This window comes from Chelativorans sp. M5D2P16 (genome assembly GCF_034427935.1).
GTDB lineage: Bacteria > Pseudomonadota > Alphaproteobacteria > Rhizobiales > Rhizobiaceae > Chelativorans.
This window is the reverse complement of sequence record NZ_JAXQNM010000012.1, coordinates 112,716-167,734: the sequence shown is the minus strand read 5'-3', so window position 1 is coordinate 167,734 and position 55,019 is coordinate 112,716. Positions and strand designations below refer to the sequence as shown.

Annotated in this window: 57 protein-coding genes and 3 tRNA genes (2 of these 60 cut by a window edge); 23 read left to right on the top strand and 37 right to left on the bottom strand. The window is 64.1% G+C overall.

Going from position 1 to position 55,019, the window contains the following annotated elements; translation table 11 throughout:
* The 8 genes in view from nuoG to SIN08_RS06550 are tightly spaced (at most 54 nt apart) and all read right to left on the bottom strand, a layout consistent with a single transcriptional unit that may run on beyond the window.
* Positions 1-1,624, bottom strand: the 5' portion of a protein-coding gene (nuoG, locus tag SIN08_RS06585; RefSeq protein WP_322450777.1) for an NADH-quinone oxidoreductase subunit NuoG. It extends 458 nt beyond the left edge of the window; only the first 1,624 of its 2,082 coding nucleotides appear in the window; its start codon is at positions 1,622-1,624; the stop codon falls past the left edge of the window.
* 54 nt (positions 1,625-1,678) lie between these two features.
* A complete protein-coding gene (gene nuoF / locus SIN08_RS06580) occupies positions 1,679-2,983 on the bottom strand; it encodes an NADH-quinone oxidoreductase subunit NuoF (RefSeq protein ID WP_322450776.1) in 1,305 nt (434 codons plus the stop codon).
* Positions 2,984-2,993: 10 nt separating this feature from the next.
* A complete protein-coding gene (locus tag SIN08_RS06575; RefSeq protein WP_322450775.1) occupies positions 2,994-4,262 on the bottom strand; it encodes an NADH-quinone oxidoreductase subunit E in 1,269 nt (422 codons plus the stop codon).
* Positions 4,262-5,452 carry an NADH-quinone oxidoreductase subunit D gene (locus SIN08_RS06570; protein WP_322450774.1) on the bottom strand — a complete coding sequence of 397 codons (1,191 nt, stop codon included), beginning with the start codon at positions 5,450-5,452 and terminating at the stop codon, positions 4,262-4,264. Before SIN08_RS06570 ends, SIN08_RS06575 begins: the two co-directional genes overlap by 1 nt.
* A complete protein-coding gene (locus SIN08_RS06565) occupies positions 5,445-5,879 on the bottom strand; it encodes a GFA family protein (RefSeq protein WP_322450773.1) in 435 nt (144 codons plus the stop codon). Before SIN08_RS06565 ends, SIN08_RS06570 begins: the two co-directional genes overlap by 8 nt.
* A 9-nt stretch (positions 5,880-5,888) precedes the next feature.
* Complete coding sequence (locus SIN08_RS06560; RefSeq protein WP_322450772.1) at positions 5,889-6,488, bottom strand: NADH-quinone oxidoreductase subunit C; 600 nt, start codon at positions 6,486-6,488, stop codon at positions 5,889-5,891.
* Between the two features lie 9 nt (positions 6,489-6,497).
* Positions 6,498-7,070, bottom strand: coding sequence for a NuoB/complex I 20 kDa subunit family protein (locus tag SIN08_RS06555; protein WP_322450771.1), 573 nt, complete (start codon positions 7,068-7,070; stop codon positions 6,498-6,500).
* The gene (locus SIN08_RS06550; protein ID WP_322450770.1) at positions 7,061-7,426 is read right to left on the bottom strand and encodes an NADH-quinone oxidoreductase subunit A; all 366 of its coding nucleotides are present in this window, start codon (positions 7,424-7,426) and stop codon (positions 7,061-7,063) included. The genes SIN08_RS06555 and SIN08_RS06550 overlap by 10 nt, the downstream gene beginning before the upstream one ends.
* Before the next feature lie 492 nt (positions 7,427-7,918).
* On the opposite strand from SIN08_RS06550, the gene SIN08_RS06545 reads away from it, so the two are divergent.
* Positions 7,919-9,043: a winged helix-turn-helix domain-containing protein gene (locus SIN08_RS06545; RefSeq protein ID WP_322450904.1), complete on the top strand. Its 1,125-nt coding sequence runs from the start codon at positions 7,919-7,921 to the stop codon at positions 9,041-9,043.
* Between the two features lie 66 nt (positions 9,044-9,109).
* Complete coding sequence (locus SIN08_RS06540; RefSeq protein ID WP_322450769.1) at positions 9,110-9,487, top strand: hypothetical protein; 378 nt, start codon at positions 9,110-9,112, stop codon at positions 9,485-9,487.
* A gap of 138 nt (positions 9,488-9,625) precedes the next feature.
* Here SIN08_RS06540 and SIN08_RS06535 read toward each other — a convergent pair.
* Positions 9,626-9,702, bottom strand: a tRNA-Asp gene (locus tag SIN08_RS06535).
* Positions 9,703-9,902: 200 nt separating this feature from the next.
* On the opposite strand from SIN08_RS06535, the gene SIN08_RS06530 reads away from it, so the two are divergent.
* Positions 9,903-9,978 (top strand) — tRNA-Val (locus SIN08_RS06530).
* 107 nt (positions 9,979-10,085) lie between these two features.
* On the opposite strand, the gene hupB is transcribed toward SIN08_RS06530, so the two are convergent.
* The 8 genes from hupB to SIN08_RS06490 all read right to left on the bottom strand — a co-directional run bounded on the left by hupB (position 10,086) and on the right by SIN08_RS06490 (position 18,792).
* Positions 10,086-10,358: a DNA-binding protein HupB gene (gene hupB, locus SIN08_RS06525; RefSeq protein ID WP_322450768.1), complete on the bottom strand. Its 273-nt coding sequence runs from the start codon at positions 10,356-10,358 to the stop codon at positions 10,086-10,088.
* Between the two features lie 196 nt (positions 10,359-10,554).
* Positions 10,555-12,969, bottom strand: coding sequence for an endopeptidase La (lon, locus tag SIN08_RS06520; RefSeq protein ID WP_322450767.1), 2,415 nt, complete (start codon positions 12,967-12,969; stop codon positions 10,555-10,557).
* Positions 12,970-13,222: 253 nt separating this feature from the next.
* Positions 13,223-14,497 carry an ATP-dependent Clp protease ATP-binding subunit ClpX gene (gene clpX / locus SIN08_RS06515; RefSeq protein ID WP_322450766.1) on the bottom strand — a complete coding sequence of 425 codons (1,275 nt, stop codon included), beginning with the start codon at positions 14,495-14,497 and terminating at the stop codon, positions 13,223-13,225.
* Positions 14,498-14,787: 290 nt separating this feature from the next.
* Positions 14,788-15,420 (bottom strand): ATP-dependent Clp endopeptidase proteolytic subunit ClpP, encoded by a 633-nt coding sequence (gene clpP, locus SIN08_RS06510; protein WP_322450765.1) that lies wholly within the window; start codon positions 15,418-15,420, stop codon positions 14,788-14,790.
* Between the two features lie 196 nt (positions 15,421-15,616).
* Positions 15,617-16,900: an O-acetylhomoserine aminocarboxypropyltransferase gene (locus SIN08_RS06505; RefSeq protein WP_322450764.1), complete on the bottom strand. Its 1,284-nt coding sequence runs from the start codon at positions 16,898-16,900 to the stop codon at positions 15,617-15,619.
* 127 nt (positions 16,901-17,027) lie between these two features.
* Entirely contained in the window at positions 17,028-17,549 is a 522-nt protein-coding gene (locus SIN08_RS06500) for a CoA-binding protein (protein WP_322450763.1), read from the bottom strand.
* Positions 17,546-17,971: a VOC family protein gene (locus SIN08_RS06495; protein WP_322450903.1), complete on the bottom strand. Its 426-nt coding sequence runs from the start codon at positions 17,969-17,971 to the stop codon at positions 17,546-17,548. The genes SIN08_RS06500 and SIN08_RS06495 overlap by 4 nt, the downstream gene beginning before the upstream one ends.
* On the bottom strand, positions 17,971-18,792 hold the full coding sequence (locus SIN08_RS06490; protein ID WP_322450762.1) for an enoyl-CoA hydratase: 822 nt from the start codon (positions 18,790-18,792) through the stop codon (positions 17,971-17,973). Before SIN08_RS06490 ends, SIN08_RS06495 begins: the two co-directional genes overlap by 1 nt.
* Positions 18,793-19,141: 349 nt before the next feature.
* Between SIN08_RS06490 and rplM the strand changes: the two genes are divergently transcribed.
* From rplM to argC, 4 genes are all read left to right on the top strand, one after another.
* Positions 19,142-19,615 carry a 50S ribosomal protein L13 gene (gene rplM, locus SIN08_RS06485; RefSeq protein ID WP_322450761.1) on the top strand — a complete coding sequence of 158 codons (474 nt, stop codon included), beginning with the start codon at positions 19,142-19,144 and terminating at the stop codon, positions 19,613-19,615.
* Positions 19,608-20,090: a 30S ribosomal protein S9 gene (rpsI, locus tag SIN08_RS06480; protein WP_322450760.1), complete on the top strand. Its 483-nt coding sequence runs from the start codon at positions 19,608-19,610 to the stop codon at positions 20,088-20,090. Before rplM ends, rpsI begins: the two co-directional genes overlap by 8 nt.
* Positions 20,091-20,198: 108 nt before the next feature.
* Positions 20,199-21,149, top strand: a complete 951-nt coding sequence (gene speB / locus SIN08_RS06475) for an agmatinase (protein WP_322450759.1) — start codon at positions 20,199-20,201, stop codon at positions 21,147-21,149.
* Between the two features lie 88 nt (positions 21,150-21,237).
* Complete coding sequence (gene argC, locus SIN08_RS06470) at positions 21,238-22,164, top strand: N-acetyl-gamma-glutamyl-phosphate reductase (protein ID WP_322450758.1); 927 nt, start codon at positions 21,238-21,240, stop codon at positions 22,162-22,164.
* A 10-nt stretch (positions 22,165-22,174) separates the two neighbouring features.
* Here argC and SIN08_RS06465 read toward each other — a convergent pair whose 3' ends face one another.
* On the bottom strand, positions 22,175-23,266 hold the full coding sequence (locus tag SIN08_RS06465) for a COX15/CtaA family protein (protein ID WP_322450757.1): 1,092 nt from the start codon (positions 23,264-23,266) through the stop codon (positions 22,175-22,177).
* A 159-nt stretch (positions 23,267-23,425) separates the two neighbouring features.
* On the opposite strand from SIN08_RS06465, the gene SIN08_RS06460 reads away from it, so the two are divergent.
* Positions 23,426-23,644 (top strand): DUF2842 domain-containing protein, encoded by a 219-nt coding sequence (locus SIN08_RS06460; RefSeq protein ID WP_322450756.1) that lies wholly within the window; start codon positions 23,426-23,428, stop codon positions 23,642-23,644.
* A 66-nt stretch (positions 23,645-23,710) separates the two neighbouring features.
* Positions 23,711-24,889, top strand: a complete 1,179-nt coding sequence (locus tag SIN08_RS06455) for a GNAT family N-acetyltransferase (RefSeq protein ID WP_322450755.1) — start codon at positions 23,711-23,713, stop codon at positions 24,887-24,889.
* A gap of 2 nt (positions 24,890-24,891) precedes the next feature.
* Here the strand turns inward: SIN08_RS06455 and SIN08_RS06450 are convergent, their stop codons facing one another.
* Complete coding sequence (locus tag SIN08_RS06450; RefSeq protein WP_322450754.1) at positions 24,892-26,979, bottom strand: GumC family protein; 2,088 nt, start codon at positions 26,977-26,979, stop codon at positions 24,892-24,894.
* A 176-nt stretch (positions 26,980-27,155) separates the two neighbouring features.
* Here SIN08_RS06450 and SIN08_RS06445 point away from each other — a divergent pair, with 176 nt between their 5' ends.
* The 5 genes from SIN08_RS06445 to SIN08_RS06425 all read left to right on the top strand — a co-directional run bounded on the left by SIN08_RS06445 (position 27,156) and on the right by SIN08_RS06425 (position 31,872).
* Entirely contained in the window at positions 27,156-27,719 is a 564-nt protein-coding gene (locus SIN08_RS06445; RefSeq protein WP_322450753.1) for a polysaccharide biosynthesis/export family protein, read from the top strand.
* Positions 27,720-27,743: 24 nt separating this feature from the next.
* Positions 27,744-28,874 (top strand): glycosyltransferase family 4 protein, encoded by a 1,131-nt coding sequence (locus SIN08_RS06440; RefSeq protein WP_322450902.1) that lies wholly within the window; start codon positions 27,744-27,746, stop codon positions 28,872-28,874.
* Positions 28,875-28,954: 80 nt separating this feature from the next.
* On the top strand, positions 28,955-30,487 hold the full coding sequence (locus SIN08_RS06435; RefSeq protein WP_322450752.1) for an undecaprenyl-phosphate glucose phosphotransferase: 1,533 nt from the start codon (positions 28,955-28,957) through the stop codon (positions 30,485-30,487).
* Positions 30,484-31,818, top strand: a complete 1,335-nt coding sequence (locus SIN08_RS06430; RefSeq protein WP_322450751.1) for an O-antigen ligase family protein — start codon at positions 30,484-30,486, stop codon at positions 31,816-31,818. Before SIN08_RS06435 ends, SIN08_RS06430 begins: the two co-directional genes overlap by 4 nt.
* A tRNA-Pro gene (locus SIN08_RS06425) sits at positions 31,796-31,872 on the top strand. Before SIN08_RS06430 ends, SIN08_RS06425 begins: the two co-directional genes overlap by 23 nt.
* 123 nt (positions 31,873-31,995) lie before the next feature.
* Here the strand turns inward: SIN08_RS06425 and SIN08_RS06420 are convergent.
* Positions 31,996-32,424 (bottom strand): DUF4168 domain-containing protein, encoded by a 429-nt coding sequence (locus tag SIN08_RS06420; RefSeq protein ID WP_322450750.1) that lies wholly within the window; start codon positions 32,422-32,424, stop codon positions 31,996-31,998.
* Positions 32,425-32,652: 228 nt separating this feature from the next.
* Between SIN08_RS06420 and SIN08_RS06415 the strand changes: the two genes are divergently transcribed.
* The 4 genes from SIN08_RS06415 (at position 32,653) to SIN08_RS06400 (ending at position 34,660) form a co-directional block, all read left to right on the top strand.
* Entirely contained in the window at positions 32,653-33,177 is a 525-nt protein-coding gene (locus SIN08_RS06415; protein ID WP_322450749.1) for an RNA polymerase sigma factor, read from the top strand.
* A complete protein-coding gene (locus tag SIN08_RS06410) occupies positions 33,174-34,076 on the top strand; it encodes a hypothetical protein (protein ID WP_322450748.1) in 903 nt (300 codons plus the stop codon). Before SIN08_RS06415 ends, SIN08_RS06410 begins: the two co-directional genes overlap by 4 nt.
* Before the next feature lie 169 nt (positions 34,077-34,245).
* Positions 34,246-34,470, top strand: coding sequence for a hypothetical protein (locus SIN08_RS06405; protein WP_322450747.1), 225 nt, complete (start codon positions 34,246-34,248; stop codon positions 34,468-34,470).
* A 25-nt stretch (positions 34,471-34,495) separates the two neighbouring features.
* Positions 34,496-34,660 (top strand): hypothetical protein, encoded by a 165-nt coding sequence (locus SIN08_RS06400; RefSeq protein WP_322450746.1) that lies wholly within the window; start codon positions 34,496-34,498, stop codon positions 34,658-34,660.
* A gap of 189 nt (positions 34,661-34,849) precedes the next feature.
* On the opposite strand, the gene SIN08_RS06395 is transcribed toward SIN08_RS06400, so the two are convergent.
* From SIN08_RS06395 to SIN08_RS06370, 6 genes are all read right to left on the bottom strand, one after another.
* Positions 34,850-35,368, bottom strand: coding sequence for a MerR family transcriptional regulator (locus SIN08_RS06395; RefSeq protein WP_322450745.1), 519 nt, complete (start codon positions 35,366-35,368; stop codon positions 34,850-34,852).
* An 89-nt stretch (positions 35,369-35,457) separates the two neighbouring features.
* Positions 35,458-35,784, bottom strand: coding sequence for an integration host factor subunit alpha (locus SIN08_RS06390; RefSeq protein ID WP_322450744.1), 327 nt, complete (start codon positions 35,782-35,784; stop codon positions 35,458-35,460).
* 102 nt (positions 35,785-35,886) lie between these two features.
* Positions 35,887-36,858, bottom strand: a complete 972-nt coding sequence (locus SIN08_RS06385; RefSeq protein ID WP_322450901.1) for a beta-ketoacyl-ACP synthase III — start codon at positions 36,856-36,858, stop codon at positions 35,887-35,889.
* A 9-nt stretch (positions 36,859-36,867) separates the two neighbouring features.
* A complete protein-coding gene (plsX, locus tag SIN08_RS06380; protein WP_322450743.1) occupies positions 36,868-37,923 on the bottom strand; it encodes a phosphate acyltransferase PlsX in 1,056 nt (351 codons plus the stop codon).
* A 103-nt stretch (positions 37,924-38,026) separates the two neighbouring features.
* Complete coding sequence (locus SIN08_RS06375) at positions 38,027-38,581, bottom strand: DUF177 domain-containing protein (RefSeq protein WP_322450742.1); 555 nt, start codon at positions 38,579-38,581, stop codon at positions 38,027-38,029.
* Positions 38,571-39,128, bottom strand: a complete 558-nt coding sequence (locus tag SIN08_RS06370) for a ubiquinol-cytochrome C chaperone family protein (protein ID WP_322450741.1) — start codon at positions 39,126-39,128, stop codon at positions 38,571-38,573. The genes SIN08_RS06375 and SIN08_RS06370 overlap by 11 nt, the downstream gene beginning before the upstream one ends.
* A 149-nt stretch (positions 39,129-39,277) precedes the next feature.
* Between SIN08_RS06370 and SIN08_RS06365 the strand changes: the two genes are divergently transcribed.
* A complete protein-coding gene (locus SIN08_RS06365; RefSeq protein WP_322450740.1) occupies positions 39,278-39,790 on the top strand; it encodes an outer membrane protein assembly factor BamE in 513 nt (170 codons plus the stop codon).
* An 87-nt stretch (positions 39,791-39,877) separates the two neighbouring features.
* Here the strand turns inward: SIN08_RS06365 and SIN08_RS06360 are convergent, their stop codons facing one another.
* The gene (locus tag SIN08_RS06360) at positions 39,878-42,007 is read right to left on the bottom strand and encodes a sodium-translocating pyrophosphatase (RefSeq protein ID WP_322450739.1); all 2,130 of its coding nucleotides are present in this window, start codon (positions 42,005-42,007) and stop codon (positions 39,878-39,880) included.
* Positions 42,008-42,391: 384 nt separating this feature from the next.
* On the opposite strand from SIN08_RS06360, the gene SIN08_RS06355 reads away from it, so the two are divergent.
* Entirely contained in the window at positions 42,392-42,880 is a 489-nt protein-coding gene (locus SIN08_RS06355; RefSeq protein ID WP_322450738.1) for a GNAT family N-acetyltransferase, read from the top strand.
* 125 nt (positions 42,881-43,005) lie between these two features.
* Here the strand turns inward: SIN08_RS06355 and SIN08_RS06350 are convergent, their stop codons facing one another.
* From SIN08_RS06350 to glyA, 7 genes are all read right to left on the bottom strand, one after another.
* A complete protein-coding gene (locus SIN08_RS06350) occupies positions 43,006-44,217 on the bottom strand; it encodes an MFS transporter (protein WP_322450737.1) in 1,212 nt (403 codons plus the stop codon).
* Entirely contained in the window at positions 44,214-44,714 is a 501-nt protein-coding gene (gene nusB, locus SIN08_RS06345; RefSeq protein ID WP_322450736.1) for a transcription antitermination factor NusB, read from the bottom strand. The genes SIN08_RS06350 and nusB overlap by 4 nt, the downstream gene beginning before the upstream one ends.
* Before the next feature lies 1 nt (position 44,715).
* Positions 44,716-45,183 (bottom strand): 6,7-dimethyl-8-ribityllumazine synthase, encoded by a 468-nt coding sequence (gene ribH / locus SIN08_RS06340; protein WP_322450735.1) that lies wholly within the window; start codon positions 45,181-45,183, stop codon positions 44,716-44,718.
* A 36-nt stretch (positions 45,184-45,219) separates the two neighbouring features.
* The gene (locus SIN08_RS06335; RefSeq protein ID WP_322450734.1) at positions 45,220-45,834 is read right to left on the bottom strand and encodes a riboflavin synthase; all 615 of its coding nucleotides are present in this window, start codon (positions 45,832-45,834) and stop codon (positions 45,220-45,222) included.
* Entirely contained in the window at positions 45,834-46,949 is a 1,116-nt protein-coding gene (ribD, locus tag SIN08_RS06330) for a bifunctional diaminohydroxyphosphoribosylaminopyrimidine deaminase/5-amino-6-(5-phosphoribosylamino)uracil reductase RibD (protein WP_322450733.1), read from the bottom strand. Before ribD ends, SIN08_RS06335 begins: the two co-directional genes overlap by 1 nt.
* A 110-nt stretch (positions 46,950-47,059) precedes the next feature.
* Positions 47,060-47,521 (bottom strand): transcriptional regulator NrdR, encoded by a 462-nt coding sequence (gene nrdR, locus SIN08_RS06325; protein WP_322450732.1) that lies wholly within the window; start codon positions 47,519-47,521, stop codon positions 47,060-47,062.
* A 40-nt stretch (positions 47,522-47,561) separates the two neighbouring features.
* Positions 47,562-48,875: a serine hydroxymethyltransferase gene (gene glyA / locus SIN08_RS06320; RefSeq protein WP_322450731.1), complete on the bottom strand. Its 1,314-nt coding sequence runs from the start codon at positions 48,873-48,875 to the stop codon at positions 47,562-47,564.
* A 577-nt stretch (positions 48,876-49,452) separates the two neighbouring features.
* Here glyA and SIN08_RS06315 point away from each other — a divergent pair.
* From SIN08_RS06315 to SIN08_RS06305, 3 genes are read left to right on the top strand one after another with little or no spacing between them, the layout of a single operon-like run.
* Positions 49,453-50,151, top strand: coding sequence for a hypothetical protein (locus SIN08_RS06315; RefSeq protein ID WP_322450730.1), 699 nt, complete (start codon positions 49,453-49,455; stop codon positions 50,149-50,151).
* Entirely contained in the window at positions 50,148-51,620 is a 1,473-nt protein-coding gene (locus SIN08_RS06310; protein ID WP_322450729.1) for a hypothetical protein, read from the top strand. Before SIN08_RS06315 ends, SIN08_RS06310 begins: the two co-directional genes overlap by 4 nt.
* Complete coding sequence (locus SIN08_RS06305; RefSeq protein ID WP_322450900.1) at positions 51,620-52,549, top strand: calcium-binding protein; 930 nt, start codon at positions 51,620-51,622, stop codon at positions 52,547-52,549. The genes SIN08_RS06310 and SIN08_RS06305 overlap by 1 nt, the downstream gene beginning before the upstream one ends.
* 113 nt (positions 52,550-52,662) lie before the next feature.
* On the opposite strand, the gene SIN08_RS06300 is transcribed toward SIN08_RS06305, so the two are convergent.
* The 3 genes from SIN08_RS06300 to SIN08_RS06290 all read right to left on the bottom strand — a co-directional run.
* Complete coding sequence (locus SIN08_RS06300) at positions 52,663-53,922, bottom strand: L,D-transpeptidase family protein (RefSeq protein ID WP_322450728.1); 1,260 nt, start codon at positions 53,920-53,922, stop codon at positions 52,663-52,665.
* A gap of 298 nt (positions 53,923-54,220) precedes the next feature.
* Entirely contained in the window at positions 54,221-54,736 is a 516-nt protein-coding gene (gene ldtR / locus SIN08_RS06295) for a transcriptional regulator LdtR (RefSeq protein WP_322450727.1), read from the bottom strand.
* 142 nt (positions 54,737-54,878) lie between these two features.
* Positions 54,879-55,019, bottom strand: partial view of a DUF6163 family protein gene (locus tag SIN08_RS06290; protein ID WP_416208023.1) — the final stretch only. 291 nt of this gene lie beyond the right edge of the window; 141 of the gene's 432 nt are visible here — the last part of the coding sequence; its start codon lies off the right edge, out of view; its stop codon occupies positions 54,879-54,881.

The window sequence follows — 55,019 nt, the reverse complement described above, 5'->3', positions numbered from 1 at the left end:
CCGTGAAGGCGTCGCCGGTGGCGTTCATGTCGATCTCGTCGGCACCGAGCAGGAAGAGCACGTCCATCGCACCCATCATGCCGACGACATCCTTGCCGCCTTCGCCCGGCACGAAGCCGAGGTCGAGACCGCCGACACGCGCGGCTGCCGTATGCAGCACTGCGAATCCATTCCAGTCCGCCGTCACGGCGCCCACGGCATTGGCGAGCTTCGCCGCCTGACCCAGCACGCCGCGTCCGTCGGGACGGGCGAGCGCTCCCTGCCCGACGATGACCATCGGGCGCTTCGCCTTCTTCAGCGTCGAGAAAAACCTGCCCTTGCCGCCGGCCAGTTCGGCGAGCGTCTCCGGGCCGGCACCGAGGTGCTCATAGTCGTAGCGCAGGTCCGCCGCCTCGCCGACGACGCCGATCGGGAACTCCCCCATGCGCCAGCGCTTGCGGATGCGGGCATTGAGCACCGAAGCCTCGAAACGGGGATTGGCGCCGACAATGATCAGCGCGTCGGCCTCGTCGATGCCTTCAATGGTGGGATTGAAGACATAGCTTGCGCGGCCGAGCGCCGGGTCGAGCGCAGTGCCGTCCTGCCGGCAGTCGAGATTGGGAGAGCCGAGCGACTGCATCAGCAGCTTCAGCGCATACATCTCCTCGACACCGGCCAGATCACCGGCAATCGCGCCGATCTTCTCCGGCGCCGCCTTGGCCACTGCCTTCCTGACCGCGTCGAAAGCCTCCGGCCAGGTGGCCGGCTCAAGGCGCCTGCCCTTGCGCACATAGGGCCGGTCGAGGCGCTGGGTCCTGAGGCCGTCCCATACGAAGCGCGTCTTGTCGGAGATCCACTCCTCGTTCACCGCCTCGTTGACGATGGGCATGATGCGCATCACCTCGCGGCCGCGCGCATCGACGCGAATGGCCGAGCCGACCGCGTCCATCACGTCGACGGACTGGGTTTTCGACAGTTCCCAGGGTCGCGCCTGAAAAGCGTAAGGTTTCGACGTCAGGGCGCCGACGGGGCAAAGGTCGATCACATTGCCCTGGAGCTCCGACGTCATCGCCTGCTCCAGATACGTGGTGATCTCCATGTCCTCGCCGCGGCCCGTGGCGCCGAGCTCGGAAATGCCGGCCACCTCGGTGGTGAAGCGGACGCAGCGCGTGCAATGGATGCAGCGCGTCATGATCGTCTTGACCAGCGGGCCGATATACTTGTCCTCGACGGCGCGCTTGTTCTCGTGGAAACGCGAGGAGTCGACGCCATAGGCCATGGCCTGGTCCTGCAGGTCGCACTCGCCCCCTTGATCGCAGATGGGGCAATCGAGCGGGTGGTTGATGAGCAGGAACTCCATCACCCCCTCGCGCGCCTTCTTCACCATCGGCGTCTTGGTAAAGATTTCCGGCGGCTCGCCGTTGGGGCCCGGGCGCAAGTCCCGCACACCCATGGCGCAGGAGGCAGCCGGCTTCGGCGGTCCGCCCTTCACCTCAACCAGGCACATGCGGCAGTTGCCGGCGACGGACAGCCGCTCATGGAAGCAGAAGCGCGGAATCTCGGCCCCCGCCTCCTCCGCAGCCTGCAGCAGCGTGTAGTGATCGGGAACCTCGATCTCCGTGCCGTCGACTTTCAACTTAGCCATTATCGCCGTCCGCTAACTGTTTGCTCGCGCGAGCAAAACCCTTTGTGGTTCTTCTTATTCCGCCGCCACCAGCGCGGGCTCCGCGCGGTGGGCATTGCGGGTGAACTCGTCTATGCGCCGCTCGATCTCCGGGCGGAAATGCCGGATCAGGCCCTGGATCGGCCAGGCCGCCGCATCGCCCAGCGCGCAGATCGTGTGGCCCTCCACCTGCTTGGTGACGTCGAGCAGCATGTCGATCTCATGGCGGTGCGCCTCGCCGCGCACGAGCCGCTCCATCACGCGCCACATCCAGCCCGTGCCCTCGCGGCAGGGCGTGCACTGGCCGCAGCTTTCATGCTTGTAGAAATAGGAGAGCCGGGCGATCGCCTTCACGATGTCGGTGGATTTATCCATGACGATGACCGCCGCTGTGCCGAGACCGGACTTCAGGTCACGCAAACTGTCAAAGTCCATCGGCGCGTCGATGATCTGCTCGGCCGGAACCAGCGGCACCGACGAGCCGCCGGGAATGACCGCCAGCAGATTGTCCCAGCCGCCGCGAATACCACCGCAATGGCGTTCGATGAGCTCGCGGAAGGGAATCGACATCTCCTCTTCGACCGTACACGGGTTTTCCACGTGGCCGGAGATGCAGAAAAGCTTGGTGCCGGCGTTGTTCTCGCGGCCGAAGGAGGAGAACCAGGAAGCGCCGCGGCGCAGGATCGTCGGCGCGACCGCGATCGATTCCACGTTGTTGACGGTTGTCGGGCAACCGTAAAGCCCGACATTGGCCGGGAACGGGGGCTTGAGCCGCGGCTGACCCTTCTTGCCCTCGAGGCTTTCCAAAAGCGCGGTCTCCTCGCCGCAGATATAGGCGCCGGCGCCGTGATGGACGATGACGTCGAAATCCCAGCCGTTCTTGTTGTCCTTGCCGAGGAGCCCCGCCTCGTAACACTCGTCGATCGCCGCCTGCAGCGCCTCGCGCTCGCGGATGAACTCGCCGCGCACATAGATGTAGGCGGCGTGCGCGCCCATGGCGAACCCGGCGACGAGGCAGCCCTCGACCAGTGTGTGCGGGTCGTGGCGCATGATGTCCCGATCCTTGCAGGTACCGGGCTCCGATTCGTCGGCATTGACGACCAGATAGTGCGGCCGGCCGTTGGACTCCTTCGGCATGAAGGACCATTTCAACCCCGTCGGGAAACCTGCGCCGCCGCGGCCACGCAGGCCGGAGGCCTTCATCTCGTTGAGGATCCAGTCCCGGCCCTTGTCCAGGATGGCCCTGGTGTTGTCCCAGTGGCCACGCGCCATGGCACCCTTCAACGAACGGTCGAACCGGCCGTAGATATTGGTGAAGATGCGATCCTTGTCTTCCAGCATCTTTCTCTCCTTAGCGCGGCTTCTTGCCGAATACGCGCTCGTATTCGGCGGCACCGCCCTTGGCGAGCGCCTTGGCCTGTTTCACCCAGTCGTCGCGCTCGATCCGACCCTTGAAGCGCAGATAGGAATCCACCCATTCGCGCTCCGCCTTCTTCCACTTGGCGATCTGCGCGTAGGTGTAAATTCCCAGATCATTGAGAATGCCCTCGATCTTCGGGCCGACGCCGGAGATCATCTTCAGATCGTCGGGCCGTTCGGGCCGCTCTATTCCCTGCGGCCTGTCCTTGTCGCTCTTCGGCGCGGGTGCCCTTTCAGGCGATTCGGGACCGCGTTCGGTCGCCGGCGCGGCCTTGGCCTTCTTCAGCCTTGGCGAGCGTAGCGCCGGCTCCTCCGAATGCGCATGATCGCTGTGCTTGCGGCCGCGCCCGGAAAGCTCGGCCTCCTCGGCCACGCGGTCCGCCTGGACCTCGTCCTGGCGCGGCGGTGTCACACTGGCACGCTTCTCGCCGTTGCTGCGGGTCTTTTCGGGTGAAGGCGACTTGATTGCCGCATCCGTCACCATCGCCCCGGTGCGCGGCCGGCCAGCGCGCGAGGGCGGTACATGGGCTTCGCCTTTGCGGCTGCGCCCCTCGCCCGAACCGCCGGCGCTGGGGAACTTGATGATGGCGCTTTCGTCGGTCAGCGTGGTAAAGCCGGATGCCGGCGCCGAGGTGAAACGCTCGACCTGCGATCCGGGCTCGACGGTATCGCCCTTGCCGGCTTCGAAGGCGTCGATGATCTCTTCCAGGCGCTCCGGCGTCAGATCCTCGTACGTGTCCTTGAAGATCATCACCATGGGCGCGTTGACGCAGGCGCCCTGGCACTCGACCTCCTCCCAGGAGAGCGTGCCCTCTTCGTTCGTCTTGAACGGCTCAGGATTGATCTTCTTCTTGCAAACGTCGATCAGGTCGCCCGCGCCGCGCAGCATGCAGGGCGTGGTGCCGCACACCTGGACATGAGCGCGCGTGCCAACGGGCTCGAGCTGGAACTGGGTGTAGAAGGTTGCGACCTCCAGGACGCGGATCAGCGGCATGTCGAGCATCTCGGCGACATGCTCGACCGCGGCGCGGGTCACCCAGCCCTCCTGCTCCTGGGCACGCATGAGAAGCGGAATGACGGCCGAATATTGCCGTCCCTTGGGATATTTCTTGATCGTCTCCTTCGCCCAGGCCTTGTTCTCCCTGGTGAAGGCAAAGCCTGAGGGCTGGATGGCTTCGTCTGCGAGACGGCGGACTGACATTATCTGTCTACCTCACCAAAAACGATGTCGAGGGAGCCAAGCACGGCGGCGACGTCGGCCAGAAGATGGCCCCGGCACATGAAATCCATTGCCTGGAGATGGGCAAAGCCCGGTGCGCGCAGCTTGCAGCGGTAGGGCTTGTTGGTGCCGTCGGAGACCAGGTACACGCCGAATTCGCCTTTCGGCGCCTCGACCGCCGCATACACCTCGCCGGCCGGCACGTGATAGCCCTCCGTGTAGAGCTTGAAGTGATGGATGAGCGCCTCCATGGAGCGCTTCATCGCCCCACGCTTGGGCGGCACCACCTTTCCGTCCTCATTGGAGACGGGACCGACGCGCTGCTTGCCGAGGAGCTGCTCGACGCACTGGCGCATGATCTTCGCCGACTGGCGCATCTCTTCCATCCGGATGAGATAGCGGTCGTAATTGTCACCGTTCTTGCCGACCGGGATGTCGAAATCCAATTGCCGATAGCACTCGTAGGGCTGGCTCTTGCGCAGGTCCCAGGCCGCGCCCGACCCGCGCACCATCACGCCGGAGAAGCCCCAGGCCCACGCATCCTCGAGGCTGACGACGCCGATATCCACGTTGCGCTGCTTGAAGATGCGGTTTTCCGTCAGCAGTTCGTCGAGATCGTCGAGGGTCTTGAAGAACGGATCGATCCACTTGCCGATATCCTCGACGAGCTTTTCGGGCAGGTCCTGATGCACGCCGCCAGGCCGGAAATAGGCCGCATGCATGCGCGAGCCGGAGGCGCGCTCGTAGAAGACCATCAGCTTCTCGCGTTCCTCAAAGCCCCAGAGCGGCGGCGTGAGCGCGCCGACATCCATGGCCTGCGTGGTGACGTTCAAGAGATGGTTCAGAATACGGCTGATCTCGGAATAGAGCACGCGGATGAGCTGTCCGCGGATCGGCACGTCGATCTCCAGAAGCTTTTCGATCGCCAACGCGAAGGCATGCTCCTGGTTCATCGGCGCGACGTAGTCGAGCCGGTCGAAATAGGGGATCGCCTGCAGATAGGTCTTGTGCTCGATCAGCTTCTCGGTGCCTCGGTGCAGAAGCCCGATATGCGGATCGACCCGCTCCACCACCTCGCCGTCGAGCTCCAGCACCAGGCGCAAAACACCATGCGCGGCGGGATGCTGCGGGCCGAAGTTGATGTTGAAGTTGCGGACTTGCGTCTCAGGCATTTCCGGAGTCCTGTTTGGCGGTGAAGGCCGCAATGACCTCCGCTCCCGTCATTTTCTTGGTATCGTTCGCGAAGGCGTAGTTGGCGGGCTTTTCATCGACGAATATCTCCGACACGAATGCAAACGCGTCCGGGTCCTCGAATGCATGGATCGACACGGCGGCACGGTCACCGCCGACACCGCGCCAGAACAGCGATGAGCCGCACTTGCGGCAAAAACCCCGCTCGCCCCAGTCCGAGGAGCGGTAAATGGCCGGTTCCTCACCGACGATTTGCAGACCTTCGCATTCAACCGCCATGAAAGTCCCGCCCGACCAGCGCCGGCACATGCCGCAATGGCATACGCCCATTTGATGTTCGAGCGGTGTCGCCTCGAAGCGCACCGCGCCGCACAGGCACCGACCGTTCAGCTTTGCGTTCTTGCCCATCACGCAGCCTCAGTTCGCCTTCTCATCGCCGGGCAGGACGTAATCCGTCCCCTCCCAGGGCGAGAGGAAATCGAAGTTGCGGAACTCCTGGCGCAGCTCCACCGGTTCGTAGATGACTCGCCGGGCATCCCCGTCATAGCGCACCTGCACGAAGCCGGTGAGCGGGAAGTCCTTCCTGAGAGGATGCCCCTCGAAGCCGTAGTCCGTCAGGATGCGGCGCAGGTCCGGGTGGTCGGAGAAAAGGACGCCGTAGAGATCGTAAATCTCGCGCTCGTACCAGTCTGCCGCCGGAAACACCTCGACCACCGAAGGCACCGGCGTGTCCTCGTCCGTCGACACCTTCACGCGGATACGCTGGTTCTGGCGCGGCGAGAGAAGGTGATAGACGATCTCGAAGCGCTTGTCGCGCTCGGGATAGTCGACGCCCGAGATATCGACGAAGGCGAAGAACTGGCACTGAACGTCCGTCTTCAGGAAGTTCAGCACGTCGATGATGTCGCCCGGCTCCACGAACAGCGTCAACTCGCCATAGGCGACCATCGCATCCTGGATCTGGGCGTCGAGCTTCTCGGTAATGTAAGCCGCAAGGTCCTTCAGCGCTTCGCTCATGGCTCGCTCCTACCGTTCGATCGTGCCGGCACGGCGGATCTTCTTCTGTAGAAGAAGAATGCCGTAGAGCAGCGCTTCCGCGGTCGGCGGACAGCCCGGCACGTAGATGTCGACGGGCACGATGCGGTCGCAGCCGCGCACCACCGAATAGGAATAGTGGTAGTAGCCGCCGCCGTTCGCGCAGGAGCCCATGGAGATGACGTAGCGGGGCTCCGGCATCTGGTCGTAAACCTTACGCAGCGCCGGCGCCATCTTGTTGGTCAGCGTGCCGGCGACGATCATCACGTCGGACTGGCGCGGGGAAGCGCGCGGGGCGACGCCGAAGCGCTCGGCGTCGTAGCGCGGCATGGAGACGTGCATCATCTCCACCGCGCAGCAGGCGAGCCCGAAGGTCATCCACATGAGCGAACCGGTGCGCGCCCAGGTGATCAGCGCCTCGGACGAGGTGACGAGAAAGCCCTTGTCGGTCAGCTCTTCGTTGATGGAGCCGTAAAAGGGGTCGTCCTTGCCGACCGGGTTGCCCGTATTCGGGTCGATGATGCCGCGGGGCGCGGGCGCGACGAGCGTGTCGTTCAATCCCATTCCAGCGCTCCCTTCTTCCATTCATAGATAAAGCCGATCGTCAGCACGCCCAGGAAGATCATCATGGACCAGAAGCCGAACCAGCCGATTTCGCCGAAGGACACCGCCCAGGGAAACAGGAACGCCACCTCGAGATCGAAGATGATGAAGAGGATGGCGACCAGGTAGAAGCGCACATCGAACTTCATGCGCGCATCGTCGAAGGCGTTGAAGCCGCACTCATAGGCGGACAGCTTCTCCGGGTCGGGGTTGCGGTAGGCGACGATGAACGGGGCGATGATCAGCACCGTACACAATCCCAGCGCGACCGCGAGGAAGATGATGATGGGTAGATATGAACTCAAGAGATCGTTCATCGTCCGACTTTCCGTTGCCCGCGTGAGGCGAGGCTCCGTACTGGGCGCATAACACCACCGCCGGCGGCCCGCAGCGCGGCAAGGCCCTTGTTGCAACGCGGCGAGGGTTAGCGCAGGCGGTCAGGGGACGCAAGTCAAACCTTGGCAAGAATGGGGCATGGTATGCCCCTTACCCGCAAGGACCGAACCCCGCCTGCCCGCCCCCTGAAGCCAGCGGATATCCCCCATGTAGGAATATTTACATGCGCCGTGAAGCCTCCCTCCGCGGGTTATCCAGAAAATGTCAGCAGTGAAGACGTGGAACGGGCCAAACGGGTGGCCGGTCCGGCGCCGGAACGCTAGCCTGCGCGCGAAGTCGACAAGGGAGGTGGAAGATCCGTGCCAAACGGTGAGAGGCTGACACAACGGCATGTGCGACGAATTGTCCTCGCCGCGCAAGGCTTTGGCGATCGACGACCGAAAGGCCTGGTGGAGCGGCGGCACATGATGCGCGTGCTGGGCCGCATCGGGCTCTTCCAGATCGATTCGGTCAATGTGGCCACCCGCGCGCACACCATGCCGCTCTTCTCGCGTCTGGGGCCCTACCGCACCAGCCTGTTGGAGCGTGGCGCCGCGCGCCGGCCGCGTGTCCTGTTCGAATACTGGGCACACGAGGCATCCCTCCTGCCCGTCGAGACGCAACCGCTCCTGCGCTGGCGCATGGAGCGCGCGGCCGACGGCAAGGGAATCTACGGCGGCCTCGCCCGCTTCGGATGCGAGCGGCGTGCCTTCATCGACGAGGTGCTGGCCGAGGTCGCCCGCCGCGGTCCCCTCGCCGCCTCCGACATCGACGGGCACACGGGCACTTCCGGCTGGTGGCAGTGGAGCGACGCCAAGCGCGCGCTCGAATGGCTCTTCTGGGCGGGACACGTCACGACGCATTCGCGCAAGCCTAGCTTCGAGCGGCTCTATGACCTGCCCGAGCGGGTGCTGCCGCCGGAGATCCTCGCCACGCCCACCCCCGCGCCCGAGGACGCCATGCGCGGGCTCGTCGAGATCGCGGCGCGGGCGCTCGGCGTCGGCACGGCAAGCGACCTGCGCGACTATTTCCGCCTGCCGCCGGCCGATTGCCACGCCCGTATCGAGGAGCTGGTGGAAGCCGACACGCTCGTGCCCGTCGCGGTGAAGGGCTGGCCGCAGCAGGCCTATATGCATCGCGAAGCACGCCTGCCGAGAAAGGTTCGCGCGCGGGCGCTGCTCGCCCCCTTCGATCCGCTCGTCTGGGAACGCGCGCGCACGGAGCGCCTGTTCGACTTCCGCTACCGCATCGAGATCTATACGCCCGCCGAGAAGCGGGTCTACGGCTATTACGTCTTCCCCTTCCTCCTGGACGAAGGGCTCGTCGCGCGCGTCGATCTCAAGGCCGACCGTCAGCGGGGCGTCTTGCGCGTGCAGGCTGCCCATGCCGAGCCAGGCGCCCCGCCCGAAACGGCGGCGGAGCTGCGGGCGGCGTTGTCGGAAATGGCCTCATGGCTCGGCCTCAAGCGCGTGGAGATCGGCGAGCGAGGCGACCTTGCGGGCACGCTGAAGGCGGCTGAGGAATTGAATCGTCTTGACGTGGATCTGGAAACCCGTTGATGAGATCTTTCCGTTAAGGTGCCCGGGATTTCAGGGGGCGATTGTCCTTTGTAAGGAGTAGAATCGATGTTCGCCCGTGCCCTTTCCCTTCTTCTCCTCCTCGCCCCGAGCGCGGCCGCGCAGCCGCTCGAATGCAGCGACATCACCGGGAGCGTGTTCGAGGACCGCAACGGCAACGGCTATCAGGATCCCGGCGAGCCGGGCCTGCCCGGCGTGCGGCTTGCCACCGTCTCCGGCCTGCTCGTCAGCACGGATGCCAAGGGGCGGTTCCACATCGCCTGCCCACAGGCCCCAGGCGGCCCCTTCGGCTCGGCCTTCGTGCTGAAGCTCGACACGCGGACGCTCCCCACGGGCTATCGCGTGACCACCGAGAATCCGCGCATGGTGCGCCTGACCCGCGGCAAGGTCACCCACCTCGCCTTCGGCGTCAGCCTCAAGCGCTAACACCTCGGCCTGAAAACGAGAATCGATGTTCGGAAAACACAACCTGCAGGTTCGGCGCAGACAGGGCTTTGTGCGCCCACGCGGGCGTACGGCACTGGAGGGCCACGCTGCCCGAGATAATCTCACTTTGGAAGGAAATGGCGCGAGTGACGGGGCTCGAACCCGCGACCTCCGGCGTGACAGGCCGGCACTCTAACCAACTGAGCTACACCCGCGCGACCGACGCCGCTGATTTGCGTGGCGTCGTGGCGGTCACTTAGGCGCTTCCTGATGCCCTGTCAAGCAGGTCCAAGGTGCTTTGCTGGCTGAATTCACACGGACGATGCCGACGCGCGATTTCCGCTTGCGATCGGACCACGAACCGCCTAAACGGACGGGCTTGAGAGCCGGCCGTCCGGCCGGCACCGCGACCCTGGGGCGATTAGCTCAGCTGGTAGAGCGCTTCGTTTACACCGAAGATGTCGGGAGTTCGAGTCTCTCATCGCCCACCACAATCTCGCACCCTGCTGCCAACCACGGCACGCTTCACCCCTCTCCCCCAGAACGCAGAAAAGCCGGGTCGAAGCCCGGCTTTCCTTGAACAGATCCTGTCGGGCGATCAGTTGATCGCGTCTTTCAGGCCCTTGCCGGCGGAGAATTTCGGTACGTTGCGGGCCGGAATCTGAACCTCGGCGCCGGTCTGCGGGTTGCGGCCCGTGGTGGCCTCGCGCCGCGAGACGCTGAAATTGCCGAAGCCGACAAGCCGGACGTCGCCCCCCTTCTTCAGCTCGCCCGTGATGACGGAAAAAACCGCGTCGACTGCGGACTGCGCATCGCCCTTGGAGATGCCGGCCTGGTCAGCCACGGCGGATACCAGCTCGTTCTTGTTCATAAACAACAAACCCCTTCTTGATAACGGCCGGAGATCGACTCAACCGGCATGCGGCGCAGTTTATGAAGAACCAACTTGCCGACCAAGCGGGAAATGAGCCGGAAAAGCGAAAATTCCCCGGATTTCCGGGGTTTTCCAATAAAAAGCCGGCCCGAAAGGGCCGGCTTTCGTTTTTTCGGCCGATCTCAGGCCACAATCAATGGGCGACAGTCTGGCTTCCCGCCTCCTCGGAGACGTCCACCTTCTGGGCCGCGGCGACGGGTTCCACCCATTCGATGGGCTCGGGCATGCGCACGAGCGCATGCTCCAGAACCTCGCCGACGCGGGCGACCGGCACGATCTCCAGGGCGTTCTTCACGTTCTCCGGAATGTCGGCCAGGTCCTTGGCGTTCTCTTCCGGGATCAGCACCGTCTTGAGACCGCCGCGGAGTGCGGCGAGCAACTTCTCCTTCAGTCCGCCGATGGGCAGCACTCGCCCGCGCAGCGTGATCTCGCCGGTCATGGCGATATCCTTGCGGACCGGGATGCCCGTCGCGACGGAAACGATGGCCGTCACCATGGCGACACCGGCGGAAGGACCATCCTTCGGCGTGGCGCCCTCGGGCACGTGCACGTGGATGTCCTTCTTGTCGAAGATCGGTGGCTCGACGCCGAAATCGACCGCTTTCGAGCGGACATAGGAGGCGGCCGCGGAGATCGACTCCTTCATCACGTCGCGCAGGTTGCCCGTGACCGTCATCTTGCCCTTGCCGGGCATCATGACGCCCTCGATGGTGAGCAACTCACCGCCGACCTCGGTCCATGCGAGCCCGGTGACGACACCGACCTGGTCCTCGCCCTCGGCCTCGCCGAAGCGGAAGCGTGGCACGCCGAGATAGTCGGCCAGGTTCTCCTCGGTGACCTCCACCGTCTCGACACCCGTCTTGGTGATCTCGGTGACGGCCTTGCGGGCGAGCTTCATCAATTCGCGCTCGAGGTTACGCACACCGGCTTCCCGCGTATAGGTGCGGATGATCGCCTGCATGGCGCCGTCGGTGATGGAGAACTCCTCTTCCTTCAGCGCATGCTCGCGCACGGCCTTGGGCAGGAGATGCCGCTTGGCGATCTCGACCTTCTCGTCCTCGGTGTAACCGGCGATGCGGATGATCTCCATCCGGTCCATCAGTGCCGGCGGGATGTTCAGCGTATTCGCCGTCGTCACGAACATCACGCTCGACAGGTCGTATTCGACCTCGAGGTAATGGTCCATGAAGGTCGAGTTCTGCTCCGGATCCAGGACCTCGAGCAGCGCCGAGGACGGATCGCCGCGGAAGTCCATGCCCATCTTGTCGATCTCGTCGAGCAGGAAGAGCGGATTGGACTTCTTGGCCTTGCGCATCGACTGGATGACCTTGCCGGGCATCGAGCCGATATAGGTGCGCCGGTGTCCGCGGATCTCGGCCTCGTCACGCACGCCGCCCAGCGCCATGCGCACGAACTCGCGTCCGGTGGCCCGGGCGATCGACTTGCCGAGCGAGGTCTTGCCGACGCCGGGAGGGCCGACAAGGCACAGGATCGGTCCCTTCAGCTTCTTCTGCCGACTCTGCACCGCGAGATACTCGACGATGCGTTCCTTGACCTTTTCCAGTCCGAAATGGTCCGCGTCGAGCACCTCCTCGGCAAAGCCCAGGTCGTTGCGCACCTTGGAGCTCTTTTTCCAGGGGATGGAGAGCAGCCAGTCGAGATAGTTGCGCACGACGGTCGCTTCCGCCGACATGGGCGACATGGTCTGGAGCTTCTTCAACTCCGCTTCCGCCTTTTCGCGCGCTTCCTTCGACAGCTTGGTCTTCTTGATGCGCTCCTCGAGCTCGGCCGCCTCGTTGCGGCCGTCTTCGCCCTCGCCGAGCTCCTTCTGGATGGCCTTCATCTGCTCGTTGAGGTAGTACTCGCGCTGCGTCTTCTCCATCTGCCGCTTGACGCGGGAGCGGATGCGCTTCTCCACCTGGAGGACGGAAATCTCGGCCTCCATGAAGCCCATGGCCTTTTCGAGCCGCTCGCGCACCGACAGCGTGGCCAGCATCTCCTGCTTTTCCGGGATCTTGATCGCCAGGTGCGAAGCCACCGTGTCGGCGAGCTTCGAGTAATCCTCGATCTGGCTCGTCGCGCCGACGACCTCGGGCGAGATCTTCTTGTTGAGCTTCACATAATTCTCGAAGTCGGCGACGACGGAACGGGCAAGCGCCTCGATCTCGACCTCGTCCTCCTTGGGATCGTGCAAGAGCGAGGCACGCGCCTCGTGGTAGTCCTCGCGCTCGGTGAAGCCGGAAATGCGCGCACGCGCGGCACCCTCGACGAGCACCTTCACGGTCCCGTCGGGAAGTTTGAGCAATTGCAGCACATTGGCGAGCGTGCCGACATCGTAGATCCCGCTCGGATCGGGATCGTCGTCGGCGGCGTTCATCTGGGTGGCCAGCAGCACCTGCTTTTCAGCCCCCATCACCTCTTCCAGTGCCTTGATCGACTTCTCGCGCCCCACGAAGAGCGGCACGATCATGTGCGGAAACACCACGATGTCGCGCAACGGCAAGACCGGAAAGAGGGTGTCACCGGAAGTTTTCGGGGTCTCAGTCATTGTTCAGCCTTTTTATGCCGCGACCGCTCGAAAGCCGATCGCGGACCTCATATGAAAGACGTCGTTCCGCTCTTGGAAAGCTTGCCGGCTGCAACACCATCCGGAACGAAACCCGCCACCACTTGCTGCCTTAGGTGGAGGCGCGGAGCCTTGAGATCAAGGGTAGAAGCCCGGCAATTCCAACACCGTATCGACCGGGGGCGCCCGGCCTCCAGGGCCGGTAGATGGTCCCCCCGTCGACGGATTGCCGGTCTCACGCGCTAACGCTGCCCTTTTCCTTTTCACGCTCGGCGTAGATGTAGAGGGGGCGCGCATTGCCGCTGACCACCTCGTCCGAGATCACCACCTCCTGAACGCCTTCCAGCGCCGGCAGCTCGAACATGGTGTCGAGCAGGATGGCCTCCATGATGGAGCGCAGGCCGCGCGCTCCCGTCTTGCGCTCGATCGCCTTGCGGGCGATCGCCAGCAGCGCGTTCTCGTGGAAGGTCAGTTCCACGTTCTCCATCTCGAATAGGCGCTGATACTGCTTGACCAGCGCGTTCTTCGGCTCCGACAAGATCTGGACCAGCGCCTGTTCGTCCAGGTCCTCCAGCGTCGCCAGCACAGGCAGGCGGCCGACGAATTCCGGGATGAGGCCGAATTTCAGAAGGTCCTCCGGCTCGACCTGGCCCAAAAGCTCGCCCGCGCGGCGATCCTCGAGCGAAGCCACGTCGGCGGCAAAGCCGATCGAGGTCTTGCGGCCACGGTCGGAGATGATCTTCTCGAGCCCCGCGAAGGCGCCGCCGCAGATGAACAGGATCGAGGAGGTGTCCACCTGCAGGAATTCCTGCTGCGGATGCTTGCGCCCGCCCTGGGGCGGCACGGAGGCGACCGTGCCCTCCATGATCTTGAGCAGCGCCTGCTGCACGCCCTCGCCCGACACGTCACGCGTGATCGAGGGGTTGTCGGACTTGCGCGAGATCTTGTCGATCTCGTCGATATAGACGATGCCGCGCTGGGCGCGCTCGACATTGTAGTCCGCCGACTGCAGCAGCTTGAGGATGATGTTCTCCACATCCTCGCCCACATAGCCCGCCTCGGTGAGCGTCGTGGCGTCGGCCATGGTGAAGGGCACGTCGATGATGCGCGCCAGCGTCTGGGCGAGCAGCGTCTTGCCGCAGCCCGTCGGCCCGATCAGCAGGATGTTGGACTTGGCCAGCTCCACGTCCGGGTTCTTGCCGGCGTGCGCCAGGCGCTTGTAGTGGTTGTGCACGGCGACGGAGAGCACGCGCTTGGCGTGATCCTGGCCGATCACGTAATCGTCGAGAACCTTGATGATCTCCTGCGGGGTGGGCACGCCCTCGCGCGACTTCACCATCGAGGACTTATTCTCCTCGCGGATGATGTCCATGCACAGCTCGACGCATTCGTCGCAGATGAAGACGGTCGGGCCGGCGATCAGCTTGCGCACCTCGTGCTGGCTCTTGCCGCAAAACGAGCAGTACAGCGTGTTCTTGGAATCACCGCCGCTGTTGCTGATCTTGCTCATCTCTCATGTCCTTTCAGTACCACCGGCGCCCCTTGATACGGGGTTATCTGCCGGGAGAGCGAAGAAAGGAGGGGTTTGGTTCCCCACCACTTCACCCCATTTTCGATTTCCGAACGAAACACAAATCGGAAAGCGCGGCAACAATCCCCAGCGAAGCCTAGGGTGTCGAATTTCAACATTGGCTTAACGTAAGCGGTTGCCGCCGCTTAGGGAACAGGAAATTGTGACGGAAATGACGCAACCCCCGGCTATTTTCGGGCTTTCCGTTCATCCAGTCCCGCTGCCGCAACTCAAGTGGCCTGCGGCCTCTCGATCGCCTCGCGATGCGTGATCACCTTGTCGATGAGGCCGAACTCCACCGCTTCCTCTGAACTCATGAAGTGATCGCGGTCGAGCGTCTTCTCGATGGTTTCGTAGTCCTGGCCCGTGTGCTTGACATAGACCTCGTTCAGCCGCCGCTTCAGCTTGATGATGTCCTGGGCGTGGCGCTCGATGTCCGAGGCCTGGCCCTGAAACCCGCCGGAAGGCTGATGGACCATGAGCCGTGCGTTCGGCGTGGCGAAGCGCATGCCTTTGGCGCCAGCACACAGAAGCAGCGAGCCCATCGAGGCCGCCTGGCCGACGCAGAGCGTGGAGACCGGCGGCTGGATGAACTCCATCGTGTCGTAGATGGCCATGCCGCTGGTCACGACGCCGCCCGGCGAGTTGATGTAGAGCGCGATCTCCTTCTTCGGGTTTTCGGCCTCGAGAAAGAGCAACTGCGCACAGACCAGCGAGGCCATGCCGTCTTCGACCGGCCCGGTGATGAAGATGATGCGTTCCTTCAGGAGACGCGAAAAGATGTCATAGGCGCGCTCGCCGCGGTTGGTCTGCTCGACGACCATCGGCACCAGATTCATCGCGGTCTCGACGGGGGTGGGCATGAAGTGCACCTTTCGATTTGGAAGCGCGCGCCCGGCAAGGCGCGAGACGGCAGATTCGGTCAGTTCGTAGCCGATAAATAGGACGCCACATTCCCTTCGCGCAAGGGCAGAGCGAAAATGCCGCGCGACATCCCTTCCGCAGCCCGCCCGGAGGCCCTCTCCACCTCCGGGCGAGAGGCGCCTCCAATCAGCCGCCTCACACTTTCGCCAGCGCCTGCTCCAGATCGGCGATGATATCCTCGACGTCCTCGATGCCGATGGACAGACGGATGACATCCGGCCCCGCGCCCGCCGCCACCTTCTGTTCGTCCGAAAGCTGCCGGTGAGTGGTCGAGGCAGGATGGATGATGAGGGACTTGGTGTCGCCAATATTGGCGAGGTGCGAGTGCAGTTCGACGCCTTCCACCACCTTCACGCCGGCATCGAAGCCGCCCTTCAGGCCGAAGGTGAAGACGGCGCCCGCCCCCTTCGGCGAATATTTCTGCATCAGCGGATGATTAGCATCGTCCGGCAGGCCCGGATAGGAGACCCAGGCGACCGCCGGATGCTCCTGCAGCCACTTGGCCACCTTCAGCGCGTTTTCGGAGTGACGCTGCATCCTGAGCGGCAGGGTTTCGATGCCGGTCAGGATCAGGAAGGCGTTGAAGGGCGAGATGGCCGGGCCGAAGTCGCGCAGGCCGAGCACGCGCGCGGCGATGGCGAAGGCGAAGTTGCCGAAGGTCTCGTGCAGCACCACGCCGCCATATTCGGGCCTGGGCTCCGACAGCATCGGGTAGTTGCCGGATTTCGACCAGTCGAAGGTGCCGCAATCGACCAGCGCGCCGCCGATGGAGTTGCCGTGCCCGCCCATGAACTTGGTAAGCGAATGGACCACGATATCGGCGCCATGGTCGATCGGCTGCAGGAGATACGGCGTCGCCATGGTGTTGTCGACGATGAAGGGCAGACCGTGCCGATGCGCCACCTCGGCGATCTTCTCCAGATCCACGAAGGTGCCGCCCGGATTGGCCAGGCTCTCGACGAAGATCGCCCGGGTCTTCTCGTCGATCTGGCTTTCGATGCCGTCGATATCGTCCGGGTCCGCCCAGCGCACCTGCCAGTCGAAGTTCTTGAAGGCGTGGCCGAACTGGTTGATCGAGCCGCCGTAGAGCTTGCGCGCGGCGATGAAGTTGCAGCCCGGCTGCATGAGCGTATGGAAGACGAGAAGCTGCGCCCCGTGGCCGGAAGCGGTGGCCAGCGCCGCCGTGCCCCCCTCGAGCGCGGCGATGCGCTCCTCGAGCACCGCCTGGGTGGGGTTCATGATGCGGGTGTAGATGTTGCCGAAGGACTTCAGCCCGAAGAGCGATGCGGCGTGGTCGACATCGTCGAACACATAGGAAGTGGTCTGGTAGATCGGCGTGGCGCGGGCACCGGTCGCCGGGTCGGGCTGGGCGCCGGCATGGACGGCGAGCGTGTTGAAGCCGGGCGTGCGCTCGTTCATGGGGTCTCCTCCGGTAGCAATTATTCCGCGCAATCAATACAGAGACGGCGCGCGAAGGCAAAGAAGTTTTGCCCAATTTCCCGGCAGTGCCTGGAACTTTATGGGAGCGCATGCCGGCCCGTAGGGGTCACCGCTGGCGGATGCCGAAACTCTGGAAACCCTGCCGCAGGATCGGCTTTTTCGAGGAGATGACGCGGCTGTTCACCCCATTCCAGCCGATCTCGCGCGACAGCCTGCCGTACTCGATCTTCGGGCAGCGGTTCATGACGACCTTGATGCCCTTCTCCTCCAGCCGCGCCGCGGAAGCATCATCGCGCACGGTCAGCTGCATCCAGACCACCTTCGGCAGCGGGTCCATGGCGAGGATCTGGTCGGTGATCCCCGGCACCGCGCTCGAAGCGCGAAAGATGTCGACCATGTCCGCCGGTTCGGGAAGATCGGCGAGCGAGGCGCAGGCCACGGCGCCCGCGATCTCCTTGCCCGTCTGGCCCGGATTGATCGGGAAGACCTTGTATCCCTTGTCGATGAGATACTTGGTGACGAAGAAGCTCGGCCGCACGTCGTTGGCCGAGGCGCCGACGACGGCAATGCTTCTCACGCTGTTGAGAATGCCGGCGATATAGGCGTTGTCGTAGGCGTCGTGGTTCATTCGGGCAGCGTAATACGGCCTTCCTCGTCGATTGGAAAGTCCGGGTTGTAGGCGACCTCCCAGAGATTGCCCTCGGTATCGGTGAAATAGCCCTGGACCCCGCCCCAGAAAGCGCGCTGCGCCGGCTTGACGACGCGGCCGCCCGCCTTCTCCGCGCGTTCGAGGACAAGGCCCACCTCGGCCTCGGAACGTGTGTTGTAGGCGAGTGCCACGCCGGAGAAGCCCGGCCTGCTCTCCTGGAAGCCGGCATCCTCGGCAAGCTCCTCGCGCGGCCAGAGCGCCAGGATCATGCCGCCCATCTGGAAGAAGGCCACCCCCTCGGTGATCTTCTGGTTCCGTTCCAGCCCCATCGCCTCGTAGAACTCCGCGGCCCGATCGAGATCGTCAACGCCGAGCGTGATGATCGAAATGCGCGGTTCCATCATTCTCCCTTCCACTCCGGTTCGCGCTTGTCGATGAAGGCGCCGATCCCCTCCTCCGCATCGCGCGCCATCATGTTGTCGACCATCACCCGGGCCGTGTATTCATAAGCTTCGGCGAGCCCCATCTCGGCCTGGGCGTAAAAGGCTTCCTTGCCGATCTTCAGCGTCAAGGGCGATTTCGACGCGACGGTCCCGGCGAGCTCCATGGCCGAGCGTTCCAGCGTGTCATGTGCCACCACCCGATTGACCAGACCGTGGGAACACGCCGTCTCGGCGTCGATCATCTCGCCGGTCAGGAGCATCTCCATCGCCTGCTTGCGCGAGATATTGCGGGAGAGCGCGACCATGGGCGTGGAGCAGAAAAGGCCGATATTCACGCCGGGCGTGGCAAAACGGGCCCGCTCGCTCGCCACGGCGAGATCGCAGGAGGCGACCAATTGGCAGCCGGCCGCCGTGGCAACGCCGCCGACGGCGGCGATGACCGGCTTGGGGTGACGGACGATCGCCTGCATGAGGCCGGCGCAGCGCGCCATGGTGTCGGCGAAAAACGCCCTGCCCCTGTCCGGGTCCCGCCTGCGCGCGGTCATTTCCTTAAGGTCATGGCCGGCGGAGAACACCTTGCCTTCATGCGCGAGAACGATCACGCGCATGGCCGCATCTTCGCGCGCACGCTCAAGCGCAGCCTCGAGCGCCTCCATCATGGCGATGGACAACGCGTTGGCCGGCGGGTTGTGCAGCGTCAGCGTGCATACGCCTTCCGTGATCCGGCTGTCGACCAGCGCCGCCGTCTCGGCAACGGCAGGTGCGTCGATATCGGCCATGCTCACCTCCTCTCCTGCGCCCCGATGCGGGCATCGCAACGACATCAGACCTAGCACAGGCCGGCCGCAAGATCAGCCGTCAATGACCAAGTCCCCTGCCTCAGGGACGGCGTTTGCCATCCCTGAGCTCGCCGGAATGCGGTAAAATGATACCTTTCTCATATCCACTTGTTTTTCATTCGCTTTTCATCACATGCGAGCGAATCTTGTGCTTGACTTGATCTCCTGCCCCACTTATAAGCCCGCGGATCGTGGCATTCGCCCGACTTTCGAGGGCCTCCGAGGCCATCGGTTGAAGCAACAAGAAACGCCCTGCCCCGGCAGGGTTCGAAACACGGACAGGACGATTATGAAAACCTTCTCGCAGAAACCTGCGGAGGTGGAGAAGAAGTGGGTGCTGATCGACGCCGAAGGGCTCGTGGTCGGCCGCCTCGCCTCCATCGTCGCCAACCGCCTGCGCGGCAAGCACAAGCCCACCTACACGCCCCATGTCGATGACGGCGACAACGTCATCATTGTCAACGCCGACAAGGTGGTCTTCACCGGCGGCAAGTACCGCAACAAGAAGTATTACTGGCACACCGGCCATCCCGGCGGCATCAAGGAGCGCACGGCGCGCGATCTCCTCGAGGGCCGCTTTCCCGAGCGCGTGGTCGAGAAGGCCGTCGAGCGCATGATCCCGCGCGGGCCGCTCGGACGTCGTCAGATGAAGAACCTGCGTGTCTACGCGGGTCCCGACCATCCGCACGAGGCGCAGCAGCCCGAGAAGCTGGACTTGGTCGTGATGAACAAGAAGAATGTAAGGGTCCAGGCATATGGCTGAAATCAATTCCCTCCAGGAGCTTGGCGAGGCAACCCAGGCGACGGCGCCTGAGGCCGAAGCTCCGGTTTATGTGCAGAAGGTCGATGCCCAAGGCCGCGCCTACGCCACCGGCAGGCGCAAGAACGCCATCGCCCGCGTCTGGGTGAAGCCGGGCTCCGGCAAGATCACCGTCAACGGCAAGGAATTCGAGCAGTATTTCGCGCGGCCCGTCCTGCAGATGATCCTGCAGCAGCCGGTCGTGGCTGCCAACCGCAATGGCCAGTACGACATCGTCGCCACCGTGGTGGGCGGCGGTCTGTCCGGCCAGGCGGGCGCGGTGCGCCATGGCATTTCCAGGGCGCTGACCCACTACGAACCGGAGCTGCGCACGGTCCTGAAGAAGGGCGGGTTCCTCACCCGCGACAGCCGCGTGGTGGAGCGCAAGAAGTACGGCCGTGCCAAGGCCCGTCGCTCCTTCCAGTTCTCCAAGCGCTAAGGCTCGGGACGCAAACGGATTGGAAAGCGGGCCTTCGGGCCCGCTTTTTTTGTTGCACGAAGCGTTCCTCGTCCGTAGCCATTGAACCGCTTCGAAGGAACACTTGCCATGCCGTCAAATACGATTGACCACGCCTTCACCGCCCGCCAGTCCCTCGGTGCGGCGGCCGACCCCACCTACGCCGGCGCGCTGTCCTTCATGCGTCGCCGCTTCACCAAGGAAGCGGACGGCGCCGATGCGGTGGTATGGGGGCTTCCCTTCGATGCCGCGGTGTCGAACCGGCCGGGCGCGCGCTTCGGGCCGCAGGCGATCCGTCGGGCCTCGGCGATTTTCGACAACGATCCGCAATATCCCTTCGGCCTCGACCTTTTCGCCGCCCTCGCCGTCGTCGATTACGGCGATTGCCTCTTCGATTACGGCTATCCGCAGGAAGTTCCCGACATTATCGAAGCCGAGGCCGCGAAGATCATCAGTGCCGGTGCCTTTCTTGTCTCGCTGGGCGGTGATCATTCCGTCACCTGGCCCCTGCTGAAGGCACACGCGGCAAGGCACGGCGCGCCGCTCGCCCTCGTCCAGTTCGACGCCCACCAGGACACCTGGCCCGACGACGGCAAGCGGATCGACCACGGCGCCTTCGTCGGCCGCGCGGTGCGCGAGGGCGTCATCGATCCCGCCCGCTCCATCCAGATTGGCATTCGTACGCACGCGCCCGAGGATTGCGGCATCCGCATGCTCTACGGCTATGAGGTGGAGGAGATGCGGGCGAAGGACATCGCCGAAGCCATCACGGACCATGTCGGCGACATCCCGGCCTACATCACCTTCGATATCGACTGCCTGGATCCGGCCTTTGCCCCGGGCACGGGAACGCCCGTCGCCGGCGGCCCGTCCTCCGCAAGGATGCTCTCGGTGCTTCGCCATCTCGGCCGGCTCGACATCGTCGGCGCCGACATCGTCGAGGTCGCGCCCGCCTACGACCAAGCCGACATCACCGCCATTGCAGGGGCGTCGGTGGCCATGCACTATCTGGGCCTCTTGGCCGAGAGAAAGCAGCGATAGATCGGGCTGCGAACCTCCGCATTCTCCGGATTGATTGCGGAAACCGATTCCACCATTTGAGACCGGATTCTTTTTGGGCACGGAAAACATGACGGCAAAGATTTTCATCGACGGCGAACACGGCACGACGGGCCTGCAGATCCGCACGCGGCTTTCCGAGCGCGGCGACATCGAGCTGATCTCGACACCCCTCGAGCGGCGCAAGGAAACCGCCGCGCGCGCCGAGTTCCTCAATGCCGCCGATATCGCTATCCTCTGCCTGCCCGACGATGCTGCGCGCGAGAGCGTCTCGCTCATCGAAAACGACACGACCCGCGTCATCGACGCTTCCTCCGCCCATCGGGTGGCCGAGGGCTGGACCTATGGTTTTGCGGAAATGGACCGCGGCCAGGCGAAGGCCATTGCCGGAGCGAAGCGCGTGGCCAATCCGGGCTGCTGGCCGCAGGGGCCGATCGCGCTGCTGCGTCCGCTCGTTGCCGCCGGGCTGCTTCCCGCCGACTTCCCCGTCACGGTCAATGGCATTTCCGGCTATTCCGGCGGCGGGCGTGGCATGATCGAGGACTATGAAACCAAGGGCGAGGACGCGCCCGAATTCATGCCCTACGGCCTTACCCTCAACCACAAGCACCTGCCGGAACTGCGGGCCTACGCCCGGCTTTCGCGCGACCCGCTGATGCAGCCGGCCGTGGGCAACTTCGCCCAGGGCATGATCTCCGTCGTCCCCCTGCAACTCGGCCAGCTCGACCGCGTGCCCAGGGGCGAAGAGTTGCACGCGGCCATCGCCGACCACTATGCCGGACTCGAGGACAGCGTGGTCGAGGTGGCGCCCTTCGAGGCGATCGAGCGGTCTGCCGAGATCGAGCCGGAACGCTTCAACGGCACCGATGGCATGCGCCTTTACGTCTTCGCCAATGATGCCCGCGCCCAGGCGCTGCTAATGGCCGTCTACGACAATCTAGGCAAGGGTGCCTCGGGCGCTGCGGTGCAGAATCTCGACCTGATGCTGAAGGGATAGCCGGAACCGCTCAGGCCGGTGCGGCGCCAGGCATCGGATAGGCCCCCTTGGCCGCCTGCCAGTGCGCGGTGGCGAAGCCCAGGACGATGAGTGCCGCGGCCTGATGGGCGAGTGCCCAGCCAAGCGGGACGACCATGACGAGGGTGGCGATACCGATCGCCGCCTGAACGAGGACAAGGAGAACGAGGAGCACGGCGCGCCGCGCGTGGGTGGTCCCCGGTTCGGCACGCCAGGTGGAAGCGGCGTGCCAGAGTGCCAGAACCAGTACCGCATAGGCCCCCAGACGGTGGACGAACTGCACGGTCTTGGGGTTCTCGAAAAGATTGATCCAGGCCGGCGCCTGCGTGAACAGCCCCTGCGGGACGAGCGCTCCGTCCATCAGCGGCCAGGTGTTGTAGGAGAAGCCCGCGTTGAGCCCCGCCACGAGACCGCCAAGATAGATCTGCACCAGCACCGCGACCACCAGCCAGCCGGCGAAACGGCGCGTGCCGGCCGCCGCCGGCCCGCCGCTGTGAGGCGCCAGTCCCCGGGCGACGGCCAAAGTGGCGACGAAGATGATGCAGGCGATGGTGAGATGCGTCGCCAGCCGGTACTGGCTGACATCGGTCCGCTCCACCAGGCCGGATGCGACCATCCACCAGCCGATGGCGCCCTGCAGACCGCCCAGCGCCAATATGCCCAGGAGCTTGGGCTTGAGATGATCCTCCAGGCGGCCGGCAAGCCAGAAGAAGGCAAGCGGCAGCGCGAAGACGAAGCCGACACCGCGGGCGAGCAGCCGGTGCGTCCATTCCCACCAGAAGATCGTCTTGAATTGATCCAGGCTCATGCCCCGGTTGATCTGCTCGTACTGCGGGATCCGGCGATACTTCTGAAACTCTTCCTGCCATTCCGCCTCGCTGATCGGCGGGATCACCCCATGGATCGGCTTCCACTCGGTGATCGACAGGCCGGATTCGGTCAGCCGCGTCGCCCCGCCGACGAGCACCAGCGTGAACAGCGTCACCACGACGACATAGAGCCAGATGCGGACCCAGACACGGTCGCGGCTGTCGCTCGACTGCTGGAAGGAGGCGGGAACGCTGAGAGGTGGCGTGGCGGTCATTGTCTGTCCGATCGGAAACCCGGCATGTAGGTGAACCAAAGCCCATCTCCTTGCAAGCCTGCCCATGGCGACAAGCCGTCGCGCCGACGCCTCGGAACGTCCAAGACCCTGTCGGCGGCGCAGCAATTGCGATATGGGAGCGGCGGAAAGGAATTCGCCATGCCCACACGCTTGAGGAAATTCATCGGCATGCTGGCGCTTGTTCTGCTGGTGGTGCTCTACGCGCTCGTATCAACGGCCGTGGCGGTGGCGCAGCTTGTCGACAAGGGCCCGCTCGTGCACCTGGCCTACTACTTCGTGACCGGTGTTCTGTGGGTGCTGCCGGCGATGGCGCTAGTCAAGTGGATGGAAGGAAAGCCCCGGCGCCGGGGAAACTGACCCCGCGTCGAGCATTGATTCACTTTTTGCCTGTAGGCTGTGCCGAAAAAGTTTACAGGCGGGCTCATGACAAAGATCGCATCCCTGTCCAGGCATGGCGCCGCGCCGATGGCGCGGGCGACGACGGGAACCGTGATGACGGCGAAGCCGGCCAGCGTGGCGGCTTTGAAGGATTATGAGACCTTTTGCGCCGGCATGCTCTACCCACCCACCCAGGGACCGCTCTGGGCCAGGGCCTGGCTCGACGGCAAGGAAGACGAGGGGCTTCTCCTCTTTGCGCGACAGGCCGGCCGGCCGGCCATGGCCCTGGCGCTGGAGACGGCTCGGTTCGGCGCTTTTCGCGTGGCCCGTTTTGCCGGCGGCTCGCATGCCAACGGAAATTTCCCTGCCCTCGATCCGGACGGAGGTGCGCTCGGGAAGGACGCGGTCAGCGGATTGCTTCCGGCAATCCGGACGGCCCGCCCCGACATCGATCTGGTGATGCTGGAGCGGCAGAGGCTCTCCTTCGAGGGGATTTCCAATCCGCTCCTCCATCTGCCCCACACGACCAGCCCCAACATTGCGCTCTCGGCCGATCTGACCGGTGGCTTCGAGCAAGTCCTGGAGCGTGGCGGCAAGCGCAAACGCAAAAAGCACCGCGCCCAGAAACGCAAATTCGAGGCGGCCGGCGGCTATCGTCTTATCGAAGCGCGCACGGAGGCCGAGGTGGATCGGCTCCTGGACACCTTCTTGGCCTTCAAGCACGAGCGGTTTTTAAGCCAGGGCCTCGCCGACGTCTTTGGCGCACCGGAGGTGCAGGCGCGCTGGCGTGCCCTGTTTCATTCGGCATGCGGCAGGGAGACGCCGCCCTTCGTGCTGCACGGGCTCGAGGTGGCCGGCAAGCTGCGCGCCGTCACCGGCCTGAGCCGCACGCCTGACAGCGTCATCTGCGAGTTCAACGCCTTTGCCCAGGATGAGCTTTCCAGCCTCAGCCCCGGCGAATTCCTGTTCTACGAGGATATCCTCGCCGCCTGCTCGGAGGGGTTGGCGATTTACGATCTCAGCGTCGGGGACGAACCCTACAAGCGCCTTTGGTGCGACATCGAGACCCGCCACGCCGACACCTTCGCCGGGCTGACGGTAAAGGGGCATCTGCTTGCCCACGGTCTGCGCGCCATGTCGCGGGCGAAACGGGCGGTGAAGGCGCATCCCGCGCTGACGCGGCTCGCCAGGAGGGTCTACCGGCTGGTGCCGAACAGCCGCTGATGTCAGGCGACGTCCCGGCCGGGCGGCGCCGTGGGCGTCATGTGGGCCGAGGGGTTGACCATCAGGGGATTCGAGAAACCGCCGTCGCGCAGTTCGCGCGTTGCCGCGGCAATGCTCTCCTCGCTAGGATCGAGAACGCTGACCAGGATCCTGGCATCTTCTTCCATAAGGCGCCGGACCGCCGCCGCGTCCGCATCCCCGCATTCCGCCACCACCAGGTCATAGGCGGTGGTCAGCGATCCCATGATGATCGGAAGGCGGTCGATGCCGCGCATGGCCTCGTCCAGCTCGCCGGTGCCGATCGGAATGATGTGGCAGGAGGAATAAAGGTCCGCATGAATGATATCGGCGAACTGTGATTCCCCGGTGAGCAGGTTGGTGATGCCGGGATAGGCGCGGCTTTCCAGCATCGGCCGCGAGGCCGCGCCCGAAGCCGTCAGATCGAGAAGCAGGACGCGCAGGCCCGCGTCGGCCACTTCGCGGGCCACCAGGACGGCGCTCGCCGCGGCCTCGTCCCCTTCCGGGGAAACGACGATAGCGCGTGCGACGCCGGAGGAGATCAACGCCTCGGCCGCGACCTCGACATCCACCTCGCCAAGCTCCGTCGCGCGGGCGGTGGACTCCTCGGCCGGCGCAGCCGCGATTGCGGCGGGCATCTCCACCTGCCTGACCGGCTCGATGCCGCCACTGTCGGCCGGGCGCAGCGCGCGGCCGCTGAAGAGCTCCTGCAAGAGCGTGATGACACACATGACCAGGAGCGAGGCGGCGAAGGCGGCAAGAGTGATCGGCATCACCTTCGGGAAATAGGGTTCTGAGGGCTGAAGTGCCCGCGAGAAGATGCGTGCGTCCACGGGCAGATAGCTGCGGTCGCCACGTGCGACTGCCTCCCTGTATCGCGTAAGGTAGGATTCCAGGAGCTGCCGCTGGGCGGCGGCCTCGCGTTCGAGGGCGCGCAACTCCACCTGCTGCTCTTCCGCATTCGACGAGACGTCCTTCTGCGCCTCCAGGTCGGACATGAGTTCCTGTTCGCGTCCGCGCGCCGTTGCCGCTTCGGTTTCAAGCGCCTCCAGGACCCGTTGCATCTCGAGCTGTATCTGCGTGTTGAGATCCGCAAGCTGCGAGCGCAGCGCCCTGATCCGGGGATGGTCGCCGAGATAGGTCGTCGACAGATCGGCGATTTCCGCCCGCAGTTCCACCTGCCGTTCGCGCAGGCGCTGAATGAGGTTGGATGCCTGCACCTCCGGGAGAGCTTCCAGCGGCGCCCCCCTTGCGATTGCATCGCGCACGGACGCGGCCTGGGCCTCGGCCGAGGCGCGGCTGGCACGCACCCGCGAAAGTTCGCTGGAGAGTTCCGCCAACTGCTGGGTTGCCAGCACGGTGTTGTTCCCGCCGAAGAGAAGGCCGGACCCGGAGCGAAAGTCCGCCACGCGTGCCTCGGCGTCCCGAACGCGCTCGCGCAGATCGGCGATTTCAGGTTCCAGCCACTGGGTGGCGTCCACGTTGGCTTCCAGCTTCGCCGCCCGCAGGCTCGCCACATAGGCATTGGCGATCGCATTCGGCACTTCGCGGGCCAGTTGCGGGTCCTCCGAGGAGAACTGGATGACGATCACCCGCGAGTTTTCCACCCGGTAGACCTGGAGCTTTTCACGAAACGCTTCGAGAACCCGCTCCTCCGGCGCCGTTGCGGCCGGGCCGCTCTTCAGCCCCAATGTCATCAGCACGCTTTCCAGCATCGAGGGGCCGCTGTCTTCGAATTCCTCACGGTCGGCGAGGCCGAGTTCCCGCGCCACTTGCGTCAGGATCTCCGCGGAGGTGATGACCTCCACCTGGCTGGCGACCGTCTCCGCGTCCAGCACCGCGCGCTCGCTGTTGCCGGCCGCCAGCGGCCGCGTGTAGACGGATTCGCGCGCCTCGATCAGCAGACGCGTCTCTGCGCGATATTTCGGCGTCGCCAGGACCGCGAGAAGGAACACGACCGCGGTGAGCGCGAGCGTGAAGAAGGCAATGCGCCGCCACCGCTTAATGAGGCTCGCAAACAAATGGCCGAGATCGACGTCGACGTCGTTGGCCATTCTTTCCCCGCTGGTCATGCTTCGCACTCCGGACCTCTCCGCCGGTACAGTAAATTTGCATGGTAACCATCGGGTTAACCGAATCCCTTAAAACCGGAGACGACTTAACCGGGCATTAACCGTAATGACGCAATAAGCGTCAGGTAGAAAGCCTGGGCGCCCCGCGGGCGTCGGCGAAGAGAGCGCATCCGGCCATGAAGCACTTTTCCCAGATCACCATTGCGTTCCTTTCAGCGCTTCTCGTCAGCGGCTGCACCGGTTACCGCCCTGCCCCGCCGGCCTTTCACGAAGCGCTGTACCAGCCCTATGTGCTCGATTCGGGCGACCGGCTGCGCGTCACCGTCTTCGACCAGGACAATCTCACCAACACCTACAGTGTCGACCAGGCCGGCTACATCCAGTTCCCGCTGGTCGGCTCGGTGCCCGCACGCGGCCAGACATCCAAGCAGGTGGAGCGCAAGCTCGCCCAGATGCTGCAGAAGGGCTACTTGCGCGATCCCGACGTGACGGTGGAAATCGACCGCTACCGTCCGGTCTTTGTCATGGGCGAGGTAGGTGCCCCCGGCCAGTACTACTATGTCCCGGGAATGACGATCCAGAAGGCCGTCGCGGCGGCCGGCGGCTTCACGCCGCGCGCCAATCAGCAGACAGTCGACGTCACGCGCAACGTGAACGGCCGGGTCATGACCGGGCGGCTGGTCATCACCGAGCCGCTCGTGCCGGGCGACGCGATTTATGTGCGCGAGCGGCTGTTCTGATGCCCGCTCGCCTTCATGGATAAAGTGTCGGGCAAGCTGCGCATCGTCCATTGCTTCCGGTCGCCGGTCGGCGGCATCTTCCGGCATGTGCGCGATCTGTGTGCGGCGCAGGCCGCCGCCGGCCATGAGATCGGAATCGTCTGCGACTCCTCCACCGGAGGCCGGTACGAAGACCGCCTCTTCGCCGAGATCAGCCATCTTCTCGCCCTCGGTATCGCACGCACCCCGATGCAGCGGCATATCGGCCTGGGCGATGTCGGCGCCGCCTGGCGCACTCTGGGGATTGTCCGGCGCATGCGCCCGGACGTCCTGCATGGACATGGGGCCAAGGGCGGCACCTATGCGCGCTGCTTCGGGACTGCCATGCGGTTTGGCGGGCGCAAGATCGCCCGCCTCTACGCTCCCCATGGCGGCAGCCTGCATTTCGCGCCGGAGACGCGCGCCGGGCGCTTCTTCTTCACGCTCGAGCGGATGATGGAGCGCATGACCGACCACATCCTCTTCGTCTCGCAATACGAGGAGCGCAGCTACGAATTGAAGATCGGCCGGCCACGCGCACCGCATAGCCTCGTCTACAACGGTTTGCGCGCGGAGGAATTCGAGCCAGTAACGGACGCGCCGGACGCGGCGGACTTCCTCTTCATCGGCATGATGCGCGATCTGAAGGGGCCGGATCTCTTCATCGATGCGCTCGACGCGGCGGAACGGGAAACCGGGCGGCGCCTTTCCGCCGTCATGGTCGGGGACGGAGACGACCGCGCCAAATATATCGCCCAGGCGCGCGCACGCGGGCTGGGCGACAGGATCACGTTCCGCCCGGCCATGCCGGCACGGGAGGCCTTCGCGCTTGCACGCGTCATGGTGGTCCCCTCGCGCGCGGAGGCCATGCCCTATATCGTCCTGGAGGCGCTTGCCGCGGGCAAGCCGCTCATCGCCACCGCAGTCGGCGGAATACCGGAGATAACCGGCTCCGACTGCCCTGCCCTTTGCGCGCCCATGGTGACCGAAATTGCCGGCAGGATGGTGCTAGCGCTGAAGGACGAGGCCGCCTTCCGCAGCCGAATGCCGACCCTTTGCACAATGAAGGAGCGTTTCAGCGCGGACACGATGGCCGCGCGGATCGAGAGCGTCTACCGCGCGGTGTTGCGCGCCTGAATACTTCAACAACCGAAGCCCCGGTCAAGGGAATCTTAGGCCCTTGATGTTATCGGCGCATAAACCGGTTGTTATCGTCCATGAACACCATCGATCCCGCAGAGCGTTACGAGAAGAACGCCGACCGCCCTGCTCCGCCGCCGCGCCGGCGCCAGTCGCCGCAGCTCGGCGCCGTGGCACGGCAGGTGGCACAGCAGTACCGGCGGGACACCGTGTCCCCGGTCATGGTCAGCGGTGCCATGCGGCTGATCGAATTTGCCGCCCTCGTCGTGGCCGGCCTGCAGATCTATGTCGGGCATGTGGGGCTGGAGACGCATCTTTATTGGCAGTATCCGCTGATCATCGTGGGCGTGGCGGCGACGGCCGTCATCGTGATGGAGTTCTCGGACTGCTACCAGACGCCGGCGCTGCGCAACCCGCTCTCACGCGCCGGGCGCATCCTGATCGCCTGGACCGGCACCTTCGCGCTGCTCACCGTGGCGCTCTTCTTCCTCAAGATCTCCTCGCAGTTCTCGCGCTTCTGGCTGGGCACGTGGTACATCAGCGGGCTGGTGCTGATCGTGTTCCTGCGACTTGCCGCGGCACACCTCATCCGGCGCTGGGCACGCAACGGACGCATCGAGCGACGCGCAGTCATCGTCGGCGGCGGCAAAAACGCCGAAACCCTCATCCGCTCCATCGAGCAGCAGCCCTACAACGACATCCGCATCTGCGGCATTTTCGATGACCGCGACGACAGGCGCTCGCCGCCGGTGGTGGCCGGCTACCCCAAGCTCGGCAATATCGAGGAACTGATCGAGTTCGCGCGCATCGCCCGCATCGACATGATGATCGTCTCGCTGCCGATCACGGCGGAGGCGCGAGTGCTCGCCATGCTGCGCAAGCTGTGGGTTCTGCCGATCGACATCCGTCTTTCGGCGCATTCGAACCATCTGCGCTTCCGGCCACGCGCCTATTCCTACATCGGTTCCGTGCCGATGCTGGACATTTTCGACCGGCCGATCAACGACTGGGATTCGGTGGCCAAGCGGGCCTTTGACATCGTCTTCAGCCTGATCGGCATCCTCCTGTTCTCACCTGTGATGCTGGCCACCGCAATCGCCATCAAGCTCGACAGCAAGGGGCCGGTCATCTTCAAGCAGAAGCGCCACGGTTTCAACAACGAGGAAATCGAGGTCTACAAGTTCCGCTCTATGTATGTCGAGCAGTGCGATCCGACCGCACGCAAGGCTGTCGTCAAGGACGATCCGCGTGTCACCCGGGTCGGACGGTTCATCCGCAGGACCTCGATCGACGAGCTTCCGCAGTTCTTCAACGCGCTCTTCGGCAGCCTGTCGCTCGTCGGGCCGCGCCCGCACGCAGTGGCAGCCGAGGCGCACAACCGGTTCTTCGACGAGGTGGTGGACGGTTACTTCGCCCGCCATCGCGTCAAGCCGGGCGTGACCGGATGGGCGCAGATCAACGGCTGGCGCGGCGAGGTCGACACGGAAGAAAAGATCCGCAAGCGCACCGAATACGACCTCTATTACATCGAGAACTGGACGCTTCTGTTCGACCTCAAGATCCTTCTCCTGACGCCGGTCCGTCTTCTCAATACGGAGAATGCCTATTGAGCGTCTCCGTCCCCCATGACGAAGGCGTTCGATGGCAGGCGGCGGTGAACGCCTATCGCATCGACCTCATCCGCAAGGGCGCAATCGTCCTCGGCGTCTTTCTGTCGGGCTTCGTCCTGCGCGAGCCCGCGCCCTACGAGCTCTACATGGCCGGGCTGATCGCGGTTTGGAGCGTCTTCGGGCTGCGCATCTCGCGCAACGTGGCGCCGCTGCTCGTCCTGCTCGTCGCCTTCAACGTCGGCGGGCTGATCTCCATGAGCCAGCTCCCCGAACTCGGCGACATCCCGCTTTATCTTGCCGTCTCCTTCTTTCTGGCCTTCACGGCAATCTTCTTTGCCGCCGTTATCGAAAGACAGCCGGAATTGCTGCCGCTCATTTTCAAGGCGTGGATAGCCGCGGCCGTCGTCACGGCGATTTGCGGCATTCTCGGCTATTTCCAGGCCTTTCCCGGGGCGGAGATGTTCACGCGCTACGGCCGCGCCGCCGGCGTGTTCGAGGACCCCAACGTGTTCGGCCCCTTCCTCACTCTGCCCGGAATCTATCTCCTGCACCGGATGCTGACGGGCGGTCTGCGCGCGACCTTGGCGGCGTTGCCGCCTTTCCTGATCATCGTCCTTGGCGTTTTCCTCTCCTTCTCGCGTGGCGCCTGGGGCCTTTTCGTCAGCGCCTCCGTGCTCCTCACCCTCGCGCTCCTCGTCCAGAACCGGCACGGCCTGTTCCGCCTGAGGATCATGGTGATGTGCATCACCGCGGTCGTCCTCATCGCCGTTGCCCTCCTGGTGGCGCTGCAGATCCCCGCCGTAGCGGACCTTTTTGCCCAGCGCGCGCAGCTCGTACAGGATTACGACGGTTCCAGGCTTGGCCGCTTTGCCCGCCACGCGATCGGCTTCCTGCTCGCAACGGAGCATCCCCTCGGCATCGGGCCGCTGGAATTCGGCAAGCTCTACGGGGAGGATACCCACAACATCTGGCTGAAGGCGCTGCTCGCCTATTCCTGGCTCGGCTTCGCGGCATTCTTCACGCTGATCGCCTGGACTGTCGCCGCCGGATTCCGCATCCTCTTCCGCGCGCGCATGTGGCAGCCCTATCTCCTGTGTGCCTATGTGGTCTTCCTGGGGCACATTGCGCTGGCCAACGTCATCGATATCGACCACTGGCGCCACTTTTACCTGCTCCTGGGGCTCCTGTGGGGCATGATGGCCCTGGAGCAACGGCATCAGGCCCGGCTGTCGAGCCCCGCCACGCTTCGGGCCCGGCCGATTTTCTCCTTGCGCGCTGCTGACAGAAACTATAGGGATTTTGCCGGTTCGGAGCGTAGCGCAGCCCGGTAGCGCACTTGACTGGGGGTCAAGGGGTCGTGGGTTCGAATCCCGCCGCTCCGACCATTTTCACGACAATCTGCGTTAACGGCCGCCAGGCCGTGTCCGGCCCGGACGCCGACGGTCGAGCTTGGTGGCAGCCACCGGCTTCATGCCGACGGCTGCGCAAAATTTGTCGCGAATCCTGCTTTATTGCAGTTCCTGCCTGTAGCGCTGGATGGTGTTCGCAACCTCGGGGTTGGCCTGTGCGAGTTGGTAGACCTGATTGTAGGTCTCGACCTTCAGCCCGTTGGACTGCAGGGCCTCCCGGATCTCCTGGTTGGCGGAGGTGCGCATCTCCTCGGCCTGCTGTTCATTCTCGGCGGACTGGATGCGCGGTGACCACGTGGAAATCACTTCCTCGACGTCGAGAGAAGCCTGGGCGAAAGCCTGCAGGGTGGCGTCGTCCACCTCAGTGGCGGCCGGTGGCTGCGTTGGTTCCGCAGCCGGTGGCTGAGTCGGTGTTGCCGGCTGCTGCGTCGGCGCTTCCTGGGCATGGGCGGGAGCGAAGCCCATTGAGAGCGCCAGGGCGGCGGCGGAACCGATGACGGTTGCAAAGCCGTTGGGGAGGAATTTCATCGTGTGTCTCCTTTTGCGCACCGAGAACAATGGTGCTTGCGTGCGTGATCGGAGCGCCGCCCGACGCGGCACCCCTGTCACAGACGGGGGCCGGAGCTGATGAGTTCCCCGCCGCTCGCACATTCTTTCTCTCCACCGATAATGATTCGTGTGGAACTAATCCCGAATTCGGCCCGTCTTTTTTGCGAGGATCACGAACGAGATCCTTAAGAAGGCGCTAGGAGCGGCATGTCCGACGAACTGCAATGGATGATCGAGCGGCAAATCCCGCATCTGCGCCGATATGCCTTCGCCCTGACGCGCGACCGCGATACGGCCGACGAAATCGTTCAGGATTGCCTCGAAAGAGCCCTGCGCAAGCGTCATCTGTGGCAGCGCCGCGGCAGCATACGCAGTTGGTTGTTCCGGATTCTCCACCGCCAGAGCGTGAATCACTTCCGTCGCGTCCGTGGCGATCACGTGCCGGCCGAAACCGGTGTGATCGACATGACGGTCGCGCAGCCTCCCGACCAGGAGGCGCGTATGGAATGCCTCAATATGGCCGAAGCGCTCGACCGGCTGCCGGCGGAGCAGCGCGCCGTCGTGCTCTTTGTGGCGCTGGAAGGGCTTGCCTATGACGAAGTCGCGGAGATCACCGGGGTGCCCGTCGGCACCGTCCGCTCCCGGCTTTCCCGGGCACGCGAGACGCTGCGGCTCTCCCGGGAGGCGGCACCGCCGGAACGCCAGGCTGCCAAGTTGAGAATCGTGAAATGACCGACGCCCCGAAAATCCGCGAAATCGACCTCATGGCCTATGCCGACGGCCTGCTGGAAGGCGATGCAGCGCGTAAGGCCGCGGTCGAGGCGCATCTTGCGGCCAACCAGGCCGACGCCGAGCGCGTACGCGCCATCATGCGCGACAATGCCGCCATTCGTGCGCTCTACGCCGCGGAGCTTGAACGACCGACTCCGGCCCATTTTCTGCGGGCCGCGCGCGAGCCGCGGCGCCGCAAGCGGTACTTCTCCCCGGAAGCCATCGCCGCCGGCCTTGCATTGGCATTCCTAGCGGCCGGTGGTGGCTGGCTCGTCGGCCAGCGCGGCGGCGAGACAGCCGCCCTGCCGCAAGCCTATCTGCAAGCGCTGGCGCAGCAGCACGCCGAGCCCGATGCGCAGCCCGCCATGAGCGCCGCGCTCGGCCAGAACTTGCACGGAGCGCTGCTCTCCGCCGCCACGAACAGCGGCTGGATCGAAATTCCGCTGCCCGATCTCAGCGCCCACGGCTTCGATCTCATCGAGCGCGAGCGCGTGGTCATCGGTGATGAAGACATGATCCGCCTCGCCTATCGCTCCTCCGAGGAGACACTGAACCTGCTTCTGCGTGTACGTCCGCAGGGCGGGAGCGGAAAGCTGCGCAGCACCGGCATGGATGATCTGGCGCTTGTGAACTGGTCCTCGGGGCCAATTTCCTACGCGCTCACGAGCGAAGCCCCACTGCGCAGGGCCAGGCAGATGGCCGAGATGGTGCGCGGCACGGTCGGCGCAGCACGTTTTGTCGACCCGGCGCCAGCCACGGTGCCCGAACCCGGAGAATCCGTCGCCGGCGACGGATTGCTGGGAGCCCCGCAACCCGCCGAGTCCTTCCCCGCACCCCTTCAGCCGAGCCAACTCAACTGACATCGAAAAGAGATCTTAAGTAATGAAAAATAAATATGCGTAACAATATTTCAATATGATTTCACATCCGTCATATATAGTGTATGAGTAGACAAGTTTTAGACATAATAATAGTGAAATTTATGTTCCGTTCACGATAGGACAGCAATTGAAAGCGGAGACTATTTATATGAAGCGTTCCATCATTCCCTTGGTCATGACTGCGTTTGCATTCCCGGCCTTTGCGCAAGGGACCGACTTCGAGTCCATCGACATGGACCAGAGCGGAGGAATATCTCTGCAAGAAATTCAAGTCGTTGCGCCGGACGTGACCGAAGAGACCTTCAATGCCGTCGACACGGACGGAAGCGGCGACCTGTCACCCGAAGAGTTCGCCGCGATCGTCGACGGTTGAGCCAGCCCAGAAAGGAGGAATTACCATGATGAAAACCTTGCTTGCCTCACTTTTTGCATTGGCCATGTTCGCGCTGGCCGCCTGCGAGGGCGGCGAGTCACCCCCGCCCAATGCCGGTGCAGACGATATGAACCAGACGGAGCCGGCGGGCACCATGCCGGCGGATCCCGCTCCCGAACCGGCACAGTAACCGGTCTCGGACAAGAACGTGAAAGGGGGCGCGAGCGCCCCCTTCTTCATTCCGCCGGCAAGCGCGTCGGCGAAGCGGCTTATCCAGTGGTGGCATTGCCGATCCCAGCCGCCACGCTCGCCCGTCAATCACGGCGGTCCGACCTCGGATGGGTGAGGAAGCGCGCGGCTTCGCGCGAAAGCCTCCTGCCTACCGCACCTGATCGAGCAGCCGCTTGCACTCCAGAAGATCGAACAGCGTTTCCTGCAGGAGCGCCCGGTTGTCGCGCGACAGGCGTCCGTCGTCGGCGGAAACGGGACCGTCTTCCTCCCGGCCCAGCCCGAAGAAGCGGCGGTTCGGCTTGGCTTTCGGCTGCCCGACGACCATCTCCTCCTCGTTCTTTTCCGCCTTGGCCTCGGCCGCCTTCTGCTGTGCGATCGCCTCGACGGCGGCCACGTCTCCGCGCCCGATTGCGACGATGAAGCGATTGCCGTTATCGCGCAGCAGCTTCTGAACACCCTTGATCGTGTAACCCTGCTCGTAGAGCATGTGGCGGATGCCCTTGATGAGCTCCACGTCCTGGGGGCGGTAGTAGCGCCGGCCACCGCCCCGTTTCATCGGCTTGATTTGGGTAAACCGCGTCTCCCAGAAGCGCAGCACATGCTGGGGAAGGTCGAGTTCCTCGGCGACTTCGCTGATCGTACGGAAAGCGTCCGGGCTCTTTTCCATTGTCGTCCCTCGGCTTGCTTGCGACTCACCCACTTTATTTCAGCAGGTTCTCGGGCTCAAACACAAGCGCGTCGGGCGGGAAGAGATGATCAGACCTTCTCGCCCTTGGTTTTGCGCATCTGATGGGCGCGCAAGATACGGTCCTTGAGGACGTTGGAGGCCTTGAAGGTCATCACCCGGCGCGGAAGGATGGGCACTTCCTCGCCTGTCTTCGGATTGCGGCCGATGCGCTCGTTCTTTTCGCGCACCTGGAATGTGGCGAACGAGGACAGTTTCACGGTTTCGCCGCGCACCACCGCGTCACAGACCTCCTGAAGCACCATCTCGACGATCTGCGCCGATTCGGTGCGCGACAGCCCCACCTTCCGGTAGACGGCTTCCGCGAGGTCGGCACGTGTGACTGTCTTTCCCCCCATCCGACCACTCAATCCTTCGAAACTATTGAAAATTCAAAGCGACGGCAGGGACGTTACAAAAGTTCGTCGGCACAGGTCAAGGACTTGAATCGGCATGAAAACTCACCAGCGCAAGAGCACCGCACCCCATGTGAAGCCGCCGCCCATCGCCTCCAGAAGCACCAGATCCCCGCGCTTGATCCTGCCGTCGGCCACCGCATGGGCCAGCGCCAGCGGTACGGACGCTGCCGATGTGTTGCCGTGCAGGTCGACGGTAACGACCACCTTCTCCTCGGCGATGCCGAGCTTGCGGGCGGAGGCGTCGATGATGCGCTTGTTGGCCTGGTGCGGGACGAACCAGTCGATGTCCCCGGCGGTAACGTCCGCCTTGGCGAAGACGTTTTCGATCACGTCGGTGATCATGCCCACCGCATGTTTGAACACCTCTCGCCCCTGCATGCGCAGATGGCCGACCGTGCCGGTGGTGGATGGGCCGCCATCGACATAGAGCTTGTCCTTCTGCGCGCCGTCGGAGCGCAGCGACGAGGCGATGATGCCGCGATCGGCGCTGCTTCCCTCGCCCTCGATCCCCTCGATGACGACCGCCCCCGCCCCGTCGCCGAACAGCACGCAGGTGGTGCGGTCGCTCCAGTCGAGGATGCGCGAAAAGGTTTCGGAGCCGATCACCAGGGCGCGCCGGGCCAGCCCGCCCCGGATATGCAGATCGGCAACGGTGATCGCATAGACGAAGCCGCTGCACACCGCCTGCAGGTCGAAGGCATAGCCGTGGTGCATACCCAGCCGGTCCTGGATTTCGACGGCGGTCGCGGGAAAGGTGTTGTTGGGCGTCGAAGTCGCCAGGACGATGAGATCGATATCGCCGGGCTCGAGCCCTGCATTCTCCAGCGCCTTGCGCGCGGCATCTTCGCCCAGCGAGGCGGTCGTCTCGTCGTCGGCGGCGATGTGGCGCTGCCGGATCCCGGTGCGCTGAACGATCCACTCGTCGGACGTGTCGACCAGCCCTTCGAATTCCTTGTTCCCCATGATGCGGCGCGGCAGGGCTGAACCGATGCCACGCACGGCGGATCTCATCATCATCTCATCTCATGCGTTGGAAGCAATGTGGCCCGCCACTGCGGCAGGTTTGCGGGCATGGAAGAGGTCGAGCGTGGCACGCGTCTTGTCGAAGACACCGCTCCTGACCATTTCGTATCCCAGTTCGACGGCCGCGGCAAAACCTTCCTCGTCGGCGCCGCCATGGCTTTTGACGACGATGCCCTTGAGGCCGAGGAACACCCCGCCATTGGTCTTGCGCACATCCATCTTCTCACGCAGGCGCTCGAACGCCCCGCGTGCAAATAGGTATCCGATGCGCGCCATCAAGGTGCGGCTCATGGCCTCGCGCAGATAGGTGGAGATCTGGCGTGCCGTGCCTTCCGCCGCCTTCAGCGCGATATTGCCGGAGAAGCCCTCGGTGACCACCACGTCCACGGTGCCCTTGCCGATGTCGTCGCCTTCGACGAACCCCTCGTAGCGCATCGTCGCCAGTTGCGCCTCGCGCAGCATGCGACCGGCCTCCTTGACCTCCTCCTGGCCTTTGATTTCCTCGACACCGACGTTGAGGAGACCCACCGTCGGGCGCTCGATATCGAAAAGCGCGTTGGCCAGCGCTGCGCCCAGGATAGCGAAGTCGACGAGCTGCTGGGCGTCCGCGCCGATTGTCGCGCCGACATCCAGCACCACGCTCTGGCTGCGGATGGTGGGCCAGATGGCGGCGATGGCCGGGCGCTCGATATCGGCCATGGTGCGCAGGCAGAACTTGGACATGGCCATCAGCGCCCCGGTATTGCCGGCGGAAATGCAGGCATCCGCCTCGCCGGACTTCACCGCCTCGATCGCCCGCCACATGGAGGACTTCCAGCGTCCCTGGCGCAAGGCCTGGCTCGGCTTGTCGTCCATGCGCACCGCGACGTCGCAATGCGCGAACGTGCTTACCTCCTTCAGGCGCGGCAGGCGGTCGAGCACCGGGAGCACCGCCTCCTCACGGCCGAAAATGAGAAAACGCACATCCGGCCGGCGCTCGACGACCCGGACGAGGCTCGGGAGTGTGACCTCTGGGCCGTGGTCTCCGCCCATTGCGTCAATCGAAATGCGTATCACGCGTGAAGTGCCTCAAAAGTTGAGCGTTGGGGCTCGCGAAAAGTGCCGCGAAAATAGCGCTTTTGCGCCGCGGCACAACCTCGTTTCGCATAAACTCCCAGGATCAGTACCGGTCGCGCAGCTTCTTCAGCTCCCTGGCGAGCGGCCCGGCATCAGCCTCGGCCGGAGCCTCTTCCTCCGGCGGGTCGAGCTTCACGCCCTCCTTGCGCGGATAGGGATCGATGCCGAGAGCGAAGAATTCCTCCGCCAGCGCACCGATGTCGAGCGAATCGCCGATGAAGGGTTCCGGCGGATCTTCCCCCTCCGGATCCAGCACCAGCTCGCCGCCTTCATGTTCGACCCGTGCAAGGCGCGAGCCCTCGGGCACGAAAGTGGCTGCGATGTCTTCATCGATGCGCCCGGCGATCGGCTCCAGCGTCACCACGCAGCTCTGCATGATGTCGGCCTCCACACGTCCGAGCACGCGCACGCCACCCGCCTTCCACGGACGCACGGTAAGCTCCGCCCAGAAGCGCTCCACCGACAAAAGGTCGTGCAGGCGCGCCAACGCCGCGCGTTGGGCGCTGTCGGCCTGGATGGTCACCGTCGTGCCCTTCTCGGGAAGACGATTGACCCGCAGCGGATAGGAGACCGGGCTCGTTGCGGCACTATCGGTCATCGGTCACCTCCTCCTTCAACGGCGGAAAGCGAATCTTGCCGGCACGCAGATCGTCTCCGGTGGTCGCGGCGAGGATCGCATGCGCATCCAGAACGTAGGACGCGAGTTCGCCCGCTTCCTCCCATACGGCGCGCTCGGGCGCAATGTTCCGCTTCAAGGCGTCGCCAAGTGCGGCTGCATCCGCCCGGTCGACCGCCTCGCCATACGCCGACAACCGGCCGTAAAACATGCGCGCCAGCTTCTTCATGCGCTTGGGTACGCCCATATCGCCGATGCCGAGTTCGCGCAGCGAATGGTCGACCTCGAGAAAAAAGTGGTCCGTCAGTTCCTGGGCGATCTCCTTCAGCGCCCCTTCCTCGCCGCGCAGGCGGTGCAGGAGGAGAAAGACGTGCAGCGACATCATCTCGAAACGGCCGAGCGGCGTGTCCGGCACCCGCCAGGCGGAATAGAGCCGCGGCTGCCGCGCCGCCGCCACGATTTCCCCGTACAGAGCGTCCACGACCAAGCGTCGGTCGCGCCGGCCTCCACCGGAAAGCCACTGAAACATGGGAATGCGCTCCTTAAGGCTGATTCGGATATGATGCACACGGAGCCAGCGGCAAGTCCGGTTGCATCGATGCGAAAGCTGGTTTACCGCTTTTGCCGACGCGTGCAAGGTCGCGGCCGGCCAGCCGGGGCGCACTGGGTTCATGGGAGATGTCGTTGCAGGTGCGGAAATTCAAGACCAGAAACGGCTGTCAGCTCGCCTTCGTCACGGCGCTGGGTGCTGCCGCGATCGCATTGTCGGGATGCAATGCAGCCTCGACCCTCAATCCACGCCAGACCCTGACGCAGGGCTATGTCATCGACGAGCAGGCGCTGGAACTCGTTCCCGAAGGCTCGAGCCGCGAGCAGGTGCTCTTGGCGCTCGGAACCCCGTCGACCACGGCGACCTTCGACAACGAGGTCTTCTACTACATTTCGCAGAAGCGCGTGCGCGGCGCCGCCTTCATGAAACCGCGGCTGGTCGACCAGCAGGTCCTGGCCGTTTACTTCAACAACGACCAGCGCGTGGAGCGAATCGCCCATTACGGGATGAAGGATGGCAAGCTGTTCGACTTCATCACGCGGACCACGCCCACCGGCGGCAAGGACCAGAACTTCCTCGCCCAGATGATCGCCGGCGTCGCCTCCGGCCAGCCGCCGACGAATCCGCTGGGCGTGCAGTAGCGCCGAAGCGCGGCCACCGGCCGCAGCCGGTTTCAAGGAAAAGGCCCGCGGGAGAAAACCCGCGGGCCTTTTCGCGTTTGTCCTGCCTCAATGCGCCAGGACGGCCAGAAGCAGAAGCGCGATGATATTGGTGATCTTGATCATCGGATTGACTGCAGGGCCGGCCGTGTCCTTGTAGGGATCGCCCACCGTGTCGCCGGTGACCGAGGCCTTGTGTGCCTCCGACCCCTTCTCGTGGCGCACGCCGTCGCTGTCGATGAAGCCGTCCTCGAAGGACTTCTTGGCGTTGTCCCAGGCGCCGCCGCCGGCCGTCATGGAGATGGCGACGAACAGCCCGGTGACGATGACGCCGAGAAGCATGGCGCCTACGGAAGCAAACGCCTGGTTCTTGCCGCCGATCAGGTAGATGACACCGAAGACGACGAGCGGCGAGAGAACGGGCAGGAGCGAGGGCACGATCATTTCCTTGATCGCCGCCTTGGTCAGGAGATCGACCGCCCGGCTGTAATCCGGCTTCTCCGTTCCCTGCATGATGCCCGGCTTCTCCTTGAACTGCCGGCGCACCTCCTGGACGATGGCGCTACCCGCGCGGCCGACGGCGGTCATCGAAAGGCCGCCGAACAGGAAGGGCAGAAGGCCGCCGAACAGGAGACCGACCACGACATACGGGTTGGACAGGGCGAAATCGACCGTCACACCTTCGAAGAAGGAGCCCGGCTCCGCGTTTTCGGCGAAGAATTTGAGGTCCTCCGTATAGGCCGCGAACAGCACGAGCGCACCGAGGCCGGCCGAGCCGATGGCGTAGCCCTTCGTCACCGCCTTGGTCGTGTTGCCCACGGCGTCGAGCGCGTCCGTCGTCTGGCGCACTTCGGCCGGCAGGTCCGCCATCTCGGCGATGCCGCCGGCATTGTCCGTGACGGGGCCGAAGGCGTCGAGCGCCACCACCATGCCCGCCAGCGCCAGCATCGTCGTCACCGCAATGGCGATGCCGAAGAGGCCGGCCAGCACATAGCTCGCCAGGATGCCGGCGATGATGACCAGGGCCGGAAGCGCCGTGGCTTCCAGTGAAACTGCCAGGCCCTGGATGACATTGGTGCCATGGCCGGTCACGGATGCCTGGGCGATGGAGCGGACCGGACGGAACCCGACACCCGTGTAGTATTCGGTGATCCAGATGATGAGCCCTGTCACCGCCAGCCCGATGACGCCGCAGAAGAAGAGGCTGGCACCGCTGAACGTGGCCCCGCCGGCTTCGAAGGTGGTCGAACCGCCGAGCCACAGCCAGACGATGAGCGCCAGCGCCACCACCGAAAGAAGCGCCGTGGCCCAGAAGCCCTTGTAGAGGGCGCCCATGATCGAGTTGTTGGCACCCAGCTTGACGAAGAAGGTGCCGATGATCGACGTCACCACGCAGGCCGCGCCGATGACCAGCGGGAACAGCATGAGAGTGAAGGCGGTCTCTCCGGTGAAGAAGATGGAGGCCAGCACCATGGTGGCGACGACGGTGACCACGTAGGTCTCGAAGAGATCGGCCGCCATGCCGGCGCAGTCGCCGACATTGTCGCCCACATTATCGGCGATCGTGGCCGGGTTGCGAGGGTCATCCTCGGGAATGCCTGCCTCGACCTTGCCGACGAGGTCGCCGCCGACATCCGCGCCCTTCGTGAAGATGCCGCCGCCGAGGCGGGCGAAGATCGAGATCAGCGAAGCGCCGAAGCCGAGCGCCACCAGCGCGTCGATCACGGTACGGTCGGTCGGCGCATTGCCCATCGGGCCGATCAGTGTCCAGAAATAGACGGACACGCCGAGCAGCGCCAGGCCCGCCACCAGCAAGCCGGTGATGGCGCCGGACTTGAAGGCAATGTCGAGGCCGGCAGCCAGGCTGTTCGAAGCCGCCTGCGCCGTGCGCACATTGGCCCGCACCGACACGTGCATGCCGATGAAGCCCGCTGCCCCCGAAAGCACGGCGCCGATGAGGAAACCGATCGCCGCGGCCGCGTTCAGGAGCCACCAGGCGATCAGGAAGACCACCACGCCGACAAGGGCGATGGTCGTATACTGGCGCGTCAGATACGCCTGCGCACCCTCCCGAATAGCGCCGGCGATTTCCTGCATGCGCGCACTGCCCTGGTCGGCCGCAAGGACCGACTGCGTCGCCCAGATGGCGTAGAGGACAGAAAGCAGGCCGCAGGCGATGACGACATAAAGCATTGTCATTGCCAATTATCCCTTGATTTCGGCCCGCTGGAACCCCTCCCGGGCCTTGAGAAAGGCCGACGGCGGAAAATGCCGCAACCCAGGGCGCGACTTTGAGAAAGACACCGACGCCCGTCAAGCCTTCATGCGACGAATGTTCGCAGCGGGAGGCGTAGCGGCTTGCAGGGAGGCGACTTGAGGCGGGCGTTTGGTCAAGAAATCCAAGGGGAGAATCGATCCATTGCGGACGGGCACGATGCGACGGATAGAAGACTGCTTCGAGCCCAAACGCGACGGACGGGGAATTGGAACGTTCGACACTCTGCGGTCATCTATGCCAGCCGCCAATGAACGCCTCAATTGAGATTGCGGTCATTGTGGCACGCGGGTTATGGCAAAGGAGCCTTGATCGCAAACAGCGAGGCGTCCGTGGAAAACCCGATAGAAATCAGATGCCTCGTGTCGCTGCCAGATGGCATTGAGGATCTATGCGCAGAAGCCGCAGGTGACGGATTTCGCTTTATGGGCAAACTCACGAGCGGTTGGGAAGCTGGGACAAACCGCTTTGACAGGCCGGGCGAAGTTCTTCTTGGTGCCTTCCGCGGCGACATGTTGGTCGCCGTAGGCGGGCTTAACGTGGACCCCTATACGACTAAGGAAAACACCGGCCGCCTGCGTCATCTCTATGTGCTAAAGAGCGCCCGGCGCGAGGGGATCGCATCTATGTTGGTTCGGTACTTACTGGATGCAGCCCAAAGCTCGTTTGCCTGTGTCAGAGTTTTCACCGACACGCAGGAAGGGACGATGTTCTACGACGATCTTGGGTTTTCCCGCTCCGCGTCACCAACCGCATCCCACATCATGCCTATGCCAAAGTCAGCACGCAGGCGATGACCGCTTCGTCCGCTTCCTGGCCGTTCAATCAACGAGAACGTACCACCCAAGCGGCAGTCCAGCACATTCGCGCCAAACTTTCACTGCCCCGGCATCCCCGCCGCAGCATGTCCCCTGCCGCCGGCTCAAGCAACGCGCGCCCGGCGCCTGCGCCGGATGGCCAGCAGTGCCAGCATCACGAGACACGCGCCGGCCACCGGAAAAATCACCCAGTTCAGCATCTCCCAGCCGAAGGCGTTATAGACGCGGCCGGACATGAGGGAGGAGAAGGCGACGGTCGAGAACAGGATCAGGTCGTGAACGCCCTGCACCTTGTTGCGCTCCGAAGAGCGGTAGCAGTCGGCCACCATGGCGGTGGCGCCGATGAAGCCGAAATTCCAGCCGATGCCGAGCAGGATCAGCGCCAGCCAGAACTGCCACAGCGCGATCCCCGACAGCGCCACGAGGCCGCAGCCGATGAGAAGCAGAAGCCCGGTGGCGACGATCCGCTCCTTGCCGAAGCGGGTGATGAGGCGGCCGGTGACGAAGCTCGGCGCGAACATGGCCAGTACGTGCCAGGAGATGCCCAGCGTCGCCTCGTCCGGCGAAAACCCGCAACCGACGATCGCCAGCGGCGCACCCGTCATGACGAAGCTCATCAGCGCGAAGGAGCTGACCCCGCAAAGAAGGGCGACCAGGAAACGCGGCCGGGAAAGGATCTCGGCCAGCGGGCGGGCCGGTTCATCCTCCTCGGGGCCGGCAGCGGGCATATCCTTCGGCAGGCGAAGGAAGGAAAGGACGAGAGCGCCGACGGCGGCAAGGCCGACCACGGAGACGAAGGCCCCGGCGAACATCACGGGCGCGAAGAGCTCGCGCGTGTGAATGGCCGCCTGCGGGCCGATGATGGCGGCGAAGACGCCGCCCATCAGCACCCAGGCGATAGCGCGCGGCTTGAAGGTGGAGGGCGCGTTGTCGACCGCCGCAAAGCGGTATTGCTGAACGAACGCGTTGCCACCGCCGATGAAGAGCATGCCCAGCGCAAACAGCCAGAAACTGGCCTGAAAGAGCCCCAGGGCGGCGATTGCCCCGCCGAGCGCCGTCGCCCCCGTGCCGGAGACCAGACCGTTGCGGCGTCCGATCGCGCGCATCAAAAGCGCGGCCGGCAGTGCGGCGATCGCCACGCCGATATTGAAGCCGGTGACGGGTGCGGTCGCCAGCGACTTGTCGGCGCCCAGGAGATAGCTCCCCGCCAGACCGCCCATCGAAATGGCGATGGGGGCCGAGCTGCCGACCACCGCCTGTGCCGCCGCGAGAATGAGCGCGGTGCGTTTGGCTTCGCGGTGGCCGGTGTCGGTCAAGACGTTCCCTTCCCCCTGCCCTCGCCGCGGTTCCGGCTGGCCACGCGATCGAGAACGGCATTCACCAGCTTGGGCTCCTCTTCCCCGTAGAAGGCCTTGGCGATGTCCACATATTCGGAAATGATGACAGCGACCGGCACGTCCTTGCGGCCGGTCAATTCATAGACGCCGGCGCGCAGGATCGCCCGCAGCGTCGAATCGAGGCGCGACAGCGGCCAGTCCTCGGTGAGGGCATGGTGGATGATGGGATCGATCGCCTTCTGGTTCTCGACCACCCCCGAAAGGATGGCGCGGAACCACTGCGGATCCGCCTCCCGGTAAAGCGCCCCGTCGATCTCCTTGCCCAGCCGGAAAGCCTCGTACTCGGCCGTCGTCTCCATCAGGCCCGTGCCGCCCACGTCCATCTGATAGAGCGCCTGGACGGCGGCAAGCCGCGCCGCGCCGCGCTTGTTGGCCGGGCGGAAGGTGCCCGACGGCTCGTCTGCAGGATTCGCCACCTCAGGCTCCCAATCGTTCCCTGATCCCGATCAAGTCGAGGGCGGCCCTGGCCGCCGCATAGCCCTTGCCGCCGCCGGGATGGCTGCCCTCGCCCTTTTCGATCCGGACGAGCGCCTGCGCCTCGCTCTCGACCGTCAGAATGCCGTTGCCGACCGCCAGCCCATGGCGCACCGCCAGATCCATGAGCGCGCGGCTCGACTCGTTCGAGACTATCTCGAAATGATAGGTCTGGCCGCGGATGACGCAACCGAGCGCCACGAAGCCGTCATAGGCTTCGGCACCCTTTTTCGCCGCCTCGACCGCATAGGCGACCACGGCGGGGATCTCCAGCGACCCGGGCACCGTCACCACCTCGTACGCCGCGCCGGCCTCATCCAAGGCAAGCTTCGCGCCCTTCAGCAGGCCATCGGCCAGATGGTCGTAGAAGCGGGCCTCGACAATGAGGATTCTTGGTCTTTTCGTTGCCATTATTGTCTCCGGCGAGTGGCGATGGGAAGCGCTGGATTAGGCTTCTTTATCCGCCTGCGCAAGCCGTGCCGCATAGCGGGCCATGGTGTCGACCTCGATATTCACCGCGTCGCCCTTCTGCCGCTCCGCCCAGGTCGTCACGAGCAGCGAATGCTGGATGAGCAGCACGTCGAAACGGTTGCCGTCGACGCGATTGACGGTGAGCGACGTACCGTCGAGCGCGACCGACCCCTTGGGCGCGATGAACTTGGCCAGATCCTTCGGCGCCTCGAAAACGAAGCGCACCGCCTCGCCCTCCTCAAGCCGCTCCACGATCGGAGCCGTCCCGTCCACATGGCCGGCGACAATGTGGCCGCCGAGTTCGTCGCCCACCTTCAAGGGGCGTTCCAGATTGAGCCGCGTGCCTTCCGCCCAGTGCGACGTCGTCGTCAGCCGCAGGGCCTCTTCCCACGCCTCGACCTCGAACCAGCGTTGATTCGAGCCTCTTTCCGGCAGGGCGACGACGGTCAGGCAAACGCCCGCGCAAGCGATGGAGGCGCCGATATCGATGCTCTCGGGATCGTAATGCGTCTCGATCCGCAGCCGCCTGCCCTCGCGCAAGGGCGTGACCGAGACGACGGTACCCACATCGGTAATGATACCCGTGAACATCAGTCCGCCCTCACATACTCGAAATACAGATCCTCGCCGAAGCGGGCCTCGCGCCGTTTGGCGAAGCCAGCCGGGATATGGTCGGGATCGACCGGCGAGGCAATGCCATGCGCACCGATCGTGCGCGGCCCGACGAACAGGCAGAGCCGGTCCACCAGCCCTTCGGCAAGAAAGGCAGCGGCCGTATGGCCCCCGCCCTCGACCATCAGGCTGGAATAGCCGCGCGCGGCAAGGTCCTCGAGCAGTTCGGGAAGCGCGATGTTGCCGTCGAGCGCCTCCACCGCCAGGAACTCGACCCCCTGGTCGGCGTAGGCCGCACGACGCTCCGCCAAGATGTCGCTTGCGGCGGTGAGGAAGAGCGGCACCCGGCGCGCGCCCGCCACCAGCGCCGATTGCAATGGCAGGCGCAGGTGCCGGTCGAGCACGACGCGCGCCGGCGAGCGCCCTTCCAGCCCGGGCAGGCGGCAGGTGAGCACGGGATCGTCGGCAAGCGCCGTACCGATGCCGACCAGGATCGCGTCCGCCTCGGCGCGCATCAGATGCACCTGGGCGCGCGCACCTTCGCCCGTGATCGCGACCTGCCCCTCCCCCGCCACGCCGATCTTGCGATCGGCGGAAAGCGCCAGCTTGAGCACCACTTCCGGGCGTTTGTTGACGGAACGCGTGAGATACCCCCGCATCAGGTCGGCGGCCTCGTCGGCCAGCACACTTTCCACCACTTCGATCCCGGCGGCACGCAGGATGGCGTAACCCTTGCCGCTCACGCGCGGGTCCGGGTCGCTCGCCGCACCGACGACGCGCTTCACACCGGACGCGACCAGCGCCTCGGCACAGGGCGGCGTGCGGCCGTGGTGGGCGCAGGGCTCCAGCGTCACATAGGCGGTCGCTCCGTGTGCCTTGTCGCCCGCTTCCGCGATCGCCTGCGGCTCGGCATGCGGACGGCCGCCGACGGCCGTCACGCCCCGCCCGACGATACAGGGCCCCGCACCATCGTCGCGGACGATCAGCGTGGCGACGGACGGATTGGTGCCGGTGAGCCCGAGATGGCGCCGTGACAGCCGGATGGCGGCGGCCATGAAGCGCTGGTCGGTTTCCCGTGTAAAGGCACCCTGCATTATTCTAATCCGTCAGAAGGTCATGGCGGGAACGGACGCATCGGGGCCCTCGCGCACCAGCTTTCAAGCCGTTGCTATCCGCCTTCCCGCCGCCGAGGAACATCGGTCACTCACTCCGCGCCCGGCCCCTTCAGCTCGCCCAGCACATCCTGAAAATCCTTCGCCTCGCGGAAATTGCGATAGACGGAGGCATAGCGCACATAGGCGACGTCATCGAGCGATTTCAGCGCTTCCATGACGAGAAGCCCGATCTCGTCCGAGGCGATCTCGCTCTCGCCGGAGCTTTCGAGCTGGCGTACGATGCCGGTGACCGCGCGCTCCACCCGCTCCGGCTCCACGTTGCGCTTTCTCAACGCGATGTCGAAGGAACGCATCAGCTTGTCTCGGTCGAACGGCACCTTGCGGCCGGAGCGCTTGATCACCACGAGATCGCGCAACTGCACGCGCTCGAAGGTGGTGAAGCGCCCCCCGCAATCGGGACAGGCGCGCCGGCGGCGGATCGCGGCGCCGTCCTCGGCCGGCCGTGAATCCTTCACCTGGGTGTCCTCGGACTGGCAGTAGGGACAGCGCATGCGAACCTTTCCCGGCGGGAATCGCCCTTCTTCGCTATCCCTAGCCCAGATAGGGGTAGAGCGGAAAGCGATCGGTGAGCGCGACCACCTTCTTCTTGACGGCCTCCTCGACCGCCAGATTGCCCTCGTCGGAATTGGCGGCCTTCAGCCCGTCGAGGACCTCGGCGATCAGCTTGCCGATCTCGGCGAATTCCGCGACGCCGAAGCCGCGCGTCGTGCCCGCAGGCGTGCCGAGACGGACGCCGGAGGTGACGAAGGGCTTTTCCGGATCGAAGGGAATGCCGTTCTTGTTGCAGGTGATATTGGCGCGTCCGAGAGCGGCCTCGGCGCGTTTTCCCGTGGCGTTCTTGGGACGCAGGTCGACGAGCATGAGGTGGTTGTCCGTGCCGCCGGAGACGATGTCGAGGCCGGTCTCCTGGAGGCTGGAGGCGAGTGCCCGCGCGTTCGCCACCACCTGGTGCGCATAGGCCTTGAAATCGGGCTTGAGCGCCTCGCCGAGCGCCACCGCCTTGGCGGCGATGACGTGCATCAGCGGTCCGCCCTGCAGGCCGGGGAAAACGGCGGAGTTGATCTTCTTGGCGATGTCCTCGTCATTGGTGAGGATCATGCCGCCGCGCGGCCCGCGCAGCGATTTGTGCGTGGTCGTCGTGACCACATGCGCATGCGGCAGCGGCGAAGGGTGCGCGTCGCCCGCAACGAGCCCGGCGATATGCGCCATGTCGACCATCAGATAGGCGCCAACATCGTCAGCAATCTCGCGGAAACGCTTCCAGTCCCAGATGCGCGAATAGGCCGTGCCGCCGGCCAGAATCAGCTTCGGCTTCTTCTCATGCGCCAGCCGCTCCACCGCCTCCATGTCGAGGAGATGGTCGTCCTCACGCACGCCGTAGGAGACGACGTTGAACCACTTGCCCGACATGTTGACCGGCGAGCCGTGGGTGAGATGCCCGCCGGAATTGAGATCGAGCCCCATGAAGGTGTCGCCGGGCTGAAGCAGCGCCAGGAAGACCGCCTGGTTCATCTGGCTGCCGGAGTTGGGCTGCACATTGGCGAACTTGCAGTCGAAGAGCCTTTTCGCCCGCTCGATCGCCAGTTCCTCGACCACGTCGACGAACTCGCAGCCGCCGTAATAGCGCCGGCCGGGATAACCCTCGGCATATTTGTTGGTGAGAACGGTCCCCTGCGCCTCGAGCACCGCGCGCGAGACGATGTTCTCCGAGGCAATGAGCTCGATCTCGTGGCGTTGCCGGCCGAGTTCGTTGCGAACGGCCTCGAAAATGGCGCCGTCGGCCTCTTCGAGCGGCTTGGAGAAGAAGGATTCGGTGTCGAGCGATGCGGCGGACGCATTTGCCATGGCAGTCTATCCTTGCGCTGATAAGAACTGTGCGTGTCGGAAACCGCGCCGCCATTAACATCTTTCGCGCCGCGTCACCACGTCTTGCGCATAATTTTCGAACCGACGCGACATATCGCGCGACACGCTGTGCCGCAGGCGAACCAGGACCGTCGAGCCGCCCGGCTTCCAGAGCGCGATCACGACGTCGGCCCGGACACCACAGGGCTCGATCGCAATCACCCGCAAACTCACCACCGCACCAAGACATTTTGACGGAAACACGAATCCGCGTGACGAAACACAGTATACCTTATAAAATTCTCCTCCCATTTTCAAAATTTCATAGATGAAAAAAGATTATGTTGCATATATGTTATAGAGATCGCAATTCACATCCAAAACCTCTTTCTAAATCTATACCGTCTTCGGTCATACATTCCGAGCATCGTTCAAAGCCGCTGCGGGAGCGCACTTCTTCCGCGACACGCAAAAGCCGGCACCGGGCGAGCATACACACGGGTTACCGGCCGTGCATCGACGACGCACCCGTCGAGCCGCTGCTGGTCGGCCATTCGCCGTACGGGGGGCCGGTCTGATGGATTTCCTCAAGATCCTCTGGATGCTCCTCATCGCCTCCATCCCCGGCTGCCTGGAAAGCTATTCCTGGCACCAGAAGGTGACGATCGAGGTCGAGACGCCGGAAGGCGTCAAGACCGGATCGAGCGTCGTCGCTGTCCGATGGAAGGAGAACGGCGAACTCGGCAGACTCAACGGCCCCGCCTTCCACTCCAACGTGGAGGGCGAGGCGCCGTTCGTGGAGGTGAAGCCGGGCGCGTATCTCTTCGCGATCCTCCGGGGCGCGGCCTTTCTGGCACCCTGCACCTTCGTCGGCGGCGCGCCGATCAGCTCGCATGACGGCCTGCTGGTGAACTATGGCCTCATCGCGCAGACGGGGCCGGAGCTGGAGCGCTCGCGCGAGACGCGCACCGTGCCGGAGGAGTGCATGCCCATGCTGGTGACGTTCAAGGATATCAACGACGCCGCGACTGTAGAGAGGGTCAATCCGGACGACCTGTCGGCGACCTTCGGGCCAGGCTTTCAGATGAAATCCATCATCCTTGGGATTACCGACAAACCCAAGACCCGCGGCAAGGTTGAGACGGTTCTGAGGTGGTGGTGTGATTATCGGAAACGCAGGGCACGACTGAACGGATCAACAGAAATCGGCATATCCGATAATGAGCTATCAAATAATTTAGGGACGGGACAATTCAAAATAGGAGATTGTGAATGAGCATTCATAAAGATTTGTTCTTGGCCATTATTTCCATGGATTCCTACAATCGAGGGTACAACGCAGGATTATCTGATGGAAAGCATATAAACAATGGCATTGATTATGGTCTGGGTGACACGGTCGGCACTCAAATAGGAACAGCAAAGATCATACGCCGCTCTGATTCAGATCCCAACAGCTTTGAGGTGAATGCCGGCTTCTACGGCGTCGCCTACGAATGGAACGGCCAGACCATCATCTCCTATCGCGGCACCGATGACGACGACGTGTTCGATACCGCGAGCGATATATGGAACGGCTGGACGATGGGCGCCGGCTACCCGGATTCGAGCGAAGGCCGGCTGGCGATCAAGTTCTACGAAACCGTGGTCCGGCAGATGAACGGCGATCCGTCGCTCACCGTCTATGACGACGCGCCCGTCAAGCCGCTGCTGGTCGGGCATTCGTTGGGTGGCGGGCTGGCCGGTTTCGTGTCGGCGCTCTCGGGCACGCCGGCAATGGTCTTCGACCATATGCCATTCGGTGCCGCCGCAATGGGGGCTGTCGACTCTGAGTTGCAGCGGCGCGTGGCGGGGGTTGATGATGAGACTTCCTGGCTTCCATTCAATTTCAATTCTGTCCCCGTCACGCCGGAACGGCTAACGTCGCTCGGCATGCATGTGCCCGATTTCGACATGATACGAGCGATGCATGTGCAGGGCGAAGTCGCCGAAGGCCTGCGCGACGGTTCCACCGCCTTGAGGTACGGCGCCCTGGGGACCGCGCTCGGGGGGCTGCTTGGGCCGCTCGCGGCATATTTCGGCTACAAGGTATCCACCGGCCAGAGCGAGGCCGAGCGGAAGATCGACAATACACAGCTCGAGACCTTCGGCTGGGACGGCGACGAGACGGCGCGCCACAAGCAGGCGCTTCTGGTGACGCTGCTCTATGCGAAGGAGAACCATGGGGACGACTGGCATGCGGTGGCCGACAGCCTTCTCGACGCGTTCTTCGATGATTACGTAGCCCACGCAACGGATAGGACAGAACCATATCGGTTCCCCCGCACGTCCGATATCGTCGGCGACGTGCAAACGGCCATCGCCTACTCGGCCCTGGACGAAGGCACGCTGCCCTTCGGCAATACGGGCATCCGGGCGATCTTCGACGACGCCGGGCAACTCGGGCGCATCATGAGCGCCGACGATGCGCCGGCGGCGCTCAAGGATTTTGTGCCGGTGATCGCCAAGTTCATCGTCGCCTATGGCGGCCTTCTGGCCGTGAAAGCCGATACGGACGCCGGCCATCGCACGGGCATTCTCTCGATCGACGACGACACGGCTTCCGTTTCCATCGTCGGGCCGGAATGGATTTCGCAGGGTTGCCTGACGAGGATGTCAGTGCCGACGGCAGAGGCGTATACAGGGCAACGACAGAACTGTTTAGCTATTTCAACGTCCCTGACCGCCATGATCTGCGCAAGGTGATGTTCTCCACCACCACGAGCGACAGCGATCACATGATCGCATCGGAGGCAGCGAAGGGTAGCGTTCTCTTCCTGGGCGGCGAAGGCAGGGAAACCATCACGAGCGCGTGCGACAAAGCCTATATCTTCTCCGGGCCGGGTAACGACGAAATCTTTGTCGACGGCAGCAGGAACACGCTCCGCACGGGCGACGGCGACGATCTCGTTCACATCCTTTCAGGAGACGATGCGGATATCAGAGGCGGCAGCGGGATCGATACGGTCGACTTTTCGGAAGCTGTGAACGAGAAGGGTCTTCTGTTCGGCTCCGTTAAAGCGGGAGATAACGGGCTCTCCTTCTTCGTGTCAGACAACTTTTTCATGGATATCGAGCGGCTGGTGGGCACGCGGCAAGCGGACACGTTCAGATTTTCAGGTGCGGATATGACTGACGCCTGGACGACCTACTGTCTCGATGGTGGCGGGGGCGACGACAGGATTGCGTTCATAGAGCAAGACGGCCCCATTTCCGTCGATCTGGCGAAGGGAAAGGCAAGCGTTGGAGAGCTTCTGGGCTCAGGGACGCTCGAGATCGACCTGATCGGGATCAATCAGATCACTGCCGGCAACGGAAATGATGTACTCACCGGCAACGAACGCGACAACCTGCTTGAAGGGAATGCAGGGGCCGACACGCTCGACGGCGGAGCCGGCGATGATATCCTTGCAGGTGGCTATGGAGCCGACCGCTTCATCCTGAGCGAAGGCGAAGATGTAATTCAGGACTTCGACCCTCATGCCGGGGACCGGCTGGTTGGGTCCGGCAGCTTCACCGACACCACGTTCGAAGAGCACCACGCCGTGGAGGTCGCCGGAACGATCATTGATGACCCCTATAAAGACGCTGCCTATTACAACGACCTCGCCGCTCAGGGCTTGATCTGGGCGTAAGGCGATACCGTTCCGCTCGGCCCGAACCGGCAGCGCCGCCCGGGGCATTCCCTTGTAAATGGAAAAGGCCGCCCTCGAGGGCGGCCCCAGCCGTTGGCGCCCACACGCTCCCGTCAGAGCGCAGTCGAGATCTGCAGCTCCTCGACACCGTCGCGGCCATAGATGTCGTCGCGGAAATGCACCACGCCGCTGCCGGTCGACCAGGCGGAGATGTAGGTGAAATAGACCGGCACCGGATTGGCGACGGAGATGCGCTTGTCTTCCTCGGTCTGGATGGTCGTCTCGATCGTGCGCCGGTCCCAGTTAGGCGTGTCGCGCAGGATCCAGGTGACGAGGTCGCGCACGTTCTGCACCCGCACGCAGCCGGAGGAGTGAAAGCGCTCCTGGTCGGTGAAGAGCTGCTTTTGCGGCGTGTCGTGCATGTAGACGGCGTGGCTGTTGGGGAAATTGATCTTCACCGTGGCCATGGCGTTGATCCGGCCCGGATCCTGGCGGAACCTGTACTTCGTCGCCTCGTCCGTCGACCAGTTCACCGCCATCGGGTCCGCCTCGGTGCCGTCCGGGGCGATCAGGCGGATATTGTTGTCGGCCAGGTAGTTGGGGTTCCTGCGCATCTCCGGGATGATGTCCTTGCGCACGATGGAAACCGGGGCGTTCCAATAGGGGTTGAGAATGATCTCGTTGATCTTCGACGTCAGGACCGGGGTCTGGCGATCGATCTTGCCGACGATGGCCGTGTGGCGCAGCACGACGCGGCCGTTCTCCACCGCCTCGATTTCGGCAGCGGGAATATTGACCATCACGAAACGGTTGCCGAGCGATCCGGAAGTCTGCTCGCGCACACGTCCCAGATTCGTCTCGAGCTGGCCGAGACGAATACGGGCAGAGACGTTCATCGCCGAATAGGTGTAATGCCCCGTCACTCCGTCGGCAGGCAGGCCATGGCGCGCCTGGAAGCGCTTGAGCGCCGCGTCGACATAGGAATCGAAGGCCGGGGACATGCCGGCCTGCGTCGACAGATCGCCCGAAACCATCAGCCGCCGCCGCAACAGCTCCACGTCGGGATCGATGACGCCGAGCTGCAGCTTCTTGTTGGCCGGCACCACCGGCCAGCCGCCCTGCGCGGTGATGCGGGAATACTCGGCAATGGCGCTTTCGACATGGCGCACCGTCTCGGGGCTGAGGATGGGTCTGGTCGAAGAGACCTCTCCGGCTTCCGATATCTGTGCGTCGAACTGGTCTCCCCAGGCGCCGCGTCGGGAGGAGTTGATGATCGAGTCGATGAGATTCTGTGCACGGGCCGCACCTGCAAACGTGCTTGCCGCGGCCGCGGCGCCGGCACCGGCGAGAAAAATGCGACGACTCGTCTTCATCACCATCACCAAACTTCCATGGAAACGCTTTGCTCTATCCTGTCCGCAACAACGTTAATTTTTTCACCAAGCCAAGCCCCCGGTGTTTTCTCCGCCATCGCGTGCACGCCGTCGCCGGTCCATCAGCGCCAGCATCGTGATCCATTCCCTTGCAATTATGGTATTAGCGTGACGCCGAAGGGCGCAACGAAACCGACTTCACGAAAATGTGCGGCCGGCGTCCCGGATGGGACACCGGCCGTGCCAAGACGCGGCCCCGCATTCGACCGGTTGCCCCCGGCCGTCAAAATGGCACTGGTCACATGCGGTAGGCGATCGTGTCGTTCCAGAAGCGGTCGAGCCGCTGCAAGGCGCGGTTCATCTGCCGGAACTCGTCCGGCTTGATGCCGCCCACCTGCTCGATCGATCCGATGTGACGGTCATAGAGCCGCGAGACCACCTTTGCGATCTCCTGGCCCTTCGGCGTCAGGCTGATGCGCACCGACCGGCGGTCGATACGCGAGCGCTGATGAAGCATGAAGCCCAGGTCGACGAGCTTCTTCAGGTTGTACGAAACGTTGGAACCGAGATAATAGCCGCGCGAGCGCAGCTCCCCGGCCGTCAGTTCCGCATTGCCGATGTTGAACAGAAGCAGCGCCTGCACCGCGTTGATGTCCTTGCGCCCCTGGCGCTCGAACTCGTCCTTGATCACGTCGAGCAGGCGGCGGTGCAGCCTTTCGACGAGCTGGAGCGATTCGAGGTAGAGGGAACGCAAGGCATCTTCACGTTCTTCGTGAACAGACGTGTCCTGTGTCGCGGGTCGCGAGTTTATCATGACTGTGCCTTTCGTTTTGACGCCGGTGAGTTCTTTTCTTCACCTTGGGGGCGACCCTATCGAATGCACCTAAAATTGGACTTAAAAGCCAAGCTTAACAGGGCGTTACGGAAAAAACCCTGCATTTAGGGCTAAAAAGGCGTTAACCTCGGTTAACGTCGGAGCGCCGTCGGCGTATATGGATCGCCAGGCGCAGAACGGCATAGCAGACGGCGACCAGGGCGTGCAGCGCGATCAGCAAGGAGCGGGTGCCGTAGAGCTCGGGAAACAGGCCGTACATGAC

Bases quoted from the DNA above. Each gene is read 5' to 3' on its own strand.
- SIN08_RS06360 (WP_322450739.1), bottom strand. From the start codon at position 42,007: ATGACAATGCTTTATGTCGTCATCGCCTGCGGCCTGCTTTCTGTCCTC.
- SIN08_RS06435 (WP_322450752.1), top strand. From the start codon at position 28,955: ATGAACACCATCGATCCCGCAGAGCGTTACGAGAAGAACGCCGACCGC.
- SIN08_RS06400 (WP_322450746.1), top strand. From the start codon at position 34,496: ATGATGAAAACCTTGCTTGCCTCACTTTTTGCATTGGCCATGTTCGCG.
- SIN08_RS06305 (WP_322450900.1), top strand. From the start codon at position 51,620: ATGTTCTCCACCACCACGAGCGACAGCGATCACATGATCGCATCGGAG.
- SIN08_RS06560 (WP_322450772.1), bottom strand. From the start codon at position 6,488: ATGAGCGAAGCGCTGAAGGACCTTGCGGCTTACATTACCGAGAAGCTC.
- nrdR (WP_322450732.1), bottom strand. From the start codon at position 47,521: ATGCGCTGTCCCTACTGCCAGTCCGAGGACACCCAGGTGAAGGATTCA.
- SIN08_RS06540 (WP_322450769.1), top strand. From the start codon at position 9,110: ATGTTCGCCCGTGCCCTTTCCCTTCTTCTCCTCCTCGCCCCGAGCGCG.
- hupB (WP_322450768.1), bottom strand. From the start codon at position 10,358: ATGAACAAGAACGAGCTGGTATCCGCCGTGGCTGACCAGGCCGGCATC.
- SIN08_RS06390 (WP_322450744.1), bottom strand. From the start codon at position 35,784: ATGGGGGGAAAGACAGTCACACGTGCCGACCTCGCGGAAGCCGTCTAC.
- SIN08_RS06395 (WP_322450745.1), bottom strand. From the start codon at position 35,368: ATGGAAAAGAGCCCGGACGCTTTCCGTACGATCAGCGAAGTCGCCGAG.
- SIN08_RS06405 (WP_322450747.1), top strand. From the start codon at position 34,246: ATGAAGCGTTCCATCATTCCCTTGGTCATGACTGCGTTTGCATTCCCG.
- SIN08_RS06445 (WP_322450753.1), top strand. From the start codon at position 27,156: ATGAAGCACTTTTCCCAGATCACCATTGCGTTCCTTTCAGCGCTTCTC.
- SIN08_RS06550 (WP_322450770.1), bottom strand. From the start codon at position 7,426: ATGAACGATCTCTTGAGTTCATATCTACCCATCATCATCTTCCTCGCG.
- clpP (WP_322450765.1), bottom strand. From the start codon at position 15,420: ATGCCCACCCCCGTCGAGACCGCGATGAATCTGGTGCCGATGGTCGTC.
- SIN08_RS06570 (WP_322450774.1), bottom strand. From the start codon at position 5,452: ATGCCTGAGACGCAAGTCCGCAACTTCAACATCAACTTCGGCCCGCAG.
- SIN08_RS06495 (WP_322450903.1), bottom strand. From the start codon at position 17,971: ATGGAACCGCGCATTTCGATCATCACGCTCGGCGTTGACGATCTCGAT.
- SIN08_RS06300 (WP_322450728.1), bottom strand. From the start codon at position 53,922: ATGAAGACGAGTCGTCGCATTTTTCTCGCCGGTGCCGGCGCCGCGGCC.
- glyA (WP_322450731.1), bottom strand. From the start codon at position 48,875: ATGGCAAATGCGTCCGCCGCATCGCTCGACACCGAATCCTTCTTCTCC.
- clpX (WP_322450766.1), bottom strand. From the start codon at position 14,497: ATGAGCAAGATCAGCAACAGCGGCGGTGATTCCAAGAACACGCTGTAC.
- nuoF (WP_322450776.1), bottom strand. From the start codon at position 2,983: ATGCTGGAAGACAAGGATCGCATCTTCACCAATATCTACGGCCGGTTC.
- speB (WP_322450759.1), top strand. From the start codon at position 20,199: ATGCCGTCAAATACGATTGACCACGCCTTCACCGCCCGCCAGTCCCTC.
- SIN08_RS06335 (WP_322450734.1), bottom strand. From the start codon at position 45,834: ATGTTCACGGGTATCATTACCGATGTGGGTACCGTCGTCTCGGTCACG.
- rpsI (WP_322450760.1), top strand. From the start codon at position 19,608: ATGGCTGAAATCAATTCCCTCCAGGAGCTTGGCGAGGCAACCCAGGCG.
- SIN08_RS06455 (WP_322450755.1), top strand. From the start codon at position 23,711: ATGACAAAGATCGCATCCCTGTCCAGGCATGGCGCCGCGCCGATGGCG.
- argC (WP_322450758.1), top strand. From the start codon at position 21,238: ATGACGGCAAAGATTTTCATCGACGGCGAACACGGCACGACGGGCCTG.
- SIN08_RS06565 (WP_322450773.1), bottom strand. From the start codon at position 5,879: ATGGGCAAGAACGCAAAGCTGAACGGTCGGTGCCTGTGCGGCGCGGTG.
- SIN08_RS06385 (WP_322450901.1), bottom strand. From the start codon at position 36,858: ATGATGAGATCCGCCGTGCGTGGCATCGGTTCAGCCCTGCCGCGCCGC.
- SIN08_RS06505 (WP_322450764.1), bottom strand. From the start codon at position 16,900: ATGAACGAGCGCACGCCCGGCTTCAACACGCTCGCCGTCCATGCCGGC.
- ldtR (WP_322450727.1), bottom strand. From the start codon at position 54,736: ATGATAAACTCGCGACCCGCGACACAGGACACGTCTGTTCACGAAGAA.
- rplM (WP_322450761.1), top strand. From the start codon at position 19,142: ATGAAAACCTTCTCGCAGAAACCTGCGGAGGTGGAGAAGAAGTGGGTG.
- SIN08_RS06415 (WP_322450749.1), top strand. From the start codon at position 32,653: ATGTCCGACGAACTGCAATGGATGATCGAGCGGCAAATCCCGCATCTG.
- SIN08_RS06370 (WP_322450741.1), bottom strand. From the start codon at position 39,128: ATGTTTCAGTGGCTTTCCGGTGGAGGCCGGCGCGACCGACGCTTGGTC.
- SIN08_RS06420 (WP_322450750.1), bottom strand. From the start codon at position 32,424: ATGAAATTCCTCCCCAACGGCTTTGCAACCGTCATCGGTTCCGCCGCC.
- SIN08_RS06410 (WP_322450748.1), top strand. From the start codon at position 33,174: ATGACCGACGCCCCGAAAATCCGCGAAATCGACCTCATGGCCTATGCC.
- SIN08_RS06315 (WP_322450730.1), top strand. From the start codon at position 49,453: ATGGATTTCCTCAAGATCCTCTGGATGCTCCTCATCGCCTCCATCCCC.
- SIN08_RS06465 (WP_322450757.1), bottom strand. From the start codon at position 23,266: ATGACCGCCACGCCACCTCTCAGCGTTCCCGCCTCCTTCCAGCAGTCG.
- lon (WP_322450767.1), bottom strand. From the start codon at position 12,969: ATGACTGAGACCCCGAAAACTTCCGGTGACACCCTCTTTCCGGTCTTG.
- SIN08_RS06490 (WP_322450762.1), bottom strand. From the start codon at position 18,792: ATGGCCGATATCGACGCACCTGCCGTTGCCGAGACGGCGGCGCTGGTC.
- ribH (WP_322450735.1), bottom strand. From the start codon at position 45,183: ATGGCAACGAAAAGACCAAGAATCCTCATTGTCGAGGCCCGCTTCTAC.
- SIN08_RS06310 (WP_322450729.1), top strand. From the start codon at position 50,148: ATGAGCATTCATAAAGATTTGTTCTTGGCCATTATTTCCATGGATTCC.
- SIN08_RS06555 (WP_322450771.1), bottom strand. From the start codon at position 7,070: ATGGGATTGAACGACACGCTCGTCGCGCCCGCGCCCCGCGGCATCATC.
- SIN08_RS06365 (WP_322450740.1), top strand. From the start codon at position 39,278: ATGTCGTTGCAGGTGCGGAAATTCAAGACCAGAAACGGCTGTCAGCTC.
- SIN08_RS06500 (WP_322450763.1), bottom strand. From the start codon at position 17,549: ATGAACCACGACGCCTACGACAACGCCTATATCGCCGGCATTCTCAAC.
- SIN08_RS06450 (WP_322450754.1), bottom strand. From the start codon at position 26,979: ATGACCAGCGGGGAAAGAATGGCCAACGACGTCGACGTCGATCTCGGC.
- SIN08_RS06575 (WP_322450775.1), bottom strand. From the start codon at position 4,262: ATGTCAGTCCGCCGTCTCGCAGACGAAGCCATCCAGCCCTCAGGCTTT.
- SIN08_RS06460 (WP_322450756.1), top strand. From the start codon at position 23,426: ATGCCCACACGCTTGAGGAAATTCATCGGCATGCTGGCGCTTGTTCTG.
- SIN08_RS06375 (WP_322450742.1), bottom strand. From the start codon at position 38,581: ATGACCGATAGTGCCGCAACGAGCCCGGTCTCCTATCCGCTGCGGGTC.
- ribD (WP_322450733.1), bottom strand. From the start codon at position 46,949: ATGCAGGGTGCCTTTACACGGGAAACCGACCAGCGCTTCATGGCCGCC.